This window comes from Parabacteroides sp. AF14-59, from assembly GCF_003479515.1.
Taxonomy (GTDB): domain Bacteria; phylum Bacteroidota; class Bacteroidia; order Bacteroidales; family Tannerellaceae; genus Parabacteroides; species Parabacteroides faecis.
In genome coordinates, this window is record NZ_QUHH01000001.1 from 361,322 (window position 1) to 418,992 (window position 57,671).

General features: G+C 43.3%; 31 protein-coding genes (1 of these 31 cut by a window edge). 6 read left to right on the plus strand and 25 right to left on the minus strand.

The features are described 5' to 3' along the window. Positions 1 to 615 precede the first annotated feature (615 nt). The gene (locus DWW23_RS01540; protein ID WP_122351519.1) at positions 616 to 1,029 is read left to right on the plus strand and encodes a hypothetical protein; all 414 of its coding nucleotides are present in this window, start codon (positions 616 to 618) and stop codon (positions 1,027 to 1,029) included. Between the two features lie 16 nt (positions 1,030 to 1,045). Here the strand turns inward: DWW23_RS01540 and DWW23_RS01545 are convergent, their stop codons facing one another. The 3 genes from DWW23_RS01545 to DWW23_RS01555 all read right to left on the minus strand — a co-directional run bounded on the left by DWW23_RS01545 (position 1,046) and on the right by DWW23_RS01555 (position 2,040). Then, a complete protein-coding gene (locus tag DWW23_RS01545) occupies positions 1,046 to 1,441 on the minus strand; it encodes an ACT domain-containing protein (protein ID WP_122351520.1) in 396 nt (131 codons plus the stop codon). Positions 1,442 to 1,624: 183 nt separating this feature from the next. After that, complete coding sequence (locus DWW23_RS01550; protein WP_122351521.1) at positions 1,625 to 1,786, minus strand: type II toxin-antitoxin system RelE/ParE family toxin; 162 nt, start codon at positions 1,784 to 1,786, stop codon at positions 1,625 to 1,627. Then, entirely contained in the window at positions 1,777 to 2,040 is a 264-nt protein-coding gene (locus tag DWW23_RS01555; RefSeq protein WP_122351522.1) for a hypothetical protein, read from the minus strand. The genes DWW23_RS01550 and DWW23_RS01555 overlap by 10 nt, the downstream gene beginning before the upstream one ends. A gap of 195 nt (positions 2,041 to 2,235) precedes the next feature. Here DWW23_RS01555 and DWW23_RS01560 point away from each other — a divergent pair, with 195 nt between their 5' ends. Beyond that, on the plus strand, positions 2,236 to 4,476 hold the full coding sequence (locus DWW23_RS01560) for a S41 family peptidase (RefSeq protein ID WP_122351523.1): 2,241 nt from the start codon (positions 2,236 to 2,238) through the stop codon (positions 4,474 to 4,476). Between the two features lie 18 nt (positions 4,477 to 4,494). Here the strand turns inward: DWW23_RS01560 and DWW23_RS01565 are convergent, their stop codons facing one another. The 10 genes from DWW23_RS01565 to DWW23_RS01610 all read right to left on the minus strand — a co-directional run bounded on the left by DWW23_RS01565 (position 4,495) and on the right by DWW23_RS01610 (position 23,388). Continuing rightward, entirely contained in the window at positions 4,495 to 7,395 is a 2,901-nt protein-coding gene (locus tag DWW23_RS01565; RefSeq protein WP_122351524.1) for a glycoside hydrolase family 2 TIM barrel-domain containing protein, read from the minus strand. A gap of 278 nt (positions 7,396 to 7,673) precedes the next feature. Further along, the gene (locus DWW23_RS01570) at positions 7,674 to 8,213 is read right to left on the minus strand and encodes a hypothetical protein (protein WP_122351525.1); all 540 of its coding nucleotides are present in this window, start codon (positions 8,211 to 8,213) and stop codon (positions 7,674 to 7,676) included. A 33-nt stretch (positions 8,214 to 8,246) separates the two neighbouring features. Further along, positions 8,247 to 10,124 carry a RagB/SusD family nutrient uptake outer membrane protein gene (locus DWW23_RS01575; protein WP_122351526.1) on the minus strand — a complete coding sequence of 626 codons (1,878 nt, stop codon included), beginning with the start codon at positions 10,122 to 10,124 and terminating at the stop codon, positions 8,247 to 8,249. A 21-nt stretch (positions 10,125 to 10,145) separates the two neighbouring features. After that, the gene (locus tag DWW23_RS01580) at positions 10,146 to 13,277 is read right to left on the minus strand and encodes a TonB-dependent receptor (protein WP_122351527.1); all 3,132 of its coding nucleotides are present in this window, start codon (positions 13,275 to 13,277) and stop codon (positions 10,146 to 10,148) included. A 332-nt stretch (positions 13,278 to 13,609) separates the two neighbouring features. Next, a complete protein-coding gene (locus DWW23_RS01585; protein ID WP_122351528.1) occupies positions 13,610 to 13,834 on the minus strand; it encodes a DUF2007 domain-containing protein in 225 nt (74 codons plus the stop codon). An 89-nt stretch (positions 13,835 to 13,923) separates the two neighbouring features. Continuing rightward, entirely contained in the window at positions 13,924 to 15,447 is a 1,524-nt protein-coding gene (locus tag DWW23_RS01590) for an arylsulfatase (RefSeq protein WP_370449228.1), read from the minus strand. Positions 15,448 to 15,479: 32 nt separating this feature from the next. Next, positions 15,480 to 16,853 carry a glycoside hydrolase family 27 protein gene (locus DWW23_RS01595; protein ID WP_158583144.1) on the minus strand — a complete coding sequence of 458 codons (1,374 nt, stop codon included), beginning with the start codon at positions 16,851 to 16,853 and terminating at the stop codon, positions 15,480 to 15,482. An 80-nt stretch (positions 16,854 to 16,933) separates the two neighbouring features. Further along, the gene (locus DWW23_RS01600) at positions 16,934 to 18,754 is read right to left on the minus strand and encodes a RagB/SusD family nutrient uptake outer membrane protein (RefSeq protein WP_122351674.1); all 1,821 of its coding nucleotides are present in this window, start codon (positions 18,752 to 18,754) and stop codon (positions 16,934 to 16,936) included. Between the two features lie 15 nt (positions 18,755 to 18,769). Continuing rightward, a complete protein-coding gene (locus tag DWW23_RS01605) occupies positions 18,770 to 22,174 on the minus strand; it encodes a TonB-dependent receptor (protein ID WP_122351675.1) in 3,405 nt (1,134 codons plus the stop codon). Between the two features lie 218 nt (positions 22,175 to 22,392). Continuing rightward, positions 22,393 to 23,388 carry a FecR family protein gene (locus DWW23_RS01610; protein ID WP_122351530.1) on the minus strand — a complete coding sequence of 332 codons (996 nt, stop codon included), beginning with the start codon at positions 23,386 to 23,388 and terminating at the stop codon, positions 22,393 to 22,395. A gap of 206 nt (positions 23,389 to 23,594) precedes the next feature. On the opposite strand from DWW23_RS01610, the gene DWW23_RS01615 reads away from it, so the two are divergent. After that, positions 23,595 to 24,176 carry an RNA polymerase sigma-70 factor gene (locus tag DWW23_RS01615; protein WP_233564237.1) on the plus strand — a complete coding sequence of 194 codons (582 nt, stop codon included), beginning with the start codon at positions 23,595 to 23,597 and terminating at the stop codon, positions 24,174 to 24,176. A 75-nt stretch (positions 24,177 to 24,251) separates the two neighbouring features. Here DWW23_RS01615 and DWW23_RS01620 read toward each other — a convergent pair whose 3' ends face one another. The 8 genes from DWW23_RS01620 to DWW23_RS01660 form a co-directional block, all read right to left on the minus strand. Further along, the gene (locus DWW23_RS01620; RefSeq protein ID WP_122351532.1) at positions 24,252 to 26,594 is read right to left on the minus strand and encodes a glycoside hydrolase family 3 N-terminal domain-containing protein; all 2,343 of its coding nucleotides are present in this window, start codon (positions 26,592 to 26,594) and stop codon (positions 24,252 to 24,254) included. 14 nt (positions 26,595 to 26,608) lie between these two features. Further along, positions 26,609 to 27,994 carry an alpha-L-fucosidase gene (locus DWW23_RS01625; protein WP_122351533.1) on the minus strand — a complete coding sequence of 462 codons (1,386 nt, stop codon included), beginning with the start codon at positions 27,992 to 27,994 and terminating at the stop codon, positions 26,609 to 26,611. A gap of 191 nt (positions 27,995 to 28,185) precedes the next feature. Continuing rightward, positions 28,186 to 30,576, minus strand: a complete 2,391-nt coding sequence (locus tag DWW23_RS01630; RefSeq protein ID WP_122351534.1) for a glycoside hydrolase N-terminal domain-containing protein — start codon at positions 30,574 to 30,576, stop codon at positions 28,186 to 28,188. Positions 30,577 to 30,582: 6 nt separating this feature from the next. Next, positions 30,583 to 32,862 (minus strand): glycoside hydrolase family 95-like protein, encoded by a 2,280-nt coding sequence (locus tag DWW23_RS01635; RefSeq protein ID WP_122351676.1) that lies wholly within the window; start codon positions 32,860 to 32,862, stop codon positions 30,583 to 30,585. Between the two features lie 20 nt (positions 32,863 to 32,882). Then, positions 32,883 to 36,266: an endo-alpha-N-acetylgalactosaminidase family protein gene (locus DWW23_RS01640; protein WP_122351535.1), complete on the minus strand. Its 3,384-nt coding sequence runs from the start codon at positions 36,264 to 36,266 to the stop codon at positions 32,883 to 32,885. Between the two features lie 164 nt (positions 36,267 to 36,430). Further along, positions 36,431 to 39,613, minus strand: coding sequence for a glycoside hydrolase family 2 protein (locus DWW23_RS01645; protein ID WP_122351536.1), 3,183 nt, complete (start codon positions 39,611 to 39,613; stop codon positions 36,431 to 36,433). A gap of 347 nt (positions 39,614 to 39,960) precedes the next feature. Next, the gene (locus DWW23_RS01655) at positions 39,961 to 42,102 is read right to left on the minus strand and encodes a TIM-barrel domain-containing protein (RefSeq protein WP_122351538.1); all 2,142 of its coding nucleotides are present in this window, start codon (positions 42,100 to 42,102) and stop codon (positions 39,961 to 39,963) included. A 365-nt stretch (positions 42,103 to 42,467) separates the two neighbouring features. Continuing rightward, entirely contained in the window at positions 42,468 to 45,887 is a 3,420-nt protein-coding gene (locus tag DWW23_RS01660) for a glycoside hydrolase family 2 protein (protein ID WP_122351539.1), read from the minus strand. A gap of 269 nt (positions 45,888 to 46,156) precedes the next feature. On the opposite strand from DWW23_RS01660, the gene DWW23_RS01665 reads away from it, so the two are divergent. The 3 genes from DWW23_RS01665 (at position 46,157) to DWW23_RS01675 (ending at position 48,397) form a co-directional block, all read left to right on the plus strand. Next, positions 46,157 to 46,375, plus strand: coding sequence for a hypothetical protein (locus DWW23_RS01665; RefSeq protein ID WP_122351540.1), 219 nt, complete (start codon positions 46,157 to 46,159; stop codon positions 46,373 to 46,375). A gap of 148 nt (positions 46,376 to 46,523) precedes the next feature. Continuing rightward, entirely contained in the window at positions 46,524 to 47,657 is a 1,134-nt protein-coding gene (locus tag DWW23_RS01670) for an AraC family transcriptional regulator (protein ID WP_122351541.1), read from the plus strand. Between the two features lie 23 nt (positions 47,658 to 47,680). Further along, on the plus strand, positions 47,681 to 48,397 hold the full coding sequence (locus DWW23_RS01675; RefSeq protein ID WP_122351542.1) for an AraC family transcriptional regulator: 717 nt from the start codon (positions 47,681 to 47,683) through the stop codon (positions 48,395 to 48,397). A gap of 3 nt (positions 48,398 to 48,400) precedes the next feature. Here DWW23_RS01675 and DWW23_RS01680 read toward each other — a convergent pair whose 3' ends face one another. The 4 genes from DWW23_RS01680 to DWW23_RS01695 all read right to left on the minus strand — a co-directional run. Beyond that, positions 48,401 to 50,761 carry an ABC transporter permease gene (locus tag DWW23_RS01680; protein ID WP_122351543.1) on the minus strand — a complete coding sequence of 787 codons (2,361 nt, stop codon included), beginning with the start codon at positions 50,759 to 50,761 and terminating at the stop codon, positions 48,401 to 48,403. Between the two features lie 176 nt (positions 50,762 to 50,937). Then, positions 50,938 to 53,295 (minus strand): ABC transporter permease, encoded by a 2,358-nt coding sequence (locus tag DWW23_RS01685; RefSeq protein ID WP_122351544.1) that lies wholly within the window; start codon positions 53,293 to 53,295, stop codon positions 50,938 to 50,940. A gap of 156 nt (positions 53,296 to 53,451) precedes the next feature. Continuing rightward, entirely contained in the window at positions 53,452 to 55,827 is a 2,376-nt protein-coding gene (locus DWW23_RS01690) for an ABC transporter permease (RefSeq protein WP_122351545.1), read from the minus strand. A gap of 89 nt (positions 55,828 to 55,916) precedes the next feature. Then, positions 55,917 to 57,671, minus strand: partial view of an ABC transporter permease gene (locus DWW23_RS01695; protein WP_122351546.1) — the 3' portion only. The gene runs 603 nt beyond the window's last position; 1,755 of the gene's 2,358 nt are visible here — the last part of the coding sequence; the start codon falls outside the window, past its right edge; it ends in the stop codon at positions 55,917 to 55,919.

Here is a 57,671-nt window from a genome sequence, read left to right on the forward strand (position 1 = left end):
ATTCCTTATATTATATATAATAAATATCTTATTCTTTAAAATAAAATATAAAGATACCAACATTTTTTTTTGAAAAAACAGAATATGCATCCTTTAAATCAATTGTAAAGATATAAAACACATTACAAAGACAACGTTGTTTCTTTGATTATTTCACTTCACATCTTATAAATCTTCAATAGAAGCCTTATCTTTGCCATATTAAACATACATTTAATATGTGGGGTAAATATTTTTTGTCTACAACTTTTCCTTATAGACGGTTCCGTACCCCCGTGGAGAGCATTAATGTGCCTCCAGCATCTTAGATGTGTTGAGTAACGGGAAAGGCGGAACCGTTTTTTTATTTCTCAAGGCAATTGTTTTAATTATTTCTTCTGTATTCCTTGTATTTTCTATAAAAGCGTTATATTTGCATTGAACAACACATAACTAGAATGCAGGAAACCTGCTTCTGATCGGTTGCAGGCATTTTTTTGCCTGCAACTTTTTCCCATAGGCGGTTCCGTACCCCCGTGGAGAGCATTAATGTGCCTCCAGCATTCTAGGAATGTGTTGTTCAACGGGAAAGGCGGAACCGTTTTTTTCCACCTGTGCTTTAAAGAAAATACTACCATGAATGAAGCAGAAAACACATTGACACTCCCGAAAGAAATCTCCAGTGAAGTCTTTTTCAAAGAAGAAGCCCGCCGTATACGGGAAGCATTCAACAGCAAAAGTAATGAGCTGGACCTCGAGTATCTCCGTCACCAGTTGAAATGTATGAAAAGTCTGGCAACAAGCCTTGAACTTCCGTGGGATCGCTTTATTCCCATCCTCTTTCGTAGTCTTACCCTCTACATGCAACAACCGGACATAAATATAAACAAACGAAAAATGGCCCAGTTAACTGCACAATTAATTGATTGTATCACTTATCTGTCACAAAACGGACGGGAGATTAATGCTCTGGCTGTTTATTTCGACCACCAGATCAATGATCTCGATAACCTACTGGCGAAAAAAGAGGAACAACAGGTTAGTTCATAAGCAGTACCTTTTTTTACTATTGCAGTTCATGAATGGCCATTAAAGCTTGTGTGGCTTTTTCTTCAGGCACAAAAATATGGTCATGATAATAGGCGGCAACAACATTGGCACTGATATTCTTTTCTGCCAGTTTTGCCGAGAATGCAGCAGTCAATCCAACGGCATCTAAACTTGAATGAACATTCAAGGAAATAAGGCTGTAGACAGATTCATAGTTGATATGACTATCTACAGCCTGCTGTTTCGTTATGATTAATGTCAGTCCCTCTTTTTCATGAAAAAAACCTATCGGATTCAAACGGCAGATGTCGTCATTATTTAATTCAGGGAAAGTGCAAAAAATAAAACTACGTTCATCCAACACTGGATCTACATTCGCTAATAATGTCTGCAATTCTTTAATACCTGTCATAATGTATTGATTTTAAATTACACAAAGATAACCAATAAATCAGGATTTCACAGAGTAGTAGCCAACGAGAGATAAACCACTAATAATAAAGAGATTAAACATCACATAAATGCTTCAAAAAAATAAGGGACTTTTGAATTCAAAAGTCCCTTATTTTATAATCGAAAGTCCTGTCTTAACATTTCAAAAGACCGGACCTATTTCAGGAAAATTTTCCAATAAAGCTATATCTTTCTGAATATCTCCCCACGCAACTGAAGCAATTGTATCTCCCCAACACTTTCTGATAAAAAGGAGTAAATCAAGGACACTCTCTCTTGCAAAATCAGTCCATACTATTTCCATCCCATCTTCTTATCTACATAATCCTTAACTTCGGTAGTGGAATACATAGGATCATCACCCTCTGCTGCTTTCAATGTATATTCGGCAACAGATTGCATCAAATCATCCGGCATTACATATTCTTTTACTTCAACTTCCTTTTTTGAAGTCAAAACTTCAATGTAATCATAGACTTTTCTAAGCTTATCCTCACTAAGAGTCATCACTTCCCGAAAAATATTTACTTTCAACGTATCCGAATTCATTATATCCATCGCATTATATTTTGGTTACATAATACACAAAGGTAAAAATTATTTAGTTTCTCTCTCATCCTTCATATACTTTTAGCAAAAAATGAACCATACAATAACAAATATTACACATAATTCTCAAAGGCTTATAAACATATATATCACTATTTCCGTATATTTGTAATTGAACAAAGTTACAAACTTAATCAGACTAGCATGAAAAATTCCTCTTTTTTTATTTGTATACTACTCGTATGGATATGCTCTTGTTCACAACAAGGCACACAATCCGATTTGATGTCATTCGACAACAATCCTCGTATAAAAAAGGGCCATTTATCCTCTCTTGAGTTAAATGGTTGGTTTGTCTCCAATGGAAATGCGTCAATCGATTCAGTTGAACTATTCAATGACCGAAAATCATTGAAGTTACAAAACGATCCGGCTGACAGCCTTAAAATATCCCAGGTTTATTATTACGCCAACACCAGAGATATTACCGGCGATTCTATTTATTTTTCCGGAAAATTTAAATACAAAGGAGCCGACAGCACCTCTATCGTTTTCGGTATACAACAAATGGGACAGGATACTATGGCTAATGCCATGACTGAGATAGGGAAACGCTCCGGAGATTCAGAGTGGAATGATTTTACCATTAAAACAGCCATGTCTTCATTGACATCGGGTATCAATTTCTTCGTCTTCACTACCGGAAATATCGAATTGTGGACAAGCAACTGGCAGGCCCAATTAGATAAAAAACCGTTAGGGTCATTTGTCAATCACGAATTTTCAGTAGAAAAAGATAAAGAATTTGATTACGGATCGTCCTTCTGCCTATCCGCCCCGACCACACAAACATATGAAAATCTGGAGGTACTGGGTAAGGTCTGGGGATTCCTGAAATATTACCACCCTGAAGTTGCCCAGGGTAATTACAATTGGGACTACGAATTATTCAGGATATTACCTCAAATAGCCAAAGCTCCCGACAAAGACAAAAAAAATAAATTACTGAATGAATGGATCGACAAATACGGAAAGATAACCCAAACTGTCTCCTACGCAATAGAAGATTCCAGTAAATATTCACGTATCATCGATACGGACTGGATAAACGACGAAAATTTATTCGATGCCCCATTAATATCCAAATTGAATACAATCAAGAATGCAAAACGCAATCTTAAATTCAATTACTATCTGATCCCTTATCAAAGTGGCGGATCTTCTTTATTCGACCGTGAAAAAGAATATCCTCTGATTCCCTGGAAAGACCAAGGTTACCGTATCCTGACTTTATACAGGTTATGGAATGCCGTTGAATATTGTTTTCCATATACAGAAATGACAGATAAACCGTGGGATACATTACTGGGGAAATTCCTTCCCAGATTCGTGTCACCAGTCGATAACGAAGAGTATAAACTGGCTATTCTGGAATTACTCACTTGCATTAACGATTCACATGGTTTCGTTTATGTACCCAGAGAGGACTTGGAAAAAACAATTTTGAAAAGACAATCCGACAGTTTTGTAGTCCCCGTTACATTAACAGAGTCGAAAAGCGGTGACATCGTAGTCAGGGATACACGGACATTCGAGTTGGAAAGAGGAGACATTATTCGTACGATCGATGGTGAGGATGTAAAAAAGATTATAACAGATCTTAGTCCGTACGTCCCCGCCTCCAACCATCCGACATTGGTCAGAAACGTATTGCCCTGGTTACTGCGGACCGATACAGGATATATGAATATCACTTGTATCCGCAACGGAAAAGAAATACAGATAGATATCAAAAACTTCGGACAAAACAGGCGTAGACAGCCCCATGAACTCAGCGACATGAAATGGCCGAAAGATTACAATCTGTCAGCCAAAAAAATTATATATATAGATGTGTCGACGGCAGAAAGCGATGCCATTACCGATATGATTCAAAACAATAAGAATGCGAAAGGCGTAATACTCGACATGCGAAAATATCCTTCCATGGCGGCTTACGGTACTTTACCCAATTTACTGCTTCCTGCTCCGCAAGAATTCATGTGGTTTTCATTTAACCGGAATGAAGCTCCGGGCAACTATAAATTATGTTCGATAGCAAAAGCAGGCTCCGATAATCCCGACTATTTCAAAGGGAAAGTAGCCATTCTGGTAAATGAAGGAACTCAAAGTCATGGAGAGTTTTCCTCCATGGCTTATCGCAAAGCTCCGCAAAGTGCCATTATCGGCAGCACGACAGCCGGAGCAGACGGCAATATCGGAAGTTTTTATCTGCCAGGTAAAGCCACCTGTATCTACACCGCTTTGGGAGCTTATTACCCGAACTGGGAACAATGCCAGCGCAAAGGCGTTAAGATAGACATCGAAGTCCGCCCGACAAACCAGGAGATCCGTAACGGACAAGATGTATGGATCGAAAAAGCAATTGAATATATATTAAAATAAACAGGCCTATGGATATAGCTAAAATGCCAGTTTAACAACTCCTTCTACCTTATCCCCCCTTTTGAGTGGCCTGTATCCCTTTTCTGCATGAGGAATCAGGAAGTTCTCTCTTCCCGGATTATTATAACCGGCCACCAATAAACGGGTGGCCTCTTTTTCTATCCAGGGGCGGACATGTTGCGTACCATCGGAAATGATGGTAACAGAATTGCCTTCCTTACTCTTCAAACCTACCCGGTAGATATTCTCTTTGGTAGAACGAAACAAATTTGAACCCGCTGCCGTCTGATCGTATGACCAGGGTTTCAATGGTTGTTTGGATGGCCCGGCCAATCCGGATACCGGTAAAGATTTATCAAAAGCCTCGGCCTCTCCTTTCAGGGCATCTATATTATCTTCGGGATACACAGTCCAATACCCTTTACGCTCCCAATCCAAATGAGTGAAAGAAGAAGGCAGCGTGAAAACCAATCCGGTTTGCCGGGGTGAAATATCCTGAAGCATCGTAAAATCATAAGTAAAAGTGACTTCACCATTCTTATGGAAACGATATTCCAATACACCTTCTGCTTCTTTATAATTTCCTTTCACCTTTACGGAAACAACCTCTTCGCCGGGTACAAAAGTAACCGACTGGGCCAGCCAATCCTCGCAAACGGGATTATAAGGCTCAAACTTCTGATCCTTTCCTACCATCTGAATTCCTTCGCCTTCTCCGTTCAAAGGTAACACCATCAATGAAGGAGACTGATGCAAAACAGTCTTTCCGTTACATTCGGCCGATAACAAACCGGTTCGTCTGTTTATAGAAAAATGTCCTTTGCCGGATTGTATTTCGATCGCATCCGGTCCTTCCTGCCAGGAAAGAGTTCCGGTCTGATCCGGTGTCTGTTCTTTCAATTGTTCAGGTAAGATGCGGAAACGATATTCATCGATGACAAAACCGCGAACACCAGTCACCGCCAGTTCCATGATCTCCGCATTACACAATTCTTCCGGTAAACGGACCTCTATATCGCCTTCAGTACGGGGAGCTATATCCGCAGTGATCTTACCGCTCTTCTTTCCTACTTTCCATTCAATGGAACATTCGGAAAGGTTACTGAAATTATGACGGTTCTCCACATGGAAACGGACAATGCCGTCGGCCGTCATATTACCTTTCTGCATTATCTTAACCGGACTGAAGGCTTTCTTCATTCCCCAATATTCCGGTTTTTCACGTCGCCATCCGTCTATCGGTCCCCAGGTTCCGTAACCGACCGCCTTTTCTCCCGGCAGGAAGAAAGTATCGTCGATACCCGCCCATATCGCACCACCCAAAACACCCTGGCTATGGTACATATCATTCCACATCCGGTCCAGCAACGGTCCCCACATCGAACGAAGTCCCGGATCGGCAGCCAACTCCAAGCGGTTATAAGCATTCAGGTGGCAAAACTCATCGAATGTGACAGGACGTTTGCTATTACGGTATTTATCCGGTCCGGTAGGTCCGGGATAGTGATGATTGGTCACTTCCAGTTCCCCGTTATCCGCATCCGGTCCCCACTGGCTAAAGATACGGGGACGGGTGGGGTCTATAATCTTCACGACTTCCGACGCCTTTTTGAAATATTCGGTAAACAAGGTCGACTCATTTCCCATCGACCACATGATGACGGAAGGATGGCTCCGGTTCAGGTTGACCATTTCCACGTGCTGATTTACCAGAACGACATCGTGCTTGTCGTCCGATACTTTGGTATTATGTGCCCAACAGAAAGGGGCCTCCACTTCTACCAACATACCCAGTTCGTCGCAAGCCTCCAGCAAAGCCTCATCCGGCGGATAGTGGGAAGTACGGATATAATTCACATTGCCGCGGCGGAACAACTCGACATCCCGGCGCCATATATCCCCATTTACCGAACGTCCGCGTAACGGCATTACCTCATGGCGGCAAACACCCCGAAGCTTCACCGGCATATTATTTACATACATCTGATTACCTCGTACCTCTATCTGACGGAAACCGATACGGCGGGTAGTCTCATGCAATATTTGTTTCCCGCTCTTTAACTGGCAGGTGAAAGTGTACAGAACAGGATGTTCCGAATCCCATTTATCCGGTTCCGTAACAGGAAATGAAAGCGTCATCTTCTCAGATGTCCCCACCCTGACAACACCGACCGGAGTTGTATTTTGTTTTAACGGGATCTCCTTTCCGTTTCTATCTTTCAAAATGAAATGAAGGGACAATCCTTTAGCTGTATCCGAAGATTCGTTCATAACCTCTACTTCTGCCTTTAGCGTAGCATCCGTATAAGTCGAATCGAATAAAGTCGCAGCATGGAACATCGACAAATTCACTTCCGGCAATGTAAACAGATACAGACCGCGCGTAATCCCTCCCAACGGGTGTACGGCATACTGAGATCCGCTCGACGTGGAATCCGCCAGGCTCTCCGATATGACTGAAACTGCTATCCTGTTCTCTTTTCCGGCTTCTATCAATCCGGTCACATCCAGTTCGAAAGCAGTAAAACCACCCAAATGGGAACCCGCCTCCTTACCGTTTATAAAAATCCGGCTGTCGCTGTATATCCCGTTACAACGTAACTTGATCCGTTGTCCGCTCCAGGAAGCAGGGACAGTAAATGTCCGGAAATAACCGGCAGGCTTCCCTTTCTCCACTTCAAATCCCTGCATTACCCATTCACCGGGAACTTCTATGCTTTTCCAACCTGAAACATTCCCTTTATTCCAGAATTCACTTTCCGGTGAAGGATTGAACAACCAACTTCCTGCCAAAGAAACTTTCTGTTTCTCTATCTTCGCAGGTAAAGGGGAAAGGCGTGGAACGATAAAATCATTCGCGAAAACCGATGGTAAGAATAAAATCGAAATCATCAGGAAAAATAGTATCCTTACTTTCATAATGTATTTGTGTTTTAATAAGATTGATAATCTTCTCTACATACGCAAATTAACGATAATTATTCTTATGCTTTTCCTCTTTGTCAAAACAAAAAAAACTTCAAATCGGAACCTTCACAAACATAATGTATAAAATTAGGAACTAAAAAGTTTCGTACCACACACAGGAAACAACCGTTATACAGAAATGCCGGGAATCAGTCAGCTATACCAGCTACCGATTCCCGGCTGTATTTTAGAAATAAGATCAAAAATAAATCTTCAAACGCAGCTCATTTTCAGAAGTCCTTAACAGTTTTCAGGATATAGTCCTGATAAGAACCGTCTGCAGCTGTTACACGGTAAAAACGATCCTGAGAAAAATCGCCGGGAGCTCCCAGCCTGGGAGCCTCATCCAAAGGTGAAATGGTTGCGGCATCCGAAATAGAGACATACACCCACAACTTTGTCAAACCGTCTTGCGCAATCTGCTCCTTAAACATATCATACAACATCTCCTTCGTCACAGAGCCAGACGGACCTGCCTTCTGGATACTGTTCAGGCTATGGCTTAAAGTCGTTTTGAAACCAGTCTTGCCATTTTCCTCAACCGCTTCCATCTTTTTATTAAATATCACCTCACAAACACGGCCTTCTTCTATTTCCTGGTTAGCAGTTCCTTTCTGGATCGTATCATTATATAAGAAACGATAAGAATAGTCGACATTCGTCATTACCTTATCCGACGAATTTTCCAGGTCTTGCAAATTGTGATACAGGCAACTGTTCATAACGAACATCAGCAAACATCCGATCAATATATTATAAACTCTTTTCATTGTACTTGTTTTTTTAGTTACTATTTTACATGATCATTCCCATCCCGGATTCTGTTCGACTCCCGCTTTCAGGCAGAATTTACGGTTCAAGGGGACTAAATAACGTTTCGGTGTGAACCGGGCCTCTCCTATCGCATTATTAACAGTAAAGAAATTGTAGGTCTGCCCGTCACGTGAGATACGGATACCACGCAACGAACCTGTCAATTCAGGGATAATAAAACCTCCGGTTGCATAAGTACCATTACCGACACCACCACTCTGACGCATTCCCCAGCGCAGTAAAGACCAGTAACGATCGTTACATTCATACACCATTTCCACATTCCGCTCACGTTTGTAAGCCTCGAAGAGCGGATCGTTCCAACCATTTCCACTTTTCGAATTAAGGTATTGCGCCGCTTTTTCCGCACTGAATCCACCATGCTTCACCATTGTCGGAATCATATATTTCCGTGCATTGGCAAAATCTCCCTTCATCAGATAAGCCTCTGCCATATTCAGATAAGCTTCGCCATAACGTAATACTGAATAGCAATAGTCCAATTTCTGTGATCCCGGATCAGGTAAAGAAACCACATGATCGTAATGATACTTCACCATCGCATAGCCGGTCGAAGAATTATAATTATCCAGATCACCTGCCCTGCGTCCATATTCATCTTCCGCACCAGCATTTATCGGGCTGTTCGAGTTTGAACAGTTTCCGTCACGACGGAAGAATATACGTTCCTGTCCGTTGAAATACAGACAACTGTCATACAAGATAGTCGTATAAAAACGTAAATCCCTCTTCTTATCTTTACTGAAATACATTTTCTCATCCACATTGGAACCAGTCTGTACATAAGAAGCATCTTCCCAGTATTTGACGGAGCCGTCCACATCTTCAACCAGATAATCATCGACCAGATCCTGGGTAGGCCATGAACCGCCATCCATTCCCCAATAGTTCATCGTTGCGTGGATAGGATAATTCTTTTTAGCATACTCCGAAATATTACCGGCATGCCATAATCCCTGGTACTGCATAGGTGTATCATGTAAAGAAGTATTCAATTTCAAACGTTCCACAACCAGTATCTGTTCCTGTGAAGCAATAGCAGTTTCATAAGAACGGAACATGTCATAATAAGGGCTTAACCGGCTGCCGTCGACATCCAGTCCCAAAGCCGTACCGGCAGCTATCACCTTATCATAATATTCACTCTGCGCCGTTCCTCCGTCCACATAAGCGGCTGCCTGGTTCGCAACACGCATTAACAAAGCATAAGCGGCTGTACTGCTCGCACGTCCTCTGGCTACTTCACCGGTAGTCGGCAACGCGTTTGCCGCATCTTGCAAATCCTTAATAATAAAGTCGTAAGTGTCTTTAATGGAAGAACGAGGTATCTGCAGATCATCTTCCACAGACAATACGCGGTCTATGATCTGTAAACCGCCATACTGACGGGCAAACAGGAAATAATGGGCTGCACGTAAAAACTTCAACTCACCGATCGTACGACTCTTAAACTCATCCGAGAAGATCGCACTTGCAGAAATCTCATCGATAGCAGTATGGATACGCCATAAGACGCTGTAATCTAGCCATTCATAATTATCATCCGCCGTAACTCCTTCCGAACGGTCTCTCGACCAGTAGGAGCTATTCAAGGTTCCCGTCATGGCATTCTTGGTAGAACTTTCGGAATGACATGAATAACGATGGCCGTAAGCACCCAGCCATAAACTTTTTTGCAGTACAGTGGAATAAATGGAATAGACATAAGACTCAGCCAATGTCTCACTGGTCCATGTATCGTCTCCTATGATCTTGTCATACGGTCTCGTATCGAGAAAATCCGAACATGATGTAGTTGTAAAAGCAAGGCATAAAGAAACAATGCCTGTATATAATATTTTTTTCATGATTTACTCTTTTATCTATTATTAAAATCCTAATTGAAATCCCACAGAATATGTACGCATCATCGGGTAAGCATATCCATCGAAGTTAGATGCTTCGGGATCGGCATATTTTACCGACGGTCCGATAGCGAATAAATTCACACCGGAAGCAAATACCGTCATATTCTGCAGCCAGGAAAGATTTCTCAAAGCGGCATATTTCAAATCGTATGAGATTGTCAACGATTTCAAACGTACATAATTGGAATTACGAGCCCAGAAATCAGAGGCAACATAGTTATTATTTTCATTCAACGAAGTATTACCAGGGCGTGGGAAAGCGGCATTCGTATTGGTTGGTGACCAGGTATCAAGCTGATAAGTGAAATCCAGGCGTCGTTCACCCTCCTGCGCCATAGCGACATTACTCATATAAGTTTGCCGACGACCCGTTCCCTGAATATTAGCCAACACACTCAATCCTTTCCAATCAGCTGACAGATCGATACCGAAAACAAAACGCGGACTTGCATTATGTCCGTATTTCCGTTGGTCCTGATTGGTAATCTGACCGTCACCATTGACATCAGCATACCACAGGTCACCCGGACGCAGGTCTTTCGAGTTGATACGTTTCGGATTATTCAAAACATCTTCAGGCGTCATATAAAACTGTGTACCGATAAAACCCGTACCAAGATATCCGAGTTTATACCCCTGTTCACGGGTATAAGGATTCGACAAGGTTACTTTATCTTCATTGGTGATCGCTTTGATGGAACGGTACCAGGTAAAGTTAAAACCGGCAGAGAAATTAAAATCCCCGACCTTATCCGAATATTTTACAAAACCGTCCAATCCTTCCGAACGGTCTTCCGCATCAGAGACGATCAAAGGCAAATCGTAACCGATCGGATCGGTGTATTCATATTTGGGAGCTACCAGATATCCTTTCGTACGTTCATAGAACCAGTCGAATGATCCTTCCAGCTTGTTTCCCAAAGTGGCGAAATCGAAACCGACATCTGTCTTATCACGTTTATACCATGTCATATTAATACTCGGAGTTGCACCCGGAGTAATAGAATTGACCAAACTACCGCCAATCACATACGCATTGGAGTTATAGTTAAAAGTGGTCAGGTAGGCATAGTCATCATGTTTGGCTCCGTTCAGACCAATCTCCCCATACGAACCACGCACCTTGAAATAGTCAAATATCCCTAGTTCCTTCACAGGAGAAAAGAATTCTTCTTCCGAAATAGCCCATCCTAAAGAACCGGAAGGAAAAAATCCGAACCTGTTTCCTTTGGGAAAACAATCGGAGCCGTCATAACGACCGGAAAATTCCACCATATAACGATTATCATAGTCATAACGAAGGCGACCTACATATCCCATCGAAGCCTGCTCACTCTCTTTGTTACTTGCCGTTATACTGGAAGCATCACCATTCTGTATCTGATGGATCGTCGACAAATAAAACGTATTTGATCCTGCACTGAGCGAAGTACCATGATAATATTGACGGTTATGTACCAAAGTCAGTAATACATTATGTTTATCGTTGAACGTGTTTTTATAATCGACACGTACGTTGAAATCATATCTGTTATGCTGATAGGAAGAGCGGGTCATACTGATGTTGGAAGGATCTTCCAGTGTTGCATTCCCATCGGCATCATAATAAGTCGCATTTTCATACCAGTCTGCCCGGTCTTGCGACTCGATATTATAGTTACCGTCAAAACCCAATTTCAACCCTTTCACCCAGGGTACAGCCCACTCCAGGTTCACCGCCAACTGATTATAAACAGTACGATACTTGATTTCACCCGGGCCATCCAGCTGCAAAGCCGGATTGTCAAATTGATTGGAGACCGTACCATCCTCATTGTAGGGTCTTTCAAAAGGAGTCCTGTCTTTTAAACGGGAATAAAGGGTATACGCACTGGCACTCGGATAAAGTTCATCCCGCACGGTACCGTTCACATTTAACCCGACAGTCAAGCCTATTTCGTCAAAGTTACTACTGATATTCGTCCTGTAATTATAACGGTCATAGTTCAGTTTATCGGCTTTGTAAATACCTTTTTGTCCCAAATAGTTCAAACTTCCGAAATACTTCAGTTTGTCATTACCGCCGCTGATCGACACCGTATGTTCGTTCTGGGGGGTATAATTACGCAACAGTGCATTTTCCCAATTCGTGTATGAGCCTACATTTGCTGCAATCTCTGCCATTTCTTCCGGGGTTCTGAACGAATTGAGGCCATTTCCCAAAGATTGATTCAGTTTGTTGATTGCCGTTGCATATTCATAGGCATTCATCCGTTCCGATGGATAAGAAGGTGTATTGAAGGCAAAATTCGCCTGGTAGTTTACACTCAGTTTCCCTGCTTTTCCCTGTTTGGTTGTGACTACAATGACTCCGTTACCGGCATTCATACCATAAACAGCTGTAGAAGCCGCATCCTTCAATACGGTCATCGATTCGATATCCGATTTGTTCAATGCCATGAAACGGCCGCTTGAAGAAACAAATCCGTCGATTACATACAACGGATCTCCATTTCCACGTATGGAGACACTAGCTCCGTTCTGCCCCGGTTCTGCAGATCCCTGCTGCACGATCACTCCGGGCACACGTCCCTGCAAAGTCGATCCCATATCGGAAAAAGGTACTTCTAAAACCTTCGTATTATCGACCGAAGCCAACGCTGCCGTATTTTTCCGAACACTGGTCGAACCGTAACCTACAACAATCACTTCATCCAGTTTTTGAGTATCTTCCCGAAGTGTAACTTGAAAAGAAGATTTATTACCTACCGGTACCGACTGAGTTAAATAACCTATATAAGAAATTTCGAGAACAGCCCCTTCCGGAACTTCCAAAGAGAATCGTCCATCTATATCCGTTATGCTACCATTTGTAGTACCTTTTTGAACTACATTGGCCCCAATAACAGGCTCACCGGTTTCATCGACAATCGTTCCTGTAACTTTCTTCCCCTTTTTCTGATCTAAACTATTATTCAACTCGGTAGTAACCGAGTTGAACTGATCATGATCAGTTCCGGCATAAATATGACTTGAGAAAGGACCTGCGCCTAATAAAGTCGCAATAAACAAGTATCCCCCTCGTTTCCACACACACATTTTTTTGCTTTCCATAATAATAATGCTTTAATGAAAACTACTTTACACAATGCTTTAATTTGATAATGTTTTACGATTACAAAGTAAGTTATGTTCTCATTATCAGCGGGTATTATACTTATGGCAAGAACTTTTAAATACGGAACGGATTTCTAAAAAATGTATCAAAATAGGAACAGAACAAAATATTCAATGTAAACTTCTTTATCGACGCAACAGGTGCAAAAGAGTAAAAAATCAATGATGATGCAGAATTACATAATTAAGTAAAAACAAATACTTAAAATAAAAGTCGGGGATGAACTTAATCACACCCGACTTATATTTACAGAGCAATAGCTACTCTTTTATTCTTTTCCCACTAATTCAGGGAATGCTTGCGTCAGTATTTCTTTTGCCTTTTCATAATCCTTCTCCATCACATATATCTCTATCTGAAAACCAGGGATATTCAGTACGGAAGAAATGATCTCATTTTTCAGAAAAGACTCGATACCGTCATTTCTCAACAAATCCGACAACAGAGTTGCCTGGAAATCGTTATCTAATGTTGCCAAATAAACTGTTTCCATACCTTTATAAATTTAGGGTTTCTTATTTCTCAAAGATATGCTTTTTTCTTTAGAAAAACAAGCTTTTCTCCCGTAATCTAATGTATAACTTACATCCTGAAAATCTCCAAGGAAGACTCCTCATGAGCTTCTTTCATCCGGTCTCTCATTTGTTCCACTATATCCGGATGTTCGGAAGCAACATTGACCAGTTCATTCGGATCATTTTCCAGATCAAATAACAGGAGATTTCCTTCTCCCTCTTTTTTAATGTTAAGTATCAACCCTTTCCATTTTCCCATACGGATAGCTTTCATTCCCTGCCCTTCCGGAAATTCCCAATAAAGATAGTCATGTTCTTGTTGCTCCTTACCTAACAATTCCGGGACAAAACTAATTCCATCCGTACGTGGAGCACCTATTCCCGCCAATTCACAAAGAGTAGGCATTACATCCCACGAAGCACAAACATGATTGCTGACAGTCTTTCCTTTAATGCTCCCTTCCCAGGTAACGATTAAAGGTACACGAATTCCTCCTTCACGCAGGAAACATTTACCCCATCCATATTCAGATTCAAAAGGTTTGGCACTATCAAACCAGGGGGAATCCGAACCACCGTTGAATGTAGGACCATTATCGCTGGTAAACATGATTACCGTATTATCATATAGGCCGAGTTCTTTCAACTTATCGATAAGTCCGCCAATCTGCTCATCCCAATAACTGATCATAGCCGCATAGGTTGCATGCGGATAACGACAAGGGAAGTATCCCTGCTTACCCTTATAAGGCTCTTCTTCTCCAAATTTATCGACATAATATTTTACCCATTTCTCCGGAGCCTGCAAAGGGACATGTGGCAACGGAGAAGTCCATGCCAAATAGAAAGTCGTATCTTTGTTGTTCTCTACGAATTTCAATATTTCATCATACATCGGATCACAACTGTAGACTTCTTTTGTATACTTCGCATAACTATCTTCGCTATAAATATCCGCACCCTTATCCAGCATCGTATTAGGGACCAGCAACTCGTTCGGTAAATATTCACGCGCTTCATTCCGATAGAGAAAAGGAGGATAATAAGTATGCGCCTGTCGCTGACAATTATATCCGTAAAAGAAATCAAACCCCATTTTATTGGGCGCTCCCTCCGACCCCGGATAGCCTAGTCCCCATTTACCGATACAACCGGTTACATAACCGGCTTGTTTCAATACAGAAGGAATCGTCACTGTACCAGCAGGTAAAGGACGTTGCCCTTCCAATGTGGAATCAGCCAACATAGCATGATGATCTCCGACAGCTCCCCTTTCCGACATCTCATCATTACCTCTGATATAAGCATGGCCGGAATGTAATCCGGTAAATGTAACACAACGGGACGGAGCGGAAACCGGAGAACCGGAGTAATTCTGCATGAAACGCATTCCCCGTTCTGCTAACTTATCTATATTAGGCGTTTCTATTTTTTCCTGTCCGTAACAACCCAATTCGGCATATCCCAAATCATCCGCTAAAATATAAATGATATTAGGCTTTTTAGCTACTTCTGTCTGCTCTTTACATGAAAGCATTAAAGTCACCAGGACAGGTACACAAATATATTTATTGTACAAAAAATGATTCATCTTTCTTTTATTTGTCATTATTCTTTATGTTGTTATTCATATCGGATAAACAGGACACCATTCCCTGGGATTTCTATCATCTTATCCAGACTTACAGATTTTCTGTCTTCCCATATATTTAAAAGACGATAATCCTTTTCCGGAGCCAACCCCAACTCTTCTTTTACAAATCTCCTGCTCCGAGTCTGTTGAGTACGATTAAAAATACCGATCCATCCGGCTTGCCGGTCTCTTTCTTTTACAGTCCAAACTTCAATGCCATTCTCTTCACAGATTAGGTTGCCCATTACCCCGTTTTGATTACAGGCAAGCATATCCTTGTTTGTTAACAAACGAAGAGTAAAATCATCGATGGATACTATACTTCCTCCGTAAAATAACGGGGAGGCAGCCATCGAACGTTGGGTTATAAATGTATATTTCTGAGATTCATTCAGTTCGCTCCAACGATGGGTACCACGTCCGGCCAATGCTATTTCTTTCTGGTCTTTCGTCTTCCGGTCAGGAGGAGACATCAGTTGCAACTCACCAAACGGAATCATATCCAAATCCGGCCAAAAACCAGGTTCTTCTTTTCCTTGCCAGCGTTTCCACGCATCAAAAGAAAGATCGATGCTATGTTGCGTATCCCAAATATCTGCAGTAACCCGCAACATATTGGCTTTCCGTAAAGCCGGCAAATCTTTCTTTTCTACCTTATCACCAGGAGAAAGGCTTAAAACGATGGGACGACCACATTGCTCAATAGCTTTCACAATTGCTTCCACTTCTCTCGGATAAGGAACAATATCATCATACTTTATGAAATCGACACCCCACCCCGCCAACTGTCTGATCAGATTATTATAATACGCCTGTGCTCCGGGTTTATCCATATCAATTCCATAATTATAAGTACACCAGGAACAAACATTCAAAGTGTCGGCTATATCTGCCGCCCGAAATTCCGTTCCTTTTACCGGAGTATTCAAAAGTACAGCCTTACGGGGAATCCCCCGCATCAAATGTAAACCGAACTTTAGCCCTTTGGCATGACAACTATCGATGAGACTCTTAAAGCCATTCGGAAAGTATGTCTTGGAAGGTTCAAACAACCCATATTCATTGATCTGAATATCCGATGCATGCCGCTCAACAGAAAAATGAGTATTCTCCTCCAACTCATATTCCCCAAACCAGCCATTATCGATCACAAAATAGACATACCCATAGGGTTTTAATTTTGTATTCATCGCTTCCAGGTTTGCAAAAGCTACTGCTTCATAACAATAAACTCCATAAGAATTGAAACTATTCCATCCCATGGGAGGTTTATCTGCCAACAGCGCTGTCTGTGCCTGTGCCATTGAATGCATGAACAGACTCACCCAAAAGAAAAAACAGATAGAGAAACTCTTCATATCCATAAAGATCATATTTAACGATATAGTAAAATCATGTACCAACAGGCCGCCACTTTTTGTGGCAGCCTGCTATACATTACGGATCAATAATCATAACCTGGAGTTTTTCCCAAATTCGGATTCTTAGTCAACGCGCTTTGAGGAATCGGATAAACATACATATAATCTTTCCAGCCGAATCCCATGGCTACAGGATCATTGAAGAATTTTATATATCCTTCCGTATCAGTACCTCCTGTTATTTCGAGCTTCGGATAATCAGCTTTTTTTATCCAGGCACCGGTTTGCTGTTTATTTACATATTCACCTTTATGCCAACGCTTCAGGTCGTTCATTCTGAAGCCTTCAGCCATTAACTCCACTCTTCTTTCACGACGGATTTCCCACAACACCGGATCTACAGCCTGGTCGCGCTTCGGATCGAATGAAGCATTTATATCTGAAACTTTCATTAAGGCAACACCTGCCCTCGGACGAAGTTTATTGATTGTCCGGTCAGCTACAGACTGGTCAAACTGCCCCATCTCCCATTTGGCTTCGGCATAATTCAACAGAGCCTCTTCAATTCTGAAAATCGGACAATCCGTTGTATTCTCCAGTTCACCGGCTTTTGCAAAAGAGAATTTATAGATAATATAACCCAATTCAGTCAGGAAGAATCCCGGGCTCGCCTGTTTTCTGAAGTTCGGATTATTCTGGACGATCTCGCCCGTATTCCAGTTTGTTACAGGGAGTGCTTTCACACCTGTACCGCTTCCTCCCTCACTGGTCGTTTCCAGTTTTGTCATCAGATCGATATATTCTCTGTCCTGCGGATCATCGGTATATGTCCAGGTTGTGTTAGGAGTTCCTTTATTTACTTTATAGGGAGGAGTAACCGTATAATACAAGCGTCTGTCCCTGTTCCTGAACTCGTCATACATCGTCTTATCCCCGGCAAAACCGGATTCCGGGTTATAGATAGGTTTCCCATTCGTACATAAATAACTGTTAACCCCATCCTTGCTCATATCATAGAACCAGGAAGAACTTCTGTTATAACGATTCAGCATATGCGTACCATTGGAGGTTGCATAAGCCCTGTATAAAATAACTCCGTCGACACCTCCCAGTTTCTCTGAATTGAATAACAGGTCGTAACGACTACACACATTCGGATAAGCATCTATCAGTTTCTCTGAATATTTTATACATGCATTCAGGTAAACTTCCGCCTCTGATAAATTATGGTATTTACGCCACGTACCTTCATAAAGAGCAAAACGAGATAAAAGTGCTCTCACGACATGTACATTGATTGTATTGCTGCCTTCTCCGTCAGCTTTAATATGTTCTTCCGCCCATATCAAATCATTCAATATATTTTTTGCAACAAGATCCCTTGGATCGCTCTCTCCGTATAGGATATCCGTATCGTTTTCCGTTAAAGTATGCTCAACCCACTGTATGTCGCCAAAAGTAGATAACAACTGATAATAACGTAGAGATCTGAAAAAGAGTCCGACACTTCTCCAATAATCCTTATCTGCCTGACTCATGGAAGATGCTTCAATGTTATCAAGCATTACGTTCGCCTTTCTTATAAAAGCATAATCATAATTAATCATATTCTGGGTTGGAGTCAGACGGTCGAATGCAAAGATCGACTCATTTCCAGCCGAAGAATAAGATAAGTTATCTGAGTTCCTATCCCCTTTGATTATATTGGGATTACTTTCCCCTTTGTAAGAAAATTCATCAAAAATACCATAAAGATTCCATGCATATGTTTTAAAATTATCGTATGTTTTAAAAGCTGTCGCTTCCGTCTGTGATTCGATCGGGAACTTATCCAGATAATCATCACAACTTATAAACAGAGAAGAGACCAGGACAATCGCTCCTATTATTTTTGTTTTTTTCATGACATTCATTACTTATTAAAATGAAACATTAAGACCAAAAGAATACTTCGTCATCAAAGGATAAACAGCTCCACCAGTAGTCAGTTCGGGATCCTGTCCTTTGGCCAGATGATGCTTCGTAAAAAGATCCTCTCCACTGACAAACACTCTGACCTGATTGATCTTTATACGAGTTAACCATTCTTGTGGAAATGTATATCCTAACGTGATATTCTTAATTCTCCAATAAGCGCCATTGGACAAATATTTCGTTTGAGTATATCTGTTACGTGCCGAATTTTCACCGTCGCGTTGATAAATACGCGGGTAATAACTATCTGTTTTATCCGGCATCCAATAATCGAGTGTATTAGCATGCAAAGCCGAGAACTCTCCGCATAAAGGCCATGAAAGCTGGCTGACAGCCCATACGTCTCTTTTTCCTATACCTTGAATAAAGAAAGAAAAGTCAAAACCTTTCCATGCGGCACCACCTGTGATACCAAAATGATACCGTGAGGTATTATTTCCGATTATCTTCCGGTCACCCGGATTATGAACCGTATTCTCTTCCTGAGAAATATCACCGCTTCCATTCAGGTCCTTATACAGAATATCACCAGGATTGGGAGTTGCCGTCCCTTTAATATAAGGTATACCGTCTTTTAGTTTTCCGTTTTTCAAATTGGCATCCAGGGAACCTTCAACGAAATCATCGACTGTATAATAACGGTCTGTTACATATCCCCAAATCTCACCCATTTTCTTTCCTGTATAGAAGTTTGCATCTTTCTCTCCGTCGGCATTCGTATCCCAGTTATTAGCCAGATTACCTGTCGCGTTCTCAAATCGGGTAATAGTCGCCTGCGAATCAAACAGATTAAAGCCGATCGAATAATTTACACTACCTATCTTATCTCTCCAATCCAATTGCAATTCCCATCCCTTAGTCTTCAAATCGGCAGAGTTCATAAAAGGAGCAGTCGTACCCAATACATCCGGCAGGTCAGCTGACGGTCCGAACATATCTTTTGTCCGTCTTACATAATAATCGAATGAAGCAGTAAATCTATTCTTAAACAAACCGAGGTCGATACCACCATTTACTGTCTGCACTTTCTCCCAGGAAAAATTCTGACTAACCAGTCCGGGAGTATTCAATGTCCAGAACTGAGTTTCTCCGCTTCCCAACCAGATTGATTTAGCAGGGCTCATAACCGACAGAAATTGATAAGCCGGAATAACCTGGTTACCGATATTACCATATGTTCCTCTTAATTTCAAATTTGACAGAAAATCAATATTCTTCATAAAGTTTTCCTCTGACAAACGCCAGGCTAATGAGAAAGAAGGGAAAAAACCAAACCGATGTCCGCTTGGAAATTTGGAAGAACCGTCATAACGCCCATTCGTTTCAAATAAATACTTTCCGTTATAATCGTATGTCAAACGATAGAAAGCTCCCAGAATAGCATATTCGGAATAACTATCTTTTCCGTCCAACGTTCCCGTGGCACTGGATATTGAAGGCAGATCCGGATTGATCATATCTGTTTTACTTTCCCAAAGCAACTCATAACGGTTGTTCTCACTATTGAAACCACCTGTTAATGCAAAATTATGCCCTCCAAATTCTTTCTCATAAGAAGCATAAATATTGGCAGCCATATATTGCGTATTACTCATATCCTTACGATAGAAAGAGTTTGTTCTGGTCGACTCCACCAGGAAATTCGTTCCCTGTACGAAATCAGTCTTCTTATCATAACGATCTTTTCTTGTATTTTTCTTGTCGTAGGTGAACTCACCGATAATTTTCAGATCTTTCAATGGGGATACTATTATTTTTCCCAATGCACGGAATACTTCGTCATTCGTTTCAATAGGTTCCAACAGATTGATCAGATTTCTGGGAGTTCTGAAAGGCAACTCTTCATCTCCATTATTATAGTAACCCAACGGAGAATATCCGGGTAAACCTGTCATAATTCCCCACGGATCGCCACCTCCATTTGTATTCGGTGCAGAAGTTTTACCTTTCGCATAGTTGATTGTTAACTGAGCAGTAAGCCATTTTGTAACATCCGAACTTAAATACGAGCTGATATTCATTCTCGTGTACCTGTCTTTATCAGACACGAGTACACCATTCTGATCAGTATAACCAAATGAGAAACGATAAGCAGTCCTGGCTGTCCCGCCATTTACTGAAAGGTTATGCATTTGTTCAAAACCTCCGCCTTTTTGTGTCATATCCTTTGCTATATCATTCAGTCTTAGCTGATAAGGAGTACTCCCCTCCATCGTATAACCATCCGGATATTTTGAGGGATTTTGTTGATATTCATCCAGATAAGACAACCATTTATCCACATCCTGTCCACTCCAGTATGTTGAATAACCGAAATCCTTAAAAGCCTTTACTGTTTCATATACTCCTGCTTTTTCTATCAGCTCATAAGGTTTGCTGACAGTCAGGTTGGTTGAATAATTAAACCTGGGGGTTTCATCCTTACTACCTTTCTTTGCAGTCAATAAGATCACACCATAAGCAGCTCTGGCACCATAGATGGCGGCAGAAGAAGCATCTTTCAAGACCGTAATAGACTCAATATCATTCGGGTTGATCGTATTGATATCTACCGGAACGTTGTCCATCAAAATCAGAGGTTCAGCTCCGGTTATATTGGTCGTTCCACGGATATTGATCTTGCTGCTTGCTCCCGGAGCTGCATTTTCTGTTTTGATTTGTAACCCAGGTACAGCCCCTTCCAGTGCTTTCGACATAGAAGTCACCGGTCGGCTACCTACCACATTATCCATATTGGCTACAGAAACAGCTCCCGTCAAATTCGCTTTTTTCTGTGTACCGTAACCTACTACCACCACTTCATTCAGACTCTGCGTATCTTCTGCCAGAACGACATTTAAGGTTGTTTTACCCTTCAATGCGATTTCCTGTGGCTTATACCCTATATAAGATATGATAATTTCTACATTATCAGAAGGAACTTCCAGCGTAAATCCTCCGTCAATATCTGTAATAGTACCGTTTGTAGTGCCTTTCACTGAAATATTTGCCCCGATGATACTTTCTCCGGTATGATCTTTTACCGTACCTGTTATCTTATGGGATTTCTGTGTGGGTTTAGGAGTCAATAGTATCTTTCTGTTTTCTATTCGGTAGGAATAATCTCTGAATACATCGTTTAATATTCCTTCAATATTCCCCTTTCGAATATTGACATCTACCTTTTTGGTCAAATCGACCTCTTCCGTACTATAAAAGAAAACAAATTCAGTTTGCTTTTCGATGGCCTGTATAGCTTCTTTCAGCGAAACATTAGACAAATGTAAATCAATAGATGCTTTTTGTGCATAACCATTAACCGCTGATAATTGAAGAAAAGTAACAGAGACCAAAAATAGTATTAGTTTCATTTTCCTAAATGAATTAATGTTAAGAAAGGGCATATCATTCCCTCTCGTGGATTTTTTTTTCATATGTTTGTATTGCTTTAAATTAATAAGAAGCTCTCGATTGTCGCATTTTGAGAGCTGATTTTAATTACACATATTAGGCGGATGTTTCCAGCATCTGCCTAATTTTTTCATTTTGACATTTATATCATAGGCTATCAGATTTAAGAAGGTGAATATTATATTTTATAAATAACTATGGTTTCATCTTTTATGGTATAATCGATACGAACCAATATAGACAACATCTTCAGGATTTCCTCTTTCGATTCATTTCGTATCGTCAACGAATACCTGGAATCCAAAGGAACCCCTTGTTTACAGGAAATAGAAATGCCGTACCATCGTTCCATTTTCCGAAGGATAGTGGAAAGACGTTCATCCGCAAAGACTAACTTTTCTGCAGTCCATAATGCATATTCGGCAGCATCTACTCGATCTACTGTATAACGGTTTGTCTGCCTGTCGAGAGATAACTTTTCATTTGGAGAAAGAACACGCCTTTCTCCGTTACTTTTCATCATAACTTCAACTTTACCTGACAACAGAACAGTTTCCGAAATATTTTTCTTTTCATAATTCTGAACATCAAAACGAGTACCCAATACTTTGACCGACATATCGGATGTCTCTACATAAAAAGGAGCTTTTACATTTGGCGTTACCTCAAAATAACCTTCTCCTATTAGTTTTACTTTACGAACTCCCTCTTCAAACTGATCCGGGTAAATCAATTTACTATTACTGTTCAGCCATGCCAATGTACCATCCGGCAATGTCACAGAACCTTTGTGTCCGGGTCCCATAATAGCCTGGTTCATGACAACATTCACTATTTGAGATGTATGTGGTGTACTCTCTTTTCCAATAAAAAATGCCATGGCGGAACAGGCTATCAGCAAAGCGATCGAAGCTGCAATCTTTACCAAACGTATAGAAATACCATTTTTACTCTTTCTATTTTCAAATGCCAGTGCATTTTCCCTGAAACGGCTGAAAGCATTGGCACTCTCGCCATAGCGTGAAGAGACAGCGGCTTCCGATGCAAACCATAAATCTCTCGTTGTGGCAAACTGCCGCTGATTATCTATATTTTCATCCAACCACTCCAGTAATGCTCTCATTTCATTTTCCGTAGCAGTTTGATTCAAATATTTTATAATAATATCTTCCATTTTATTTCTTATTTATATCTAACACATAAATATTTCATTTATCCCTTGCCCGATACTTGAAAATAAACATCATTTAACACATAGTCTGTTACAAACAGTCGAAAGGTCAAAATTCGGATAGAAACTTGTATCGATCTATAAAATAAATATCTTTGTAGAGGAGAAGGCGCTTATTAGATTTGAAAAAAATGCATAACGGATACAACATGACAAAAAATGATACCTTGAAACAAGATTTTATCTTTTTCGAGGATTTATTTCATATCTATTATTGTCCGTTACTTGCATTCGCTAATAAATATACGAATGACAAACAAGCTTCGGAAGATATAGTTCAGGATGTTTTTATGGCTTTATGGATGAAACGGGACACGATTAATTTTAATGACCCAATAAAGCCTTATTTGTATAAAGCCACATATAATAAGTCAATCACCTATCTTAATTCATTACAAGAGAATGTCAATATAGACGAGAAAAATATTAAATTACAATTACAGCAAAAAATTATCAGCTACGATCTGCAGGATTCATTATTACTGAAAGAAATATCAGAAGAAATCATTTCATGTGTAGATACGTTGCCCGAGCAATGTCGTAAAGTTTTTCTGTTAAGCCGTGGACAAGGGTTAAAAAATAAAGAGATTGCTTTACAATTAAATATCAGTGAAAAAACTGTAGAAGGGCACATTAGTAAGGCCTTGGCTGAGATTCGATCACATCTTAGAAAACTGGACTTAATGCCTGTGGTCGGATATATCTTATATCAATGTATAGGCATCTCTTAAAAGAATAATCCCTTATAAAAAATTATAGGGCTACCGCTTTCACTGTAGCCCTAAGACTTTAATCAAAAACAATTGTTATAGTGTAAACTCACCTTCCAGGCGGATATCATCCGAAGCAGCACCGACCATAACTTTAAAATCTCCCGGTTCTACGACCTGTTTCAAATCCATATTATAAAGAGACAACTCTTCTTCACCCAATGTAAATGTAACTTTCTTGCTTTCACCTTTCTTCAAAGTAACCCGCTCGAAAGCCTTCAACAGGATCGGGGCCTGGGAAACAGAAGCTACTTTGTCGCAAATATAAAGCTGTACAACCTCTTCCCCATCGCAGTCACCCGTATTGGTTACCGTACAACTGACTGTTTGCAAAGCATCTTTACCATTTCCCTTCTGCATTTCCAGCTGACCGTATTCAAAGGTGGTATAGCTCAGCCCATAGCCGAAAGCGTACAGAGGAGTTCCTGCTTCTTCTACATAGGCACGTTGCTTTCCCTGCGAATAGAATAACGGCAGCTGCCCTTCGCTACGGGGAATAGAAACCGGCAAACGTCCGGCCGGGTTATAATCACCGAACAAAACGTCAGCTACAGCCGTACCACCCTGTTCACCCGGATACCAGGCAGTCAGCAAAGCCTGTGCTTTTTCTGATGCCAGATTCATGTTCAGGGTACGTCCCTGAATATAAACGACCACCAATGGCTTACCGGTAGCGGCTACCGCTTCCAGCAACTTTTCCTGATCGCCCAACAGGCGCAATGTGCTACGGTCGAAACCCTCACCGCAATCCATATCCGAAAGGATTTGGTTTCCCTCATTCGATACGGTAGCCGCACCTGTTCCGATATACTTCGTTTTAAAATCGCGGGCACTGGAACCACCTACTACCAGAACGACAGCATCAGCCGCACGGGCAGCTTCTACCGCAGCTGGTATATTACTGGTCGTTACATCACGAATGGCACATCCTTTTACATAATTGACTTTCGTGGAAGGAGACACCGCTTTCCGGATACCATCCAGGATAGTCACTATTTCTTCCCGTTCCTGTGGAGCCGTATAATCGCCTAGCTGGTTATACATCATATCGGCATTCGGGCCGATCACAGCAATACTTCCGATATTTTTCTTCAATGGCAACACCCCCTCATTCTTCAGCAGGACGATACCTTCACGCGCTACTTCACGAGCCAGCTCCTTATGCGTCTTCGAACGTACTACCTGTTTGGCCTGTTCGGGAGAAACATACGGATTTTCAAACAATCCCATACGGAATTTCAAACGAAGCACATTAGCTACCGCCCGGTCGAGATCATTCATTGTGATAGCGCCTTCTTCCAATGCTTTCCGGAGATTCTTACCATAGGCATTTCCGCCCAGGTCCATATCGAGACCGGCCTTCAATGCCAACACGGCTGCTTCCTTATTATCCTTTGCGACCCGGGCACCTACGATCCCTTCGATACTTGTCAAATCAGAATAGACAAATCCCTTAAATCCCCACTGTTTACGAAGTACATCGTCCAGCAGATATTTATTAGAAGTACAAGGGATACCGTCGATTGAATTGTAAGAGGTCATGATCGTTCCCACACCAGCTTCGACAGCTTTCTTGAAAGGAGGCAGATAATCGGAAAAGAGTTGGCGCATACCTACATTGGCACGTGCTCCGTTATGTCCGGCTTCAGGTATCCCATAAGCGGCAAAATGCTTCAAAGTGGAAAACAAATGTTTACCGTCACTCTGGTTGTTCCCCTGCATGCCTTTCATAAAAGCAACACCTAAATTAGATGTCAACACAGGATCTTCCCCGAAAGTTTCCTCCATACGCGACCAACGCGGTTCACGGGCAATATCCAATACCGGACCATAGCCGATGTTAGCTCCCTGCGAACGGGCTTCCAGAGCGATCGCTTCTCCCATTTTATACATCAGATCCTCATTCCAGGTACTTGCCTGTGCCAGTGAAGTCGGAAAAACAGTGGTCCCGATAGCCATGTGTCCGTGCGGACATTCTTCGGCAAACAGCACCGGTATTCCCAAACGGGTTTCTTCCACAGCATATTTCTGTAAAGCGTTCAAAGCCTTAGCCGATAATTCGGGGTTCAAACCCGTCTCCAATGTCTTTTGTGTCCAGGGATCGGCACGTAGAACAGCCCAGAAGGAACCGATAGGCATCGCCTGCATCCGCTCCTTATATAATTCGGAAGGAACAACGCCGTTAGCTGTTTTCGTATACATTTCCCAACCCAACGGACAGCATAGTTGCCCGACTTTCTCTTCGACGTTCATACGCCCTATCAGGTCGTTTATTCTGTCTTCAATAGGGGCCGTCGCTTGCTTATATACCGGTTGCTGGGCCATAACCTGCCCGGCACAAGCAATCAGGCCGATCAATAAAGATGTTGTTTTACTCATATAATTATATTGTTCTATTTTTTAACCGTAAACTGCAGAGCAATCGGTTCATTCTTTAATCCTTTCGGTAGAGAGACTTTTACTTTGCCGTCTTTGTTTGTATACTTCACCGTTTTGTTTCCTTTCAGCATTTTCATCTTACCTGTCGGAATGTTTCCGGACCACTCGATTGTTTCAGGTAAGTTTTCTCCTTCCGGCAAAGCGTAAACAGCATATAAGGTTTTACCGTCTTTATCGGCAGTAAACCAAACATTGCCATCATTATAAACCGGAGTGATGCGGGTATTATAAATCGCTTTTCCATTTACTCTCAACCAGTCACCGATAACATGCAGGCGTTCTGTTACTGCATCTTCGATAGTTCCTTGCGGAGTCGGACCGACTCCCAATAACAAACAGCCACCCTTCGCAGTAATCTCTGCCAAAAGACCAATCACTTTAGTTGGAGATTTATATGGCGCATTAGGAACCCATCCCCAATCATTACTCAATGTAATACAGCTTTCCCACGGATTATTCAATTGCGTTTCGGGGATGCTACGTTCCGGAGTCTGATAATTCTCATTTCTTCCGCGGATCGTACGGTCAACAGAGATCAACCCCGGTTGTGTAGAAGTACGTACCTTCGCCAGCAACTTATCCAGATTGACATCCTCACCGGTCACCCAGCCGCCATCCAGCCAAAGGATATCGAAATTGCCATAATCGGTCATCAGTTCATCCATCTGATTATATGTAAAGTCCTGATAGTTTTTCCACCAGTCCGGATGGTTTTCCTTCTTATAATTCTGACGGCGGTTCGCTGTTGCGAAATAAGGATTCCAGAACCATTCGCAATGCCAGTCCGGCTTAGAGAAATAACATCCGATCATAAAATCTTTCTGACGAAAAGCATCGAAGACATGACGCGCCACATCTTTTTTCGGATCAATACCGAAAGGACCGTTTGCTATGGAAAAATCCGTATACTTCGAATCGAACATACAGAAGCCATCGTGATGCTTCGTTGTAAAAATCATATATTTCATTCCTGCATCCTGCATGATATCCGCCCATTTAGCGGGATCGAACTGTGTCGGATTTAAAGAATCCTTCAAGCCATAATACCACTTCTTGTATTCATCGTATGTCATATCTTTCTTGCGGGAGATCCAGTCTACGTCCTCGGAACAGATGGACCATGACTCTACGATACCGGGAACAGAATAAAGTCCCCAATGGAATAAAACACCGAACTTTTGATCTTGCCATTTATCCAGTTTATCCAAAACCTTTTGATCTGTAGGCCATTCATAGTCGGTTGAACGTTCGTGAACAAAACCTTGTACCTGTTGGGCGTTTACATTCATCGTCAAAACCGCCCCAGTCAGACAGCCGAATAGTGTTTTCAGGATTTTCATAAAATAACCGTTTTAATTATTGTACATTATTAATTTTTCGTTTAAGTCTACTCTTAACGGGGATTAAAAAAGCACGGCAAGATACAGAAAATATCCTAAAAACCAAAAATGTAACTCTGACAATATGTAACAAAAAAGATGTACGGATCTCATTACCGATCCGTACATCTTCACTCTATTAGCTATTCTATTTATTCCAGAGAACCGTCCAATATAACAGTTTCTCCTTTTACCAGTTTTACCGCTTTAACGATACCGCCATAGCGGACAGGAATAACCTCATCCTTCTTCGTCCGGTCTGCTTTTATCACAGCTTTAGTCAGTTTTCCGTCTTTCCAGAAAATATCCACTTCGTAACCTCCACGAGCCCGTAGGCCGGTAACGGAACCGGCAGGATATTTAGCCGGTAAGGCAGGCAACAGGCTGATCTCACCGGCATGACTCTGCAACAGCATTTCAGTTATAGCCGTTGTTATCCCTAAATTGCCGTCTATCTGCCAGGACTTCATAAACTCACAAGTCAGGTTCGGAGATAATGCCAGATCGAAATGGCGGTCGATCACACGTTGTACGCTGTCCGGTTCCTCAAAACGAGCCCAATAGACAGCAGGGAATGTTCCCGTCCAACTACCGCTATTATAAGAATAACCGGGACGACGATAATCGATCGTTTTTCTAAAAGCCTGGGCCAATTCCGGAGTCCCTCGCAAGGTAATCTGATTACCGACGGCGAATGCCCATCCATGTCCTACCTGGCCGCTCGCCGGATTGGAAGGTTCCCAATCATCGTTCCATTCCTGTAACTGTCCTGTTCTAGGACTGATTTTCATAGGAGCCAGTTTAGCATACGCTTTGGAAACATCTTCTTTGAAAGCACCGTCATTCAAAATATCAGCCGCTTTCATGGTATTCTCAAACAATGCACGGATGATCTGCATATCCTGCGCCGAACCGATACAAGCCCAACCGGTCTCTCCGTCCGGCTTCACAAAGCCATTCTCAAAGGATTCGGAAGGACTTGTCACCAGATAGCCATCCCTGTCGGTCTGAAGATTATCCAGATAAAACAAAGATGCATTCTTCAACAGGTCATAATGATCCTTTAGAAAATCTTCATCCAACGTAAACAGATAATGTTCCCAGATATGCTGGCAAAGCCACGCACCGCCCACTTGAAACAAGGAGTACAATCCGGTTCCTCCTACCATCCAGGTAGTCCGCCAGATATCCAGATTATGATGTGCCATCCAGCCACGGGAGTTATACAGGTTCTTTGCCGTTTTCGCTCCGTCGACCGATGTTTCCCGGATCATATCGAACATCGGGGCATGGCATTCGGACAGGTTCGTGATCTCTGCCGGCCAATAATTGATTTCCGCATTACAGTTGATCGTCCAGTTCGCACTCCAGGCGGGTTGCATATCCTGATTCCAGATACCCTGCAAATTAGCCGGTTGCGACCCGGGACGGGAAGCAGAGATAAGCAGATAACGTCCGAACTGGAAATACAAAGCAGTAAGAGCCGGATCCATGCCCGGTTTGTAGTCTGCAATCCGTCGGTTTATTGGTAAAGCAGCTTCCGCCGATTCTCCCAGGTCAATGCTTACCCTCCCGAACAAAGAAGCATAATCAGCCACATGTGCTTTATACAGGTCGGAATACTTCTTTGCCTCCAACGAAGTAAGATATTTCCGGCAAATCGCCTTTTCATCTTTTCCATTCGTATAAGGGTCTTTGTCAAAACCGTTAAAACTGGTTGCCGCCACAAAAGCCAGAGTAGCGGAAGTTGCCTCTTTCACATGCAGCTTATCGCCTGAAGGAGTAACCGATCCGCCTTCCTGTTTAACCAACAACCGCCCTTCAAAACGCATTCCTTTTCCCTCTTTATATACCGGAGGATGGACGCCCGTATAATTAGGATCGGTATGATAAGGAGCCTGTCCGTCAATCACAACCTGATCATCTTCTACTTTTACTCCGCTCTCGATCTGGCTTCCCAGACCGGCAGTAAATTCAATAGCGTTCTTCTTATCGGCCGAGATATTCATCACAATAGCCTGATCGGGATACGAAGCAAATAACTCCCGTTTATAATTTATCCCGTTCTGTGCATAGGTGATCGTCACCACTCCACGGTTCAGATCCAGTTCCCTTCTGTAACCAGAAACGTTCCCATCTCCCGGCCATTCCAACAGAATATCGGCAAGAGGCATATAATTCTGATTCCAGGGACCGAGCAAATTGGCATCGATCACTTTCTGTGCTTCCTGATTCTTTTCTTCCAACAACAACTTGCGTATCTCCGGAAGGACCTTGTAGGTTCCTGGCCGTTGCAAATCACGCGGTTCACCACTCCAGAACGTATCATCGTTTGTTCGGATAGTATCCCGGGTAACCCCGCCATACACCATTCCCCCCAAACGTCCGTTCCCTATCGGGGTCGCTTCATACCAGGATGCCGCCGGTTTATCCATATAAAGGATTGTCGAAGAAGTCTGCTTTGCCAGAGGAGGATCTCCGGCACAAGCCAATAGTGTTGTCGGCAGTAGCCACCAGACTATTTTTGCAAAAGTGTTTCTCATGAATAATTAATTATTTATCTCTATCCACTCTCCTTTGCGTGTATCAAAAGAAAGAATACCGTTCTCATTCGTAACTTCACCGGCATTTCCGGTGACAACCACTTCATCCGTCCCGAACGGCGAAGCGATCCGGATGGTACCGCCCTGCTCCGGATAGATACGGAGTTTGGTAATCTTGCCGTCCTGCTTTTCTGCCGAGATAAGGAAAGCACCCATAGCACGTAAGTTATCGAACGAAACGTTCGACCAACCGGCAGGGATTGCCGGGAATATCCGGATAATACCTGTATGGCTCTGCAACAGCATTTCCTGGATACCGGAAGCAAAAGCAAAATTTCCTTCCAACGTGAACGGGCGATAAGTAAATTTCGATTTGCCTGTCTTTGTCTGATCGCCGTTCGCATGGAATGTATTTCGGAGACAGAAACATTCGGCAAATGTACGCAGTTCCTGTGCGGCACCTTCGCCATCGAAAGCACGGGCTTTCATGTTACCACACCAACTATATGAATAGCCAGTCCAGTAATCAGGACCATAATCCTCTAATTTCTTAATTGTAGCCCGGATGATCTTCTGCGATTTTTCTCCCTGGCTCCAATCCAGTAATCCCAGCGGATGAATAGCCATCGCATGAGAGAAATGACGGTGGGACTGATCGTATGAGAAACCTTTTGCAAAGGTCAGGGCACCCTCTTTATCCGTATTCAGTTCCGGTAATTGTTTATTCAGTTCCTGCCAGTGAGCGGCCTCTTCCGGGATATTCAATTCACCTGCCAGCTCTGAAGCAGCGCTGAAAGCGAACTTCATTAAGGCCAGATCATAATTGGTCATATCTTTGAACCAGGCATTGATCGAATTATCGTATATCTCCGGACTGGAACTCATCGTCAGTTTACGGATACCCTGCGCATCCACTACAGATATCTGCTCCAGGAATGTAGCAACCTCTTTCAGGAAAGGATACGCACGATCTTTCAGAAATTCACGATCCATCGAATACTTCCAGTGAAGATAAAAATGTTGTGCCAGCCATGCTCCGGCAGTCTGCGACATAGAATACTGGATCCATCCTCCCATCGGCACGCCCTGCAAAGTACAGACACCGGGCACATTCATACCATCCGTTTCAAAATACTGCCGGGTATATTCTTTGTAGACATCCCTTTGATTCCATAACGTATTCAGATAACCCAGGCCTTCTTTCAGATGATTGCCCGTATAAGTCGGCCAGTAACTAAGCTGGGTATTCAGGTCATGGTGATAGTCTCCCTTCCAGGGTGGTAACTTACCATTATCCGCCGTCCATACCGCCTGCAAAGAGATCGGGTAAGAATCCTCACGGGTAGCAGAACCGTATTTATACATTTCATTGTCATATTGTTTCTGTAAAACAGGATCGGGAAGTGTTACGGAAGACTCTGCCCAGTAATTCTTCCAGAAACTCAGATGAGACTGATAATCCTGATTTACACCGCGTGTCATCGCTTCCTGCGTTTTATCCGACGCCTTATCCTGTTCCAGCGAAGATGTCACGCTCCACACTCCGCAAAGAGTCTTTCCTTTTTGCTCCCAGCGTACATTTACATCATACGAAAAACCATTCCAGCCTTCCTGGTGATAGGTAATCTGGTTGGCTTCTTCATTTATCACTCCCTGGTTGTATCCGAGACGGCGTAAATCCTGTCCCTCTACAGAGTTACCCGCTTCCGATCCACCTGTACTATATTTAGGAGAGATCAATGTTGGAGTTATCGATGACGGTAAATTCTCAAAAACAAACCAGCCGACCGGCTCAGTAGCATGGACAAAGGTTTTCAATGTCGTTCCGTTCTCCCAGACCGCTTCACAAAGTGCATTATTCAGATACAAACGAACATCGGACGGAGAACCCAGTTCTTCCAGAGAGAACTCCAAAGCCGCCCCCGGTATCTTGGACGGAGCCGGTTGCTGGTCATAAGGCCAGTCATACTTCTTCTGTACCGGCAGGTAATCCCCTTTCATCACCTGCTCACGAACCCAGGCGAACCGGTTATTCGGTCCGGAAATGCTATCCATCGGACGAAGATCCCAAAGATCCGTCCTGTCCAGTGAAAAGCGTAACGCCGAATCTCGCTGCCACACCAGGGCACCGACTGTCGCATTTCCCAACGGCATTCCTTCATCCCAGGTCTTTGCCAGATCCGGGAACTGCAGATCGCTCTCCGATGGTACCACCGGCAGGTCTACAGATACATTACAGGCTGTCAGCAGCCATACACTTCCTATCAGTAATAAGTTTTTCTTCATAATATAATACATCTAAAATTCTATTTTATCAACTCTCCTTTTATTCCGAAATCATCGATAACCAGCAATCCATTCCCCTCTTTTACTACGGCAATATAAAAATCCGTACAGTCCGGAGTCGTGAAACGGACATTACATTTTCCGGGACGATTCAACTCATAGGAAAAGACCTCCTTACCGGTCGACAAGGATTTGCCGACCACCTTATAAACATCCTTGGTATCTACCTTGTAATCAAATTCGACTTCATATTCCTGCCCCGGAGCGAAACGGATCATCGAAGGAGAAGTACGATATACCTCCCCGTTTCTTTCGCGCCAGGTAGCCAACGACCAATTCCCATGGATTGTATTATCCGTATAAACATCGTGTTTTTGGGACAGATGAGTGGTAAATGCACTGGGCTGACAAGCGATAAAAGGTCCCCATCCCTCATCGACATGTTCAAAATCTTCAAAATAATCATAACCTGTTTTCTGTGCTTGGGGACATTCCACCAGACGGACATCATCGAAACACACGGCAGCTGTATCCTCCGAAGCTATGCCTCCATTCAATGAAAGAACAATCTCTTTTTCGCCTACCGGCATACGGAATGGTATCTTCAAGCGCTGCCAGGTTGTTCTGAAACGATCCGTATTATCCGTAAAATTCATTACACGGCTTTCCGAGATGGAGGTCCGTTCACTCAGCGTTTCCCCACTTTGTATCGCCAGCACCGCCTCTTTCCGGCCGATGACATTTACCCAAACAGAAGCGACATATTCCTTACCCGGTATCAATCCGTTTACTACCTGGCTGACACCAGCTGCATCCATTCCTTTTATTTCCAGATAATCCTGCCCGTAGACTGTTTCCCTGACAGCCAAAGCATCCGTAGCTCCCTGTTTCTTCCAATAGTCGAATGACTGGCTATCGAAGCCGGTATCTTTCACCGGACTACCCTCGCTCCAGATCATTTCCGGTAAAGGAGCCATCTCCTGCTTATAAACAACATATCCTTTGTCCGGAAGAGCATCTATCTCTATCTGACCGTTACGGACAGGAAGAGTCCCCGCCAACTTACGCCCCAGATCGCTCAACTCATACAAATAAACCGTTTCCTGTTGCTTCCAGGATGCCGGTAACTGCCAGGTCGTTTTCCCTCCCCGCACATTATAATGGTAGATCTTTTCTTCTGTTTCCGGATTCCAGGGAATGAATACACAGTCTCCCGTCATTAATATCTGTCCTTCCCTTTTAATTAGCGTACCGTTCTTCCCGTCACCAACTGCAAGCAAGCCACCCTGTAATACTGCACGTGCCGTATCCAATTGTAACACCGGATAATGCATCAAATATCTGTAAGGTAACTGTTTGGTAAAAAAGTTACGAATCACACCTTTAAAATCACGTCCTTTCTGCCAACCCATAAAACCGATCTCCGCTCCCCGGTTATATCCTCCGAGTAAAGCCGGATGAACCGCGTACCCGTCCCGGTACTGATGGTGAACAAACCGGTGTATCAAACTTTTAGCCTCCGGATTATAATGAATCCACACAGCCTCTTTATCAAACACATCTGCATCTTCCGTCCATACAGCCCAGCCATTCCGGTTAAATAATCCGGCAGTCCGATGAGCCAGCCAACGGTATTCCCGGTACGTATCGAGATAAACAAAAGACAGGTCGGGCACATCTGTTTTCAACCGGTTCAAACGCTCCTCAAAAGTTCCTGCCAACATATCCGCCTCTTTATTCAGGAAATAAGACTGGTCCAGCCAGCTCCATGCAGGCATATCCGTCACAATCCGGTCATTGAAAGCTCTCGCTTCCGGGTAAGATTCACTATGATTGATATGAACTCCGATATGAGCATTGTATTTCCGGGCTTCTTTTGCCAGGAACGCCAGATCGTCCTTTCCTCCGGCCCGTTCATTATAATTACCGGAGTAGTCCGGATGAGCACTGTCATGTCCTTCGCTCTGATATCCTTTCAATTCGAGCATCTGTCCGAAACCATCGGTCGCCAGGTAAAATTTCTTGATGTTATCCAGCTGGCGAAGAAACGGGTATTGAGCACAACTGGCAAAGTTCATGGTGATCGTAGCATACGAATTCTGTATCCTATCCACACCGAAAGGAGCCGGATAGACTCTCTGCAAGGCGATTGCCCCGTCCTGCCAGTCAACTTTATTATCCTGGTTACAATCATCGGAGAGGATTACTTTTATATAAGGCAGATCGACCGCTTCGCCGTCATGCCCCCGGTAAATCCACTCGTTTCCCCAGATACCGGTAACTACCGGACCGGGTGTCTGCACCGATTGGTATAAAAACTGACGGGTAGTGTACATGGAATTACTTTCAAGAGTCGCCACCAACTTATCCGAGTTCAGCAACAGGATGGAGCCGTATTGACAAGTGTTATCGACGGATTTCTCTTTTAACGGATAGAATCTGTCCTTATGCACATTATCGGCTATGGATAAACAACTTCCCGGAACAGTCTCCGGAACAGATACCAGATTATGATCCGGGAAAGCCAGCGTCTTTACTTTGAAATCATCTCTTTCTTCTATTCCGGTTACGGATAGCTGAAATACGTTATCGGTCACCTGACAGCAGACCTTTATCGTAATCCCTATTTCTTTCACTTTTAACGTATACAATACCCGGTCGGCCTCCGTTTGGCTTGTCACCTGAGGCAAATAATGATCACCATTGATCTGGATAGCTTTTACATCAAAAGGTTGTCCGTCCAGCCGGGACTGATTTTCTTTCCAAAGATAAGACTGAACGGATGGAAAATCTTTATTCAACAGTACCTCCATCCGGGATGAAGATAAAATATAACTGCTTTTCTTCTTGGCAATCTCCTTCTTAGGCTCTTTCACCTCCCGGCAAACGACATTGGATATTTGTACATTTCCCTTATCATGCACACGGAACCCTGTCCGACCGGATGAGAGAGGAAGATTTGGTATGTATTTATGAGCAATCTGCTCCCCGTCTACATATACTGTCAGCGTGCGTCCGATACAATTCACTTTGATACGGCGCAAATGCCGGGCATACAATTTTGCGATATCACGGGCAATCTCTGTCTTACCGTCCGGTGTTTCCACGTACCAGAAGGCAAATCCAAGATGATCCGTTGCCTTATCACATCCCACATATATCCAGTCGTTTTCATTTACATAACGGAGCAACACACCCACCTGTGCGGACGAGTTCTGCGGCAACAGGTCGAACTCGACCGTACTATTGACAGCCGAAAAGCCATCTACCCATGCCAGGCTATCCTGTCCGCTTTTCAAATACCAGGTATACGAAGAATCGTTTACTCCTTTCTCCGGTTGCAGAGAAGCATAAGAAGTGACTGAGATCAAACAAAAAGCCCCTATGGTTAGGATTTTATTCATCTATTTCAAAATTTATAGTGCTTACATGATACATTACCTGAATATACAAAGATAAAGAGTGAAAATATATAAGAGAAACATATTTCCACTCTCTTTTCCCAAATCTCGTATTTTGCAAAATATATCACCTATTTTGCAAACATCAGGTACGGATCACTCCTTTTTCATTCTTCCATAATAGCCACCTTCGAGATGACCAGATCCGGTCCATTCTTGACTTTCGCCTTGAAACGGAGGATACCGTCGTTGGAGTCCTCGCGCATAATATGCAGTTTCACCCACGACTCTTCCTTATCTTGTTTGCCGGATTCGTAATCACGACCTTCAAAAACCAGATGTCCCGTACGTCCTTTCTTATCCTTGTCGGCAAAACAGACATATAGGGAACCGATAATTCCCGGCGGACACTCGATGGTCAGTTCCATCTCCTTACCCTGCCAGTCCGGAGATACTTTCCAGGTCGTTTTCTTGTTGGCAAATGTCTTGTCCGGATCTGTGCAATCGATATACAACAAAGCATTACTGAACTCGCCCGTTACCGTACTTTTCAGCGGTTCGACAAAAGTAAACATCTTCTGCAGCGAAGGAATATCTTTCTCCTGTGAAGGGTTGAAATCCTCTGAATTCATATAATGCAATATGCTCTTCTTCAACTGCCGGGCTGCCGGGTTCTTGTCATCTTTCAGATCGAAGCCGCAAACAAGCAATTTACCCTTGCCCACTTTCAGTTCAAAGATAGCGGCCAGCTTGTTATTCCGATGAAAATCATCCACCGGCTGTGCGATCGGCTTATAATCTTCCGGATAATCATTTATATAAAACGCCCTCGCATCCTTATAGACAGACTGCCATTGCCAGTCGCTATGAGAGTCGGTAGGGAACTGCGCAAACAACGGATGTTTATCGCGGACCACCATCCCGATCGTATTCTTTCCCTGGCCGGGGAAGAAAGTCAACGACCAATATAAAGGATAGTAACTGATCTTATCGCATGTTTCCTCTGTACCCAATGCTGCCGCCTGCAAAAGCACTTTCTCTCCTTTTTCAAGACGTTTGATACATTCCGCATCCATCCGGTCCGTTATATAAACGGTTCCTGCCGGCTCTTTCCGGAGATCCGCAGACGGGTTTACCGACGGATATACCCAGATATTCCAGCGATTGGCTATCGCCCGTCCCTGCAAACCAACTTCGATCGTCAGCTTTTGAGCAGTAGTAACCTGTGACAAGTCACAACTGATTTTTCCTCCCAATTCCGAACTTCCGGCAGGCCAACATTGTGGAGCCGTTTCCCCGGAAGCGATCAGGTTACTGTTCGCATCCTTTATTTTCCAGTAAAGGCCATCTTGCAAATCTTCCGTCCCGTAATGCGCCAGTTGCATCCCGGCAGTAAACGGTTCCTTGTTCTCCCAGACATATTTCGGCAGACGCAACAGAGCGACTGTCGTATCATGGTGCGCCCGGAATTGTTCGGGTGTGGTAATTCCTTTGCTATCATAAAAAACATCCAGCCATCCGATCAGCGCTTCCCCTTGTCCCTGATAATCCTGCATGCTGAGCAACTGGATTCCGGCACAGGAAGGGGTACGCAGGAAAGATTCTATCTCATATTTATACATGATCTGGTTGAGGGCACCCGAAGCTGCGACAAACTCTTCGTTCTGCTCTTCGATCCCGTTCTTACGTGCCTGCTCACGAAACTCTTCAAAATTTCTAGCTTTCAGGACACCGGTGTATTTCTTTATCTCCTCCCATTTTGGATAGACCGGCCATTGTCCGATCTCATGGGAAAGGATAGGTATATCCGATTTGGAATAAACATCTTCAAAGTCCCAGGCAGTGGAAGCTCCTCCGCGCAAACCGCGTGTACTACCCAAGCCATCGATATAATGGGTAGCCATATATTGGTCGACCGGCATGACTTTACGGGCGGTCGATACAGCATACAAACGGCGGGAGTCTTTTTCCCGTAAAGGCTTCATCCACGATTCCATTACTTCAAAATCGGAATTGCCCAACTCATTACCGATACATTGCATCACAAAAGAGGGATGATTACCGTAGGCATCGATCATACGGACCAGTTCCTGTTGTACATAACGGTCTGCCGACGGATTTTTCCCCAATCCCTGCGGATGACCTTTCGTATCCATTTCTTTCCGTTCCTTTTGCTCGACAGACATCCACCAGTCTATCCAGATCGTTTCAGCCTGGATATAGATACCGATCCGGTCGGCAGCTATAAAAGCGGCTTCGGGCGGACACCAGGAATGGAAACGGACATGATTCAGTCCGTAGTCTTTATAGATACGGAAGATACGCTCCCAGTCCTCAACCTTACAGGAAGGATAACCGGTCAGCGGGAAATGGACACAATCGAGGTTTCCACGCAGGAATACAGGTTTTCCGTTGATCAGTATCTTCGATTTGGAAGAAGTTACTTCACGGAAACCGAATTCTATCTCACGGGTATCGTATATTTTCTTTTTATCCTGTACGGTAACTTTCAATTGATACAAATGCGGGGTAACATCATTCCATAGCTTGATGTCAGTTGGCATCGTAGCCTGGAAGTCCAGCACATTCGCACCTTTCTGTAAAAGCTGTTCGGTTGTCCGGGTGAAAACGACTGCTCCACTCTCCCGCTCCGACAGTTGCCAGGAGATACGGGCATCCACTTTCTTGGCAGATGTGTTCATGATGGTATCCGTTACCTGCAAAGTACAAGGAGAAACCTTTGTGAATAACTGCAGATTAGAGAAATGGACGGCTTCGACTGCTTTTAACTGCAAGCGACCCACCGCACCGTTCCAGATACTTTGTGTATATTCGGTATAGACATGGCCTTTATCGCCGATGTTATAAATCAGGTCATTATCGATACGGATCGTCAGACGGTGTTTCCCGGGAGACAAATAACCGAGGTCATGGTAATGGGGAGTAGAGAGCGCATCCTGCACGGATACTTCTTTCCCATCTACAAAAACACGCGACTCCCATAAGACACGTTCCAGTTCCATCCGGATATGTTTTCCGTTCCATTCGGATGGGATTTCAATTTCTTTCGAATACCAGGCAGGAGCATAGTATTTATAGGCACGTGTCAGTATGCCGAAATCAGAACCGGTAGTTTTTTCGCCATACTGCGCTTCGTCGGTTGTACCCGGCAAAGTTATATGATCAGTGAAAGAGGTCCCCTGCCAGTTTTCTTTCAATCCCTTGTCTTCGGGATCGAGCCTGAACTGCCAGGTTCCGCTTAGAGATTGAGAGTTTTGTATCTGTGCAAAGGCCGATACATACAAATTTACTAATAGAAAAAAGATTACTTTAGAGAGTTTTTTGTTCATATATATCTTGTTATTGCTAAAGGTAAATATTTTTGTTATTATCAGAATCAAATGTTTCAAGATTGTCAGTTTGAGCTATCCCCTTATCAAAGAGACTTCGCTATTACAAGTTCATTTGCCGTCTGCTTCAGCTGACGGTTTAGTAAATGATCTATTTCTTTGGACTTTAGTCCCATTTCAAACACACTCTCCATGCTAAGAGAAATGTGGCTAAAGCCAAAAAGAGAAACAACTTGTAATCCGTCAGCTGAAGCAGACGGCAAATAAACCTGCAACAAGACTTGTCTTAGTGAGGACTTAGCTTATGCTAGAATAAGCTCAAATCTTTCTAAATATAAACTGACATTTTATTCAGTCATAAACTTGAAATTATATTCGTTGAACGACCACACCTGTTTTCCTTTCGGGAGAATTGCTTTACCTTTCTTTCTGCCTTTTTTGTCGACAGTAACAGTCAGGTCGATGCGGGTGTATTCACCTTTTTCAAAATTATAGGATGAACCGTCATCATCGTAAAGAGAATACGTGGCCGGTTTATTGCCGTAATGACGTACTTCCAACGGATATTTACGGTCTTCAAACTTCGACATGGCAGGCCATAAAGGGATTATACCGCCATCCTTCACATATACAGGGATATGACGGCCGGGAGCCACTGTGATCACCTCTCCTTCACCGGCAAACTTCCCGGTATAGAAATCGAACCATTTTCCCTGAGGCAAAACCACTTTACGCTCTTTCTCTCCGGCAAACAACGGAGCTACCAATATATTTTCACCCACCATAAACTGGTCTTTCACTTCCCGGCGGATAGCCATTGCATAGGGATTATCTGTTGCATCCAGCCGACCTTCCACAGTCTGCGCTTCGGCAGCATACCCCTCTTCCAGATTCATCGCACGGACCGGAGGTGTCCCGTAGAAAGCATAATCGGCAAACGCGGTATATAAATAAGGAATCAATTGGATACGTAACAACGCTATCTCACGAATATCGTCCTCTACATCCGTAAATGTCCATGGCTTGGTCCCGTCCGCCCAGGCATTCAACTGCGCTATCGGCGAGAAACAAACTGTCTGCATCCGTCGAAGCCACTCTTCCGACGTTTTGGAAGAACGAACTTCCGGCGTCCACAACACACCGATGAAAGAACTGTTTATCAATGCTGTGATAAAACCACGATGATCATAATAATCGTTATACAGCACATACGGATAGGCATTCGTTCCGGCATTACCGGCACGTACCTGTCCATAAGTACGTAAATTCTTTTCACGATACATCTTCACCGTCGCCTGCTGCATCAGCGAACCATACAGATTACGGAGCTGTTCCGCCGGAATACCGGAAGGGAACGTCGCCACATCAGGCCAAAGCCAGGAATCGTATCCGTCGTTTTCATCCATCTTATAACCGCTCACTCCCAGATCGAGCTGGTGTTTACGGAAATGATCGGTCATGATCTTGCAGGCTTCCGGCATCGAATAATCAGGAACCTCTCCCAACCAGACCGTATGTGAACCCGTATACGGCTTTATCTTGTCATAAACCTCACTATGCTTAGATACATACGGATTCATCCACAGATTCAACCGGATATTCTCGTCGAGCATATCTTTTACAAAACCGGACGCATCCGGGAACCGGCTCTTGTCCCACTCGTAGGTACACGGATAAGCTTTACTATGCCATCCCGGTTCGAGTCCGATTACAGAAAGAGGGAATCCCCGTTTTTCAAACTCGTCGACTTCCGCTTTCACATCTTTGTCGGTAAACAAGGTCGGCGTACGATGCCAGAATCCCAATCCCCAGCGCGGAGGCAAAGCGCCTCCCCCATTGTACAGGTTGTAACGGCGTACAACGTCCAACATAGTCGGACCGGCAAAGAATACCATTTCCACACCTTCGGCGGGAACCAATACTTCTATATTATCTGAATAGGGTTGTGCTGGCCAGGTACGATCGGTGTTACGGTCTTGTTCCTCCGGGGCATCCGGACCTTTACGAACGGCTGTTCCGACCCAAAGATCTATGTAACGCGCCGAATTGATCAATACGCCGTAACCACGGGAAGAGATAAAGAAAGGAACCGGCGCATGAGTCCGCCCGTTATCGCTACCGGTATAATGGTCCATATGCAAACGCATGATTCTTCCGCGTTGTTCCACCGTCTTGAAATTAAGACCGAGACCGAAAATTTTCTCCTCTTTTTCCAGAGGGAAACTGATATAGGTTTTACCGTCCCTCAATTCAATCTTCACGTCGGCCGGAGATATCGGCAAAGCTCCATCCGGCATCTCCTGAAGGGCTTCTCTTTTCGGCGTAATGTCAAGTTCGCTTAACAAGTTGATTTTCTCCGGTTTTCCGACAGATAGTTTCCAGACTCCGGCGTACTCGCCAGTGCCCCAATCTTTCGAAGCAACATTCGATTGAGCAAAAGAAACAGCCACGTAACCGATAGCTGCAAACAATAAGGTAAGTTTTCTCATGGTATTGTGTTCTACATATTTAGATGCAAAATAAAACTATTTAATCAGAATAACAAATGGATGGAAGATATTAAAAGATGGATAATATTGTGATCGGTTTAATCTTTATACGAAAGGCTTATTTCTTCCTTATCTTCTGCATTTTGTATCCTTTAATTTTGTACCTTGGTTCCTGTCTCTTTTAGCGGCTGATAATTGTCGGCCATACGGTTGATAATTGTCAGCCAATCGGTCGATGAATATCAGCCATACGGCCGACAGTTATCAACCGCTGATTAGTCGCTAGGGTAAATTGAATTAGTATGGGGTCTTTTTCTATTTAGCATGTATATAAATAGAAAAAGACTCCCTTTCTATAATTGAATTTATTCTACATACAACATCACTGTTCCGCCAATCGTATCTCCCTTCTTTAACGGCTTCCTGAACGGGGCATAATAACTACCCAGGAACATTTCATTTCCTGCCGTTACGAAATCTGCAACCAGGAAACGGATACGATCCTTCTCTAACCACGAACGCCAGTGTTGCTTTCCATCGGAAACTGCTGTCACCTTATTCCCTGCATGATCTGTAAGACCCGCATACCAGATGTTCCGACGCGTAGAACGGAAATCGTTACTTCCCAGCTCATTATAATCCAGACTCCATGACCAGCTCGGTTCTACACGGGGATTCAGATGAGAAGGCAAACCGGAGTAGAACAGCTCTGCCTCACCTACCGGACGGCTGATATGATCATCGGGATAAACGCTCCACAAACCGTCACGACGCCAAAACGTTTTATCGAACGTAGCCGGAGCCTCAAAAACCAGTCCCCACTGACGGGGATTCACGTCTGCCAGCGCATCGAAAGAATAGCTCACGGACAGTTTTCCTCCTGCATTGATAATCAGCCTATAACTTCCTTCAAACTCTTTATAGCTTCCTCTTACGGAAACAATCACATCGTTTCCGTCTTTGATTGCATCGATCTCCGCCGGTTTCCATTCGGTACAGATATCATTAAACAACGGTGTGTTCGCATTATGATTCGGATAACAACCACCGCCGTTCAAAGGCAATGCCATCAGCCACGGACCGCCGTTCAGGACTTCCTGCTTTCCCTGCTTCAATGACAGGATCTGTCCGGTCGTACGGCTCACCTCACAGGAAAAGTTTTTACCTGTAATACGATAAACGTCATTTGTTTTCTTCAGTTGAGTAGCTACCGGTTGCAGTTCAGGCAATTCGTTCTGGACCTGTTTGCCGACCGGAATGATATATTCGTCGGCTACAAAACCGCGCGGATCGGTGAATGACAGATAAAGTTCGTTCGCCTTATCCGGATTTTCGATCGGGATACGTATCTGACCGTTCTCTCCCGGCCGGATCGAAGCAAAAGAGATACCCTGCTCCTCCCCGTATTTCCAATGGATCTGCAACTCACTGAAATCCGTATAAGTATATCTGTTTTCTAATGCTACAGTCAGTTCCTTTGCCGGAGACAACTGAGCAGTATGTACCCGGACAGGACTGTATATCTTCTTCATATCCCAATATTCCGGCTTCGGGCGACGCCATCCGTCGATCGGCCCCCAGGGACCATAACCGACTGCATCTCCGTTCGGCATCTGGAAAATATCGTCGATACCCGACCAGATAGAGCCACCCAGCACACCGTCCGTCTTATACATATTATCCCATGTAGGAGACAAAGCCAGTGCCCAGTCGCTGCGCACACCCGGATCTGTTACCAATTCACTCCGGTTATATACATTCAGGTGGCAATACTCGCCATATACCATCGGACGTTCGCTTTTGGCAGCGACTTTATATCCGTCCGGTCCCGGATAATGGATATTTGCTATCGGGGCCGTGCTTCCCTGGTTGTTGAAACCGCCGTATGCCTGGTCATGGAACGTATGCGGACGTGTCGGATCGGCTTTTTTCACATAGACTTCCACCTGGGCAAATTCCTTGTTCCAGTAAGATTCATTCGCTATCGACCAGAAGATTACAGAAGGATGATTCCGGTAAAAATGGATTGTCTCCATATTTGCCTGCAAGACATACGGATAGTATTTGCTATCCTGATAATCGAGTGTTTTCCAGTTCTCGTTGGCATGATGGCCGATCCAGCAGACAGGCGCCTCCACCTCGACGAACATACCCAGTTCGTCACAGACCTGAAGCAACTCTTCACAGGGAGGGTAATGCGATGTACGGATAAAGTTACAATTTGCCGCCCGGTATAATTCGACATCTTCCCGTTCCAGTTCGGGTGTCATGACACGGCCTGTAAGCGGATGTGCTTCATGGCGGCAGACACCTCTCAGTTTCACTGGTTTTCCGTTTACCAGCAGACGGTTTCCCTCTATCTGTACTTCGCGGAAACCGAAACGTTTCTCGATCTGTTCTGTCGTATGGTCGCCATTTTCCAATTCTATCTTCATCGTATATAAATAAGGATGCTCGTTATCCCATTTTTGCGGATCACGCACTGTTCCGGTCAGCCAGCCGTTCCATGTCTCGCCGGGAGCCAATGAAGGAATCTGCCGGTCCAGCACAACCGGCAGTCCGGCAATAGAGAGGCGGGCAGCGATATTCTTTTCTGTTTCTTTCCCGAAGTTCGTTATTGCCAGGTAGACTTTTAAGTCGGCATCTTTATATTTTTCGTCCAGGTCCGTCACAATGCGTATATCCGAGATATGCACATCGGGAACGGCAAAAAGCGTTACTTTACGGGTGATACCTCCGAGCTGGTGAGCGGCATACTGCGTCAGGCTACCCAGCATATCGGCCAGCGATTCGCTACGGACTTTCAGTGCTAATCTGTTCACGCCCGGTTGCAATGCCGGTGTAGCATCCAGTTCAAACGCAGTCATACCTCCCATATGGGTCCCAATCTCTTTTCCGTTCAGCCAAACGGTACATTCGCTGGATACACCGTCGAAACGTAATTTAACCTGTTTACCTTTCCAGTCAGCCGGTAAAGTAAATGTAGTCAGGTATCCGCCGAATCCGGCAGAATCGACTTTAAATCCTTGCATCGACCACTGGCCCGGCACGATGATCGGATGCCATCCGCCAGCCTCTGCCTCCCGGTTCTGAAAACCGGCTTCCGGTGAAGGGTTGAACTGCCAGGTACCGTTCAGCGAGAGAACCGGATCATATACGCCCGGCACACTGTAAGGGATAGCTGTATAAACCGGCAAATGTTCTTCCGCATTCACCGTCGTATCGACCTGATAACTCTGCGTATGTGACAATGCCAGTTTCTGGTCGCCCTCGAACGGAACCGGTTTCTTCGGGTTAGAAGAATACAGGTTCAGTTCCGAGACCAATGCATTCGGGCCTTTCAATACTTCAAAGACCAATACCAGCTGCCCGTAAGCAAATGCCTTTTTCGGCAGGTCGATACGGTAACGTTGTTCTTTCCCTTTTTCCAACACGACAGGAGACTGTACCTCGTTTCCATCGGCAACGATCCGCTGTCGGCGCTCACTGTCAGAGAGGTAAACGACCTCCAATTGATAATCGGCCTGAATATCCATCCGGTCGAAAGCATAAATAACGGTTCCGCCGAAATTACATGTCCGGGCAGTCACGCTCCCGCCTATCTCATCGGGCATCGTATAATTATCTCCTTTCACCAGAAACGGCTGTTTGCCGTCCACGCCGCAATCGTTGGAAGCAACCGGGTGCAAGGTGGTTGTCTGTGCACTTACCGTCAGCACAGAGAGCCACAAAATCAAAGTACTTAGAACAGGCTTTCTGTGCCTGGATTTTTCAAGGTTATTCATTCCGCTTTTGTTTAGTATTTTCCACTGCAATATTACGAATATCTATCCGCTCCGCCTCTATGACCGGACGACAGAAAAAATGGGAAGAGGGAACAAATTCCCAATAAAAATGTACAAAACGGAACTACCTTTAATAATGCTCATGATTATGTTAATGATTTGTATATCTGAACAAAGACTATTTTCTTTGTACCCAATCCCGGATATCTATCCGACCATATCCGGCAGAAAAACAGGATTTGAACCAACAGAACCGACAACAGAACAACATGGCAAAAAAGAAGACTTTTACATTCCCATTTTATTTGCAGATACTTCCGGGAATGATCATAGGATGGAACGATATCAAAAAAGTTCTCCCACCCGGGAGGAAAAACGATCCTTATCCATATCGGAACAACTTAGAAACCGGCCGTCCGCTGGATATGTTGCGGACAGCCGTGAAGGTTACAGGCGGTGCGATGGTCGCATCCATGGCCGATAAATGACAAAATAAAGGAGGTATATCTGAAAATATCCCTCAAAAACGTCCCATTTCATCGAGGTTCGCCAGAATGGGACATGTTTGAAACAAGCTTAAACAGCCTTTTCTTTATGGATAAATTATCTTTGCCCACCTAAGAAAAAAGAACGAGAATGGTTAATATTCATGTATTATGCACCGAATTATCTCTTGATGCAATAGGACTCGTCATGGGCACAATTGTCCTGATACGTTCTTCCGACAACAAGCTACAAAGAGCATGGGGATTTCTCGCCATCACTTTGTCTATACTCTTGTTGCTGGACAATACTGAATGGGTTTATTTATATGGGAAAGGAGGTAAAGGATTGCCGGACCGTGCAATCCTTTTACTAGATCATTTATCTTTATGGCATATTGTGCGTACAGTTATATTCTTCCAGTTCTTCTCCCTGTTCCCCCTGGCCTCGCTGAAACCCGGATGGCTGACATTGTCCCGTATCACGAACTTTTGTATTCCGATCATACTCATTACATGTATCGCCTGTTGTTATGAGCTTTTCAACGGTCAATATACGAAACTAAGGTCTTTTTCGGATATTATAAAACATATTGATAAACAGGATGTAATCCTGAGAATATTCCTTTTTATTGTCAGTGTCATTACTCCTTCCGTAAACTTTCTGTTCCTGTTCTTTAAACGTTGGATACCCTACCGCCGTAAACAAAATCATTCTACGGTTATTTATATGAGCTGCTTCGGACTCATTATGTCAGGATATATATGGTTGATGCTGGGAACTTCCGGTCTGAGTTTCAACATATTCGGTTATCTGGTCATCGTACCGATGATCTATCTGAACAGGCTTTACCTGCGCAATGAGAACCCGTTGTCGCTCCCTCCTAACCCGGCGGAACAACTGAAATCGGAAAATGCCGAAGTTGTCCGGGAAATGGAAGCCTCTGTTACTGTGCTGGAGTTGAACAATCAGCTACAGAGCCTGATGAAAGAACAAAAGCCGTTTATAAATCCGGAATACTCTTTGTCCGATTTACTGGGAGAGATGAACACCAACGAGCACAGACTTACAAATGTACTGCGTTACAACGGTTTCTCCGGATTCAGGGAATATATTAACTTTATCCGCCTCCAGTATTTCAAAGAACAGGCGGCATTGCATAAAGATAGTACCGTAAAGGAACTGATGTTTAAAAGTGGTTTCACCTCACGTTCAAGCTTTTACCGTTACTTTTCAAGCATCGAAAAAATGTCTCCTACCGAATATATAGAAAAATTGAAAGAATAATCTATTTTCAATTCGTATACATCATGCACATACTACAATATTTCATATTGCTGTTACCTTTCTCTGCCAGCCTTTTCTGGGCATTGACTTTATTCTGCGGCAGAAAAGGGAATGTATATTCATGCAAAATATGGATACTGTATGCATTGCTGATCATATTGAATGCGTTCATAGCCACAGCAGGTGAACGTATCATTTTCGTAGGCAATCCTATCACAGAAACTATATTATTGCTTATCTGGGCGGGGTTTCTCTATTATACAGGTTATAAAATACATCATAAGAAGCAGACTGTTCCGTTTTATGATGCAGAACAGTCCTGTAACGAAAAGACAGATGAAACAGATAAAAGGGAAATCACCACGAAAGCTCATTATAAACTTCTTCCCCATTTCAACAGACTGATCGATGAAGAGCAGATATTTCTGCAAAATAATCTGCATATAGAAAAGATTGCCCGGATGCTCAGTACAAACCGTACCTATATTTCCAGACTGATCAATCAGGAATATCAGTGCAGCTTCTCTGATTATATCAACCTGAAACGGATAGAATATGCAAAAATACTGGCTCACTCCCACCCGGAACTGACACAGGAACAGATTGCAGAAAAAGTAGGTTTTACACACGCCTCCAGTTTCAGCCGCACATTCAAACAACTATCCGGACAAACCTTCAGGGAATGGAGCAGGAACAACCAGGAAAATAAAAACCCTATCCGGGAAAGGATAGGGTCATAATCATTATTCCGATTTCAAACTATCTACCGGATTGGCATTGGATGCCCTCCAACTCTGGAAAGTGACGGTACCGATAGTAATAACCAGTACGATCAGCAAGGCCAACAAATATACCCACCAATACATCGGTGTTTTATAGGCAAAGCTTTCCAACCACTTTTTAATGCCATAATATCCTACCGGGGCAGCCAGTGCAAAACAGATCAGGACAATATAAACATACGAACGGTTCAGCATCTCCAATATTTCCATATTCGTCGCACCATGCACTTTGCGGACACCGATCTCTTTCCGGCGGTATTGGGTTTCAAATACAACCAACCCAAAGACACCTACAAGCGATATAATAATAGCCAGTATACTGAACACCGTAATCAGGCTACGCAAGTTCTCTTCCTTATGATACAGTTGGTTAAATATCTCATCATAAAACTCGATATCATACGGATAAGACGGGTCTATATCTGCCATCGTATTACGGATATGGGAAACAGCACCGCGTATATCTGTTCCGGCTTTCAGGCGGATATAAGAAACAGTCATAGGAAAAGGTATATTACCTGTCACAAAAGCAATATTATTCTCTCCGCTACGGAGTGAAGTAAACTTCACATCACCGGTCAGACCTACAATACGACCTGTTTTCCACGATGTTACCTGATCACCGGCTTCCATATTCATTTCCATCTTAGCCGCATGGTTAAAGATATACACAAAATCTTCCGACAGTTTGTCTGCTGGCGAGAAATCACGCCCTTCCTCTACCGGAATACCCATGACACGCAGGAAATTCTGCGATACGGCTATCATAAAGAACTGAAACTCCTTTTCCTTTATATAACCGCCATTGGTGCTGTAACCATCCTTCGAACCTACTTTTTCCATGGCGAAAGCCACATCTTCAATACCCGAATATTCTTTCAGGCGGTTCACATACGTCTCATGCGATTTATTGTATATCTCCCCGCTCAAACGGACAATAGCGACCTGATCCTTATCGAATCCCAAAGAATATCCACGCATATAATTGTTTTGAAGGCGGACAAAGCTGGCACCGATAATCAGCAGGATAGAGACGACAAACTGAATACCTATCAGCACAGTACGCAATTTACGCCCGGAAGGTGAAAGTCCGAAACTACCTTTCAGTACCAATGCCGGAGGGAAAGAGGTCACATACCATGACGGATACAATCCGGCAACGATACCGGTAACCAAGGCTACAACTCCGGTCAGTAATATAACAGGCAGGTTACTTACTATTGCCAGGTTTGCATCTACGAAAGGCAAAGCTTCCGTACGTCCCAATATCCAGACAACGAACAAACTCAACAGCCAGGCAACCATGCTGATGATAGCCGCTTCCACCAGCAAGGCACGTCGCAATACGGCATCCGGGCTACCCAATACTTTCTGGGTATTGATACTCTTGATACGCATCGGCGTCAGAGATGTACTGAAGTTCGTAAAGTTGATAGCAGCCACAATGATAATCAATAAAGCGATGAAGAACAGCAACATGGTCACTTCCTTATTTCCACTTCGGAAGATCGTTCCGTCCTGGCTCTCATTCATATAATAGATACTTGTCAACGGAGTCAGTTTGATACGTGTATCCTCCCCTTTATCTATCTTGGAGAAGTCAAAGTTGGCATTGAAATTATCCACTACGGTCTGTGCTGATTCAGGATTATCCAGTAACAGATAGCAAACATAATTACTAGCTCCGAAATTATCCCGTTGATAGGTTTCACCGATAGCTGTATAGATCAGGTTACGCATCTGGGTATTACCGGGAAAATCCTTATAAACTGCTCCTACCGTATACTCGCGGTTATCTTTCGATTGTACACTTTCTTCCGCATGAAGTGCTTTTCCCACAGCCGGCTGGTCACCGAACATCTTGCGGGCTACACTCTCAGGCAGGATTACTTTTTCCGGATCATTCAGGCAATCGCGGTCCCCTTCAATGATCGGGAAATCGAAAACTTTGGCTATATCCGGATGACAAGTTTGTACCAACTCCCGGTAACCGATCTTCTGCCCGTTCTTCACAACAGAAAAATAGACAGCAGGATTGTAGGGATAGATCAGGCTACCTGCTTCGATATGGGGTGACGACTGGATGACCGACTCTACAAAAGCACGGGGCAGGATCAATCCAAAAGTACCTGTCTGAGTTAATTCAAGACGATATACCCGATCGGCAGTCGGGTGGCAACGATCAAAACTACGTTCATAGTTCACCTGTATTAAAATAACGATAAAGGCAGCAAAAGCAACAGCCAACCCGGCTACGTTCAAAAGGGTCGCCATCTTGAAACGCCGCAATACACTCAGAAAGTTTCTTAATATTGTTTTCATATTATTTGTATTTACTTTTCACCATCCAAAATGCATGCCAAAACATTAAACCATTATATACCAACACATTACCTCGCAACCATCAAAAAACAATGTCTAATAATTAGACACTATTGTCAAATTATTAGACATTGAAACGGGGTATGGTAAAATATCAGCTATTCAGCCTTCTATTTTTATTCCGATTTCAAACTATTCACGGGATTGGTACTGGCAGTTCTCCAGCTTTGGAAAGTCACCGTACCAATGGTTATTACCAATACGATCGTCAGTGCCAGCAGAAAAACCCACCAATATATCGGAGTTTTATAGGCAAAACTTTCCAGCCATTTTCTAATGCCGTAATAAGCGAGAGGCACAGACAATGCAAAACATAGCAGGACAATATAGATATACGAACGGTTCAACATCTCCAATATCTCACGAATAGTTGCACCATGTACCTTGCGGATACCGATCTCTTTCCGGCGGTATTGGGTGTCAAACACAACCAGTCCAAAAACTCCTACCAGCGAGATAATGATAGCCAGTAGACTGAAAACGGTAATCAGACTGCGCAGATTTTCTTCCTTATGATACAATTCGTTGAATACCGCATCATAGAATTCTATATCGACCGGATAAGCAGGATCTATATCTGCCATTGTTTTCCGAATATGGGATACGGCGTCATTGATGTTTGTACCGGCTTTCAGACGAATATAGGAAACAGTCAACGGGTATGGTATCCCGGTCACGAAACCGATATTATTCTCTCCTTTTCGAAGGGACGTAAACTTCACATCACCCACCAGCCCTACAATAGTACCGGAAGCCCACGATTCCAGCTTATCGCCTGCTTCTATATTTACTGCCTGTTTCGCATTACGGTTAAAGATATACGAAGGAGTCTCCGATAATTCATCTGCCGGAAAAAAATCACGTCCTTCCTCCACCGGGATTCCCATGACACGAAGGAAGTTTTCCGAAACGAAGATCATGAAAAACCGGAGGTCATTATTCTTTATAGAACAACTATTCGTGCTATATCCGTCCTGCGAACCCACCTTTTCCAAAGAGAACGCCACATCTTCGATACCGGAAAACTCTTTCAGACGGTTGACATATGTTTCGTGCGACTTCACATATATATCGCTGCTCAGACTGACAATAGCAATCTGGTCCTTATCGAACCCCAATGAATAGTCACGCATATAACTATTCTGTAAACGGACAAAACAAGCCCCGATGATCAACAGTATGGAAACGATATATTGAACTCCGATCAATACTGTCCGTAATTTTCTCCCGGACGGAGAAAGACCGAAACTTCCTTTTAAGACTAAAGCAGGAGGGAAAGAGGTTACATACCACGAAGGATATAGACCTGCGATAATCCCCGTAACAAGCGCGACTACTCCCGTCAGTAACACGATCGGTAGATTGTCCGGTATATTCAGATTTGCTTCGATAAACGGCAGTGTCCCGGCAGAACCGAGCAAATAAACGATGAACAGGCTGACAAACCATGCAAACAGGCTGATTATAGCCGCTTCGATCAGCAGTGCCCTGCGTAATACATTATCCGGACTTCCCAGTACTTTCTGAGTATTGATACTTTTAATACGCATCGGCGTTAGCGATGTATTGAAATTCGTGAAATTAATGCCAGCCACAACGATGATCAACAAGGCGATAAAGAACAATAATATAGAGACCTCTTTATTTCCGCTACGAAAAATCGTGCCATCCTGACTCTCATTCATATAATAAACGCTTGTCAACGGAGTCAGCCTGATGTGTACATCCTCTTTCTTGTTTATTTTGGAGAAGTCAAAATTTGCATTGAAATTATCAACTACGGTCTGTACCGATCCGGGGTTATCCAACAACAGATAACAAACATAATTACTGGCTTTAAAATTATCCCGCTGGTAGGTTTCACCAATAGCCGTATAGATCAGATTACGCATCTGGGTATTACCGGGAAAATCCTTATAGACCGCTCCAACCGTATACTCGCGGTTATCTTTCGACTCCACATCTTCTTCTGCATGAATCGCCTTTCCTACAGCCGGTTGGTCACCAAACATCTTACGTGCTATGCTTTCCGGCAGAATCACTTTCTCAGGATCATTCAGGCAATCACGGTCTCCTTCAATGATCGGAAAATCGAAAACCTTGGTTATATCCGGATGGCAGGTTTGTACCAGTTCCCGGTAACCGACTTTCTTTCCGTCCTCCACTACTGAAAAATAAATAGCCGGGTTATAGGGATAAATCAGGGTGCCTGCTTCAATATAGGGTGATGACTGGATAACCGACTCAACAAAAGCCCGGGGCATGATCAGACCAAAAGTCCCTGCCTCCGTCAGTTCCATACGAAAGACCCGATCAGCTGTCGGATGGCACCGGTCAAAGCTACGTTCATAATTCACCTGTATCAGAATGACGATAAAAGCTGCAAAAGCTACAGCCAGTCCGGCCACATTCAAAAAGGTTGCCATCCTGAACCGGCGTAATACACTCAGAAAGTTTCTTAGTATTGTTTTCATGATTGTTGATGTTTTACTTCCATCACTCAAATTACATGCCAAAACTAAAACCGACTGTGTATAAGAAGATTGCACATCACCCCTTAAAAAACAATGTCTAATAATTAGACACTTATGTATAATTATTAGACATCGAAACAAATAAAAGAAGCAGTGTTATTCAGACTTTATGCTCTCAACCGGATTAGAGTTGGCTACATGCCAGTTCTGGAAAGTGACCGTAACGAAAGTAATAACAGAGATAATAACAAAAGCCAGCAGGAATACCCACCAATACATCGGTGTACGATAAGCGAAGTTTTCCAACCAACGGTACATTCCATAGAAAGCGACCGGAGTAGCCAGCACAAAACAAGCGGCAAGGATGATCAGGTAGCTTCTGTTGAACATGACCAGTATCTGGGAGGTAGACGATCCCAACACTTTACGGACAGCCACCTCTTTCCTGCGGTACTCGCTCTCGAATACAACCAGGCCAAATACCCCGACAATGGAGATAAAGATCGCAATAACGCTGAACAGAGTGATCAGGTTGCTGATCTTCAATTCCCTTTCGTATGTCTGCTGCAGGATCTCGTCATAGAATGTAGTTTTGAAAGGATAAATCGGATCTATCTTTGTTAAACAGGCTCGCACATGTTTCATAGCCGCCCGCAAGTCACTGCCTGCCTTTACTTTTACATAGGCAGCTGCGTAATATTTACTGTCGACCTCCCGTCCCCAATAGTGCTTTCCCCATACATAAAAAGTCATCGGCGACACTTCATTACGGAAAGAGGCGAACTTGACATTCGAAATGAAACCGATGATCTCATCGCCATCGATCTTCTCTCCCAGTTCCAGATTATACATCTCCCGGGCTTTCTCATTAAAAATATAGCTCCCGTTTTCTTTCAAATCATCTTCGGGGCGGAAATCACGACCGTCTGTTATCTCGATTCCCATGACACGCAGGAAAGAGGGAGAAACAGGGATACACTGGAAATTGATATCCTGATCTTTGTACATACGTCCCCATCCCATATAAAAGTCACGGCTGGACAGAACCTGTTCCGCATAAGTGATATCTTCTATTCCCGAGAATGACTTCACCTCGCTGGTCAGGACTTCCTGGTTTTTATTGACTTTACTGTTCAATTCAACCACGATCAGTTCGTCTTTATCATATCCCAAGGGGGTATTTTGCATATACCGGTTCTGTAAATACATGAACAGAGAACTGATGATCAGGATAAATGAAGCGACAAACTGGATACTTATCAGTGCACTTCGAAGTACCCGCCCTTTCGGAGACAAACCAAAACTGCCTTTCAATACCAACGCCGGAGGGAAAGAAGTGATATAACAAGCCGGATAAATACCCGCTAATACACCTACCGCCACAGCTATGGCAGCTGTAGTCATAATGATACCCGACTGTGCCGAAAAAGACATGTCAGCATCTACCAGAGATGCGACAAAAGTCTGCCCGGCAATAAATAACAAACCCAGCGAAATAAGATAAGCCACGATACTCACAATGACAGCTTCTCCCAACAAGCTCGTCCGGAGCACGCTATCGGGACTACCCAACACTTTCTGCGTATTGATACTCTTGATACGCATCGGGGTCAGAGCAGTACTGAAATTAGTAAAGTTAATACCGGCTATCAATAAGATGACAAAAGCGATCGCAAACAGTACATGCATCGTCTGCCGGCTGGCTTTCGGCATGGAATCGAAAGAGACATTCGTCAGGAAATGTAACTTAGGCAGCGGTGTCATCATCAGCTCGATGCCGTCTTTCTCCCACTTGAAATCTTTTCCGAATTGCTGGGAGGCATCGAAATTCTTTTTGAAGTTTTCTTTGACAACTTCTATGTTGGAAGGATCATCCAGACGGAAGAAAAAGAAATAATTCTGGTTGCCATACTCATTGTAATTTTCTTTATCGGACATTTGCCGGTAAATAATATTCCGGACAGACGAGTTACGGGGGAAATCTTTAAAGACGCCGCTGATCGTGGCCAGTGTATTTTCGGATTCCACACTCATCAGACGTTTACCTATGGCCGATTCATTTCCGAAGAGGCGGCGTGCCATACTCTCTGGGATCATAGCTGTTTCCGGCTGATCCAGGGCAGTCTCGTTCCCTTCCACCATATCAAAATGAAAAACACGGGTAATCCCGGATGTTGCATTTACAATGGGATCCTTGAAGTTCTGTCTTTCTCCTCCCCGATCTACGCTATAAAACAACTCGGAATTCCAGGAAGACATAATCATTCCGGCTTTTACATGCGGGGATGATTCTGTAAACCCTCTTGCAAAAGGACGGCTGATAACAGCACTCATGCTACCTTGAAAATCCATATCCATCCGATAGATCGAATTGGCTTCCGGCTGGCAGGAGTCGAAATTGTTGTCGTAATTTACCTGCATCATGATCACCATAAAAGCGGTAAAAGCGATGCTTAATCCTAACACATTCAGAAGTGTCGCCATTTTAAAACGGCGAAGCACACTGATAAAGTTTCTAAAAAGAGTTTTCATATCGATTAATTATTACTTCGATTTAAGGTCGTTCCCACAAACAACTTTATTATAAAATACGTAATAATTTTACAGAGGTTGCATGATTCTCATTCTGTTTTTATACTTTCTACCGGATTTTCGCTGGCTGTACTCCAATTTTGGAACGAAACAATCAGGATCGTGATAGCTGAAACAAAAATAAAGGCAATTGCATACACCCACCAATACAAAGGTATCTTATAGGCAAAATATGACAGCCACCGGTTCATTGCATAATAAGCAACAGGTATCGACAGGATAAAACAAATCACCAAAATACGCGCATATACTTTATTGAACATGATCAATATCTGTGAGGTAGTTGCACCATGTACTTTTCGGAGACCTATTTCTTTTCTCTTATACTCACTTTCGAAGATCACTAAGCCCAAAACCCCTACTATCGAAATAAAAACAGCTACCAGACTGAACAGGGAGATCAGCCAACCGATACTCAATTCACGTTTATAAAGATTATTCAGGATCGTATCATAAAACGATACTTCGACCGGAAAATCCTTGTCTACCGAAGTAAACACTTTTCCAATGGAGGCAATGGCTTCGCGGATATTGGCTCCGGCTTTTATCTTTATATAGGCATATCTCGGATGAAAATCCTTCTCAGCCGGTACATAAAAAGCCATCGGTTCGACAGTGGTACGGAAAGAAGCATACTTTACATCATCTATAAAACCGGCGATCACGGCAGGAGGTGCTTCAACATAAGCATTCCCTGTTATATATTCACCTGCCACCAGGTCATACTGTAACCTGGCTGTTTCATTAAAGATATAAGCTCCTCCTGCCGATGCTGCATCTTCCTGATAAAAAGCACGACCGGATATAACCGGAATATTCATTACCTGAAGGAAATTAGGATCAACTGTGAATAATTTGAATGTTAGATCATTGCTTCTGTAGCCCCGTCCAAAAGTAGAATATTGATCCCCTCCTGACAATAAATCTTCGGCAAAAGCCACCTCTTGTATAGACGACTCATTCTTTAACTGGCTTTCCAATGTCCCGGTATTCTTTATCAACTTCCCGTTCAACTCGACAATAGCAACCTGATCTTTATCAAAACCTAAGGAGGAAGCAACCATGTAACGATTCTGCAAATAAATAAACAAAGCGGCTATGATCAATGCAAAAGAGATGACAAACTGGAAAGAAATAAGAAGACTTCTTAATTTTCTTCCGGCAGGAGTCAACCCGTATGAGCCTTTCAACACCAATGCCGGAGAAAAAGAAGTGATACGCCAGGCAGGATATACCCCCGCTAAAACTCCCACTGTTATGGCCAATATCCCCGTCAATGCCAACAAAGGAATATTGGAAGCCAACGACATATCTCCACTTATCATATCTGCAAGCCAGGTATTCCCCATTCCCCTTACAATAAACAGCGATATGATAAAAGAGACCAGACAGATTAGTACCGCCTCTACCAGCATAGCACAACGTAATACTTTATCAGAACCTCCCAGTATTTTCTGCGTATTAATACTACGGACACGTATCGGAACCAACGCATTACTGAAATTTGTAAAATTGATACCGGCAATGAACAATATCAATATAGCGACTGTAAATAAAACCAATACCAACGTACGATTACCCTTATCTTTCAGCGAATCAAATTGCGAATCCGCTTCGTAATAAATATCAGTTAATCGGGTTAGTCTTACATCACGTGTTTTCCAGTCGTACTCTTGTCTGTTTAAATGTTCTTTAAAATTTGCTATTATCTCATCTTTTTTATCGGGATTGTCCAATAAAACATATAACTGATAACCATTCGCATTCCAGTTATCCTGATCTAC

Excerpts from the sequence above, each read along its gene's own strand:
- DWW23_RS01540 (WP_122351519.1), top strand. The coding sequence starts at position 616 with ATGAATGAAGCAGAAAACACATTGACACTCCCGAAAGAAATCTCCAGT.
- DWW23_RS01545 (WP_122351520.1), bottom strand. The coding sequence starts at position 1,441 with ATGACAGGTATTAAAGAATTGCAGACATTATTAGCGAATGTAGATCCA.
- DWW23_RS01550 (WP_122351521.1), bottom strand. The coding sequence starts at position 1,786 with ATGGAAATAGTATGGACTGATTTTGCAAGAGAGAGTGTCCTTGATTTA.
- DWW23_RS01555 (WP_122351522.1), bottom strand. The coding sequence starts at position 2,040 with ATGGATATAATGAATTCGGATACGTTGAAAGTAAATATTTTTCGGGAA.
- DWW23_RS01560 (WP_122351523.1), top strand. The coding sequence starts at position 2,236 with ATGAAAAATTCCTCTTTTTTTATTTGTATACTACTCGTATGGATATGC.
- DWW23_RS01565 (WP_122351524.1), bottom strand. The coding sequence starts at position 7,395 with ATGAAAGTAAGGATACTATTTTTCCTGATGATTTCGATTTTATTCTTA.
- DWW23_RS01570 (WP_122351525.1), bottom strand. The coding sequence starts at position 8,213 with ATGAAAAGAGTTTATAATATATTGATCGGATGTTTGCTGATGTTCGTT.
- DWW23_RS01575 (WP_122351526.1), bottom strand. The coding sequence starts at position 10,124 with ATGAAAAAAATATTATATACAGGCATTGTTTCTTTATGCCTTGCTTTT.
- DWW23_RS01580 (WP_122351527.1), bottom strand. The coding sequence starts at position 13,277 with ATGGAAAGCAAAAAAATGTGTGTGTGGAAACGAGGGGGATACTTGTTT.
- DWW23_RS01585 (WP_122351528.1), bottom strand. The coding sequence starts at position 13,834 with ATGGAAACAGTTTATTTGGCAACATTAGATAACGATTTCCAGGCAACT.
- DWW23_RS01590 (WP_370449228.1), bottom strand. The coding sequence starts at position 15,447 with ATGAATCATTTTTTGTACAATAAATATATTTGTGTACCTGTCCTGGTG.
- DWW23_RS01595 (WP_158583144.1), bottom strand. The coding sequence starts at position 16,853 with ATGGATATGAAGAGTTTCTCTATCTGTTTTTTCTTTTGGGTGAGTCTG.
- DWW23_RS01600 (WP_122351674.1), bottom strand. The coding sequence starts at position 18,754 with ATGAAAAAAACAAAAATAATAGGAGCGATTGTCCTGGTCTCTTCTCTG.
- DWW23_RS01605 (WP_122351675.1), bottom strand. The coding sequence starts at position 22,174 with ATGAAACTAATACTATTTTTGGTCTCTGTTACTTTTCTTCAATTATCA.
- DWW23_RS01610 (WP_122351530.1), bottom strand. The coding sequence starts at position 23,388 with ATGGAAGATATTATTATAAAATATTTGAATCAAACTGCTACGGAAAAT.
- DWW23_RS01615 (WP_233564237.1), top strand. The coding sequence starts at position 23,595 with ATGACAAAAAATGATACCTTGAAACAAGATTTTATCTTTTTCGAGGAT.
- DWW23_RS01620 (WP_122351532.1), bottom strand. The coding sequence starts at position 26,594 with ATGAGTAAAACAACATCTTTATTGATCGGCCTGATTGCTTGTGCCGGG.
- DWW23_RS01625 (WP_122351533.1), bottom strand. The coding sequence starts at position 27,994 with ATGAAAATCCTGAAAACACTATTCGGCTGTCTGACTGGGGCGGTTTTG.
- DWW23_RS01630 (WP_122351534.1), bottom strand. The coding sequence starts at position 30,576 with ATGAGAAACACTTTTGCAAAAATAGTCTGGTGGCTACTGCCGACAACA.
- DWW23_RS01635 (WP_122351676.1), bottom strand. The coding sequence starts at position 32,862 with ATGAAGAAAAACTTATTACTGATAGGAAGTGTATGGCTGCTGACAGCC.
- DWW23_RS01640 (WP_122351535.1), bottom strand. The coding sequence starts at position 36,266 with ATGAATAAAATCCTAACCATAGGGGCTTTTTGTTTGATCTCAGTCACT.
- DWW23_RS01645 (WP_122351536.1), bottom strand. The coding sequence starts at position 39,613 with ATGAACAAAAAACTCTCTAAAGTAATCTTTTTTCTATTAGTAAATTTG.
- DWW23_RS01655 (WP_122351538.1), bottom strand. The coding sequence starts at position 42,102 with ATGAGAAAACTTACCTTATTGTTTGCAGCTATCGGTTACGTGGCTGTT.
- DWW23_RS01660 (WP_122351539.1), bottom strand. The coding sequence starts at position 45,887 with ATGAATAACCTTGAAAAATCCAGGCACAGAAAGCCTGTTCTAAGTACT.
- DWW23_RS01665 (WP_122351540.1), top strand. The coding sequence starts at position 46,157 with ATGGCAAAAAAGAAGACTTTTACATTCCCATTTTATTTGCAGATACTT.
- DWW23_RS01670 (WP_122351541.1), top strand. The coding sequence starts at position 46,524 with ATGGTTAATATTCATGTATTATGCACCGAATTATCTCTTGATGCAATA.
- DWW23_RS01675 (WP_122351542.1), top strand. The coding sequence starts at position 47,681 with ATGCACATACTACAATATTTCATATTGCTGTTACCTTTCTCTGCCAGC.
- DWW23_RS01680 (WP_122351543.1), bottom strand. The coding sequence starts at position 50,761 with ATGAAAACAATATTAAGAAACTTTCTGAGTGTATTGCGGCGTTTCAAG.
- DWW23_RS01685 (WP_122351544.1), bottom strand. The coding sequence starts at position 53,295 with ATGAAAACAATACTAAGAAACTTTCTGAGTGTATTACGCCGGTTCAGG.
- DWW23_RS01690 (WP_122351545.1), bottom strand. The coding sequence starts at position 55,827 with ATGAAAACTCTTTTTAGAAACTTTATCAGTGTGCTTCGCCGTTTTAAA.